The sequence below is a fragment of the Spirillospora sp. CA-108201 genome (genome assembly GCF_050936235.1).
GTDB lineage: Bacteria > Actinomycetota > Actinomycetes > Streptosporangiales > Streptosporangiaceae > Spirillospora.
Map to the genome: position 1 here is coordinate 7,798,753 of NZ_JBNJNE010000001.1, position 55,859 is coordinate 7,854,611.

The 55,859-nt window shown below is 71.6% G+C and carries 56 protein-coding genes (2 of these 56 only partly in view); 37 read left to right on the plus strand and 19 right to left on the minus strand.

Translation table 11 applies throughout. From position 1 onward, the window contains the following. The 14 genes from ACQEU6_RS37520 to ACQEU6_RS37585 form a co-directional block, all read left to right on the plus strand. Nucleotides 1–215, plus strand: the 3' portion of a protein-coding gene (locus ACQEU6_RS37520; RefSeq protein ID WP_499338437.1) for an MCE family protein. Its footprint begins 1,078 nt before the window's first position; 215 of the gene's 1,293 nt are visible here — the last part of the coding sequence; its start codon lies beyond the left edge, outside the window; its stop codon occupies nt 213–215. 1 nt (nt 216) lies between these two features. Then, nucleotides 217–1,467 (plus strand): MCE family protein, encoded by a 1,251-nt coding sequence (locus ACQEU6_RS37525; RefSeq protein ID WP_499338438.1) that lies wholly within the window; start codon nt 217–219, stop codon nt 1,465–1,467. Next, on the plus strand, nt 1,464–2,021 hold the full coding sequence (locus ACQEU6_RS37530; RefSeq protein WP_499338439.1) for a hypothetical protein: 558 nt from the start codon (nt 1,464–1,466) through the stop codon (nt 2,019–2,021). The genes ACQEU6_RS37525 and ACQEU6_RS37530 overlap by 4 nt, the downstream gene beginning before the upstream one ends. Then, a complete protein-coding gene (locus ACQEU6_RS37535) occupies nt 2,018–2,611 on the plus strand; it encodes a hypothetical protein (protein WP_499338440.1) in 594 nt (197 codons plus the stop codon). Before ACQEU6_RS37530 ends, ACQEU6_RS37535 begins: the two co-directional genes overlap by 4 nt. 20 nt (nt 2,612–2,631) lie before the next feature. Next, complete coding sequence (locus tag ACQEU6_RS37540; RefSeq protein ID WP_499338441.1) at nt 2,632–3,393, plus strand: hypothetical protein; 762 nt, start codon at nt 2,632–2,634, stop codon at nt 3,391–3,393. An 18-nt stretch (nt 3,394–3,411) separates the two neighbouring features. Beyond that, nucleotides 3,412–3,963, plus strand: a complete 552-nt coding sequence (locus tag ACQEU6_RS37545) for a hypothetical protein (RefSeq protein WP_499338442.1) — start codon at nt 3,412–3,414, stop codon at nt 3,961–3,963. Between the two features lie 187 nt (nt 3,964–4,150). Then, entirely contained in the window at nt 4,151–4,855 is a 705-nt protein-coding gene (locus ACQEU6_RS37550) for a hypothetical protein (protein ID WP_499338443.1), read from the plus strand. Nucleotides 4,856–4,890: 35 nt separating this feature from the next. After that, nucleotides 4,891–5,334, plus strand: a complete 444-nt coding sequence (locus ACQEU6_RS37555; protein ID WP_499338444.1) for a hypothetical protein — start codon at nt 4,891–4,893, stop codon at nt 5,332–5,334. Nucleotides 5,335–5,616: 282 nt separating this feature from the next. Further along, nucleotides 5,617–6,306 (plus strand): hypothetical protein, encoded by a 690-nt coding sequence (locus tag ACQEU6_RS37560; protein ID WP_499338445.1) that lies wholly within the window; start codon nt 5,617–5,619, stop codon nt 6,304–6,306. Between the two features lie 79 nt (nt 6,307–6,385). Continuing rightward, entirely contained in the window at nt 6,386–8,512 is a 2,127-nt protein-coding gene (locus ACQEU6_RS37565) for a hypothetical protein (RefSeq protein ID WP_499338446.1), read from the plus strand. A 458-nt stretch (nt 8,513–8,970) separates the two neighbouring features. Then, the gene (locus ACQEU6_RS37570) at nt 8,971–9,771 is read left to right on the plus strand and encodes a hypothetical protein (RefSeq protein WP_499338447.1); all 801 of its coding nucleotides are present in this window, start codon (nt 8,971–8,973) and stop codon (nt 9,769–9,771) included. A gap of 143 nt (nt 9,772–9,914) precedes the next feature. Beyond that, nucleotides 9,915–11,114, plus strand: coding sequence for a PucR-like N-terminal domain-containing protein (locus tag ACQEU6_RS37575; RefSeq protein WP_499338448.1), 1,200 nt, complete (start codon nt 9,915–9,917; stop codon nt 11,112–11,114). Between the two features lie 250 nt (nt 11,115–11,364). After that, nucleotides 11,365–12,654 (plus strand): PucR-like N-terminal domain-containing protein, encoded by a 1,290-nt coding sequence (locus ACQEU6_RS37580; protein ID WP_499338449.1) that lies wholly within the window; start codon nt 11,365–11,367, stop codon nt 12,652–12,654. Between the two features lie 105 nt (nt 12,655–12,759). Then, entirely contained in the window at nt 12,760–13,947 is a 1,188-nt protein-coding gene (locus ACQEU6_RS37585; protein WP_499338450.1) for a hypothetical protein, read from the plus strand. 69 nt (nt 13,948–14,016) lie between these two features. On the opposite strand, the gene ACQEU6_RS37590 is transcribed toward ACQEU6_RS37585, so the two are convergent. From ACQEU6_RS37590 to ACQEU6_RS37600, 3 genes are all read right to left on the minus strand, one after another. Next, nucleotides 14,017–14,688 carry a TetR/AcrR family transcriptional regulator gene (locus ACQEU6_RS37590; protein WP_499338451.1) on the minus strand — a complete coding sequence of 224 codons (672 nt, stop codon included), beginning with the start codon at nt 14,686–14,688 and terminating at the stop codon, nt 14,017–14,019. Between the two features lie 36 nt (nt 14,689–14,724). Next, nucleotides 14,725–15,510, minus strand: a complete 786-nt coding sequence (locus ACQEU6_RS37595; RefSeq protein WP_499338452.1) for an aggregation-promoting factor C-terminal-like domain-containing protein — start codon at nt 15,508–15,510, stop codon at nt 14,725–14,727. A 174-nt stretch (nt 15,511–15,684) separates the two neighbouring features. Continuing rightward, on the minus strand, nt 15,685–16,263 hold the full coding sequence (locus tag ACQEU6_RS37600; protein ID WP_499338453.1) for a MarR family winged helix-turn-helix transcriptional regulator: 579 nt from the start codon (nt 16,261–16,263) through the stop codon (nt 15,685–15,687). Nucleotides 16,264–16,550: 287 nt separating this feature from the next. On the opposite strand from ACQEU6_RS37600, the gene ACQEU6_RS37605 reads away from it, so the two are divergent. The 10 genes from ACQEU6_RS37605 (at nt 16,551) to ACQEU6_RS37650 (ending at nt 26,512) form a co-directional block, all read left to right on the plus strand. Continuing rightward, nucleotides 16,551–17,354 carry an MlaE family ABC transporter permease gene (locus tag ACQEU6_RS37605; protein WP_499338454.1) on the plus strand — a complete coding sequence of 268 codons (804 nt, stop codon included), beginning with the start codon at nt 16,551–16,553 and terminating at the stop codon, nt 17,352–17,354. After that, on the plus strand, nt 17,354–18,208 hold the full coding sequence (locus tag ACQEU6_RS37610) for an ABC transporter permease (RefSeq protein WP_179846536.1): 855 nt from the start codon (nt 17,354–17,356) through the stop codon (nt 18,206–18,208). The genes ACQEU6_RS37605 and ACQEU6_RS37610 overlap by 1 nt, the downstream gene beginning before the upstream one ends. After that, nucleotides 18,205–19,308: an MlaD family protein gene (locus tag ACQEU6_RS37615; RefSeq protein WP_499338455.1), complete on the plus strand. Its 1,104-nt coding sequence runs from the start codon at nt 18,205–18,207 to the stop codon at nt 19,306–19,308. The genes ACQEU6_RS37610 and ACQEU6_RS37615 overlap by 4 nt, the downstream gene beginning before the upstream one ends. Further along, the gene (locus ACQEU6_RS37620) at nt 19,305–20,384 is read left to right on the plus strand and encodes an MCE family protein (RefSeq protein ID WP_499338456.1); all 1,080 of its coding nucleotides are present in this window, start codon (nt 19,305–19,307) and stop codon (nt 20,382–20,384) included. The genes ACQEU6_RS37615 and ACQEU6_RS37620 overlap by 4 nt, the downstream gene beginning before the upstream one ends. Continuing rightward, entirely contained in the window at nt 20,384–21,406 is a 1,023-nt protein-coding gene (locus ACQEU6_RS37625; protein ID WP_499338457.1) for an MCE family protein, read from the plus strand. Before ACQEU6_RS37620 ends, ACQEU6_RS37625 begins: the two co-directional genes overlap by 1 nt. Continuing rightward, entirely contained in the window at nt 21,406–22,491 is a 1,086-nt protein-coding gene (locus tag ACQEU6_RS37630) for an MCE family protein (RefSeq protein WP_499338458.1), read from the plus strand. The genes ACQEU6_RS37625 and ACQEU6_RS37630 overlap by 1 nt, the downstream gene beginning before the upstream one ends. Continuing rightward, complete coding sequence (locus ACQEU6_RS37635) at nt 22,491–23,597, plus strand: MlaD family protein (protein ID WP_499338459.1); 1,107 nt, start codon at nt 22,491–22,493, stop codon at nt 23,595–23,597. Before ACQEU6_RS37630 ends, ACQEU6_RS37635 begins: the two co-directional genes overlap by 1 nt. Next, the gene (locus ACQEU6_RS37640; RefSeq protein ID WP_499338460.1) at nt 23,594–24,886 is read left to right on the plus strand and encodes an MCE family protein; all 1,293 of its coding nucleotides are present in this window, start codon (nt 23,594–23,596) and stop codon (nt 24,884–24,886) included. The genes ACQEU6_RS37635 and ACQEU6_RS37640 overlap by 4 nt, the downstream gene beginning before the upstream one ends. Nucleotides 24,887–24,911: 25 nt before the next feature. Beyond that, on the plus strand, nt 24,912–25,895 hold the full coding sequence (locus ACQEU6_RS37645) for a hypothetical protein (RefSeq protein ID WP_499338461.1): 984 nt from the start codon (nt 24,912–24,914) through the stop codon (nt 25,893–25,895). Between the two features lie 119 nt (nt 25,896–26,014). Next, nucleotides 26,015–26,512 carry a MarR family winged helix-turn-helix transcriptional regulator gene (locus ACQEU6_RS37650; protein ID WP_499338462.1) on the plus strand — a complete coding sequence of 166 codons (498 nt, stop codon included), beginning with the start codon at nt 26,015–26,017 and terminating at the stop codon, nt 26,510–26,512. Between the two features lie 19 nt (nt 26,513–26,531). Here ACQEU6_RS37650 and rpsD read toward each other — a convergent pair whose 3' ends face one another. Continuing rightward, nucleotides 26,532–27,137, minus strand: a complete 606-nt coding sequence (gene rpsD / locus ACQEU6_RS37655; RefSeq protein WP_499338463.1) for a 30S ribosomal protein S4 — start codon at nt 27,135–27,137, stop codon at nt 26,532–26,534. 66 nt (nt 27,138–27,203) lie between these two features. On the opposite strand from rpsD, the gene ACQEU6_RS37660 reads away from it, so the two are divergent. Together ACQEU6_RS37660 and ACQEU6_RS37665 are read left to right on the plus strand one after the other, a co-directional pair. Beyond that, the gene (locus ACQEU6_RS37660; RefSeq protein WP_499338464.1) at nt 27,204–27,986 is read left to right on the plus strand and encodes a DUF2470 domain-containing protein; all 783 of its coding nucleotides are present in this window, start codon (nt 27,204–27,206) and stop codon (nt 27,984–27,986) included. Between the two features lie 335 nt (nt 27,987–28,321). Continuing rightward, nucleotides 28,322–29,503, plus strand: coding sequence for a trans-sulfuration enzyme family protein (locus tag ACQEU6_RS37665; RefSeq protein ID WP_499338465.1), 1,182 nt, complete (start codon nt 28,322–28,324; stop codon nt 29,501–29,503). Between the two features lie 206 nt (nt 29,504–29,709). Here the strand turns inward: ACQEU6_RS37665 and ACQEU6_RS37670 are convergent, their stop codons facing one another. Further along, a complete protein-coding gene (locus ACQEU6_RS37670; protein WP_499338466.1) occupies nt 29,710–30,867 on the minus strand; it encodes a DUF5925 domain-containing protein in 1,158 nt (385 codons plus the stop codon). 126 nt (nt 30,868–30,993) lie between these two features. Beyond that, nucleotides 30,994–31,806 (minus strand): lysophospholipid acyltransferase family protein, encoded by an 813-nt coding sequence (locus tag ACQEU6_RS37675; RefSeq protein ID WP_499338467.1) that lies wholly within the window; start codon nt 31,804–31,806, stop codon nt 30,994–30,996. Between the two features lie 133 nt (nt 31,807–31,939). Here ACQEU6_RS37675 and ACQEU6_RS37680 point away from each other — a divergent pair, with 133 nt between their 5' ends. Then, nucleotides 31,940–32,797, plus strand: a complete 858-nt coding sequence (locus ACQEU6_RS37680) for a hypothetical protein (protein ID WP_499338468.1) — start codon at nt 31,940–31,942, stop codon at nt 32,795–32,797. Between the two features lie 109 nt (nt 32,798–32,906). On the opposite strand, the gene ACQEU6_RS37685 is transcribed toward ACQEU6_RS37680, so the two are convergent. Further along, on the minus strand, nt 32,907–33,584 hold the full coding sequence (locus ACQEU6_RS37685; RefSeq protein ID WP_499338469.1) for a uracil-DNA glycosylase: 678 nt from the start codon (nt 33,582–33,584) through the stop codon (nt 32,907–32,909). 256 nt (nt 33,585–33,840) lie between these two features. Here ACQEU6_RS37685 and ACQEU6_RS37690 point away from each other — a divergent pair, with 256 nt between their 5' ends. Then, the gene (locus tag ACQEU6_RS37690; RefSeq protein ID WP_499338470.1) at nt 33,841–35,289 is read left to right on the plus strand and encodes a WS/DGAT/MGAT family O-acyltransferase; all 1,449 of its coding nucleotides are present in this window, start codon (nt 33,841–33,843) and stop codon (nt 35,287–35,289) included. Between the two features lie 5 nt (nt 35,290–35,294). Here the strand turns inward: ACQEU6_RS37690 and ACQEU6_RS37695 are convergent, their stop codons facing one another. Together ACQEU6_RS37695 and ACQEU6_RS37700 are read right to left on the minus strand one after the other, a co-directional pair. Beyond that, complete coding sequence (locus ACQEU6_RS37695) at nt 35,295–36,284, minus strand: hypothetical protein (RefSeq protein WP_499338471.1); 990 nt, start codon at nt 36,282–36,284, stop codon at nt 35,295–35,297. Nucleotides 36,285–36,432: 148 nt separating this feature from the next. Further along, nucleotides 36,433–37,359: an NAD(P)/FAD-dependent oxidoreductase gene (locus tag ACQEU6_RS37700; RefSeq protein WP_499338472.1), complete on the minus strand. Its 927-nt coding sequence runs from the start codon at nt 37,357–37,359 to the stop codon at nt 36,433–36,435. 64 nt (nt 37,360–37,423) lie between these two features. Here ACQEU6_RS37700 and ACQEU6_RS37705 point away from each other — a divergent pair, with 64 nt between their 5' ends. After that, nucleotides 37,424–37,996 (plus strand): helix-turn-helix domain-containing protein, encoded by a 573-nt coding sequence (locus ACQEU6_RS37705; RefSeq protein WP_499338473.1) that lies wholly within the window; start codon nt 37,424–37,426, stop codon nt 37,994–37,996. A 16-nt stretch (nt 37,997–38,012) separates the two neighbouring features. Continuing rightward, nucleotides 38,013–39,302, plus strand: coding sequence for an MFS transporter (locus ACQEU6_RS37710; RefSeq protein ID WP_499338474.1), 1,290 nt, complete (start codon nt 38,013–38,015; stop codon nt 39,300–39,302). 157 nt (nt 39,303–39,459) lie between these two features. On the opposite strand, the gene ddaH is transcribed toward ACQEU6_RS37710, so the two are convergent. Together ddaH and ACQEU6_RS37720 are read right to left on the minus strand one after the other, a co-directional pair. Then, complete coding sequence (gene ddaH, locus ACQEU6_RS37715; protein WP_499338475.1) at nt 39,460–40,299, minus strand: dimethylargininase; 840 nt, start codon at nt 40,297–40,299, stop codon at nt 39,460–39,462. Between the two features lie 123 nt (nt 40,300–40,422). Continuing rightward, entirely contained in the window at nt 40,423–40,926 is a 504-nt protein-coding gene (locus ACQEU6_RS37720; protein ID WP_499338476.1) for an ATP-binding protein, read from the minus strand. A gap of 137 nt (nt 40,927–41,063) precedes the next feature. Between ACQEU6_RS37720 and ACQEU6_RS37725 the strand changes: the two genes are divergently transcribed. The 3 genes from ACQEU6_RS37725 to ACQEU6_RS37735 all read left to right on the plus strand — a co-directional run bounded on the left by ACQEU6_RS37725 (nt 41,064) and on the right by ACQEU6_RS37735 (nt 44,295). After that, a complete protein-coding gene (locus ACQEU6_RS37725; RefSeq protein WP_499338477.1) occupies nt 41,064–42,359 on the plus strand; it encodes an XRE family transcriptional regulator in 1,296 nt (431 codons plus the stop codon). A 283-nt stretch (nt 42,360–42,642) separates the two neighbouring features. Further along, complete coding sequence (locus tag ACQEU6_RS37730) at nt 42,643–43,272, plus strand: hypothetical protein (protein ID WP_499338478.1); 630 nt, start codon at nt 42,643–42,645, stop codon at nt 43,270–43,272. Between the two features lie 21 nt (nt 43,273–43,293). Further along, the gene (locus ACQEU6_RS37735; RefSeq protein WP_499338479.1) at nt 43,294–44,295 is read left to right on the plus strand and encodes a hypothetical protein; all 1,002 of its coding nucleotides are present in this window, start codon (nt 43,294–43,296) and stop codon (nt 44,293–44,295) included. Nucleotides 44,296–44,439: 144 nt separating this feature from the next. On the opposite strand, the gene ACQEU6_RS37740 is transcribed toward ACQEU6_RS37735, so the two are convergent. From ACQEU6_RS37740 to ACQEU6_RS37765, 6 genes are all read right to left on the minus strand, one after another. Beyond that, complete coding sequence (locus tag ACQEU6_RS37740) at nt 44,440–45,042, minus strand: hypothetical protein (protein WP_499338480.1); 603 nt, start codon at nt 45,040–45,042, stop codon at nt 44,440–44,442. Further along, nucleotides 45,039–45,392 carry a hypothetical protein gene (locus tag ACQEU6_RS37745; RefSeq protein ID WP_499338481.1) on the minus strand — a complete coding sequence of 118 codons (354 nt, stop codon included), beginning with the start codon at nt 45,390–45,392 and terminating at the stop codon, nt 45,039–45,041. The genes ACQEU6_RS37740 and ACQEU6_RS37745 overlap by 4 nt, the downstream gene beginning before the upstream one ends. Nucleotides 45,393–45,405: 13 nt before the next feature. Continuing rightward, the gene (tgmC, locus tag ACQEU6_RS37750; protein ID WP_499338482.1) at nt 45,406–46,611 is read right to left on the minus strand and encodes an ATP-grasp peptide maturase system methyltransferase; all 1,206 of its coding nucleotides are present in this window, start codon (nt 46,609–46,611) and stop codon (nt 45,406–45,408) included. Nucleotides 46,612–46,615: 4 nt separating this feature from the next. Continuing rightward, nucleotides 46,616–47,227 carry an MvdC/MvdD family ATP grasp protein gene (locus tag ACQEU6_RS37755; RefSeq protein WP_499338483.1) on the minus strand — a complete coding sequence of 204 codons (612 nt, stop codon included), beginning with the start codon at nt 47,225–47,227 and terminating at the stop codon, nt 46,616–46,618. 341 nt (nt 47,228–47,568) lie between these two features. Beyond that, nucleotides 47,569–47,844, minus strand: a complete 276-nt coding sequence (tgmA, locus tag ACQEU6_RS37760; protein WP_499338484.1) for a putative ATP-grasp-modified RiPP — start codon at nt 47,842–47,844, stop codon at nt 47,569–47,571. Between the two features lie 108 nt (nt 47,845–47,952). Next, nucleotides 47,953–49,479 carry a PucR family transcriptional regulator gene (locus tag ACQEU6_RS37765; RefSeq protein ID WP_499338485.1) on the minus strand — a complete coding sequence of 509 codons (1,527 nt, stop codon included), beginning with the start codon at nt 49,477–49,479 and terminating at the stop codon, nt 47,953–47,955. Between the two features lie 134 nt (nt 49,480–49,613). On the opposite strand from ACQEU6_RS37765, the gene ACQEU6_RS37770 reads away from it, so the two are divergent. From ACQEU6_RS37770 to ACQEU6_RS37780, 3 genes are all read left to right on the plus strand, one after another. Then, nucleotides 49,614–50,852 (plus strand): NAD(P)/FAD-dependent oxidoreductase, encoded by a 1,239-nt coding sequence (locus ACQEU6_RS37770; RefSeq protein WP_499338486.1) that lies wholly within the window; start codon nt 49,614–49,616, stop codon nt 50,850–50,852. 102 nt (nt 50,853–50,954) lie between these two features. Beyond that, the gene (locus ACQEU6_RS37775; protein WP_499338487.1) at nt 50,955–51,905 is read left to right on the plus strand and encodes a DUF2637 domain-containing protein; all 951 of its coding nucleotides are present in this window, start codon (nt 50,955–50,957) and stop codon (nt 51,903–51,905) included. A 67-nt stretch (nt 51,906–51,972) separates the two neighbouring features. Beyond that, nucleotides 51,973–52,575, plus strand: coding sequence for a hemerythrin domain-containing protein (locus tag ACQEU6_RS37780; RefSeq protein ID WP_499338488.1), 603 nt, complete (start codon nt 51,973–51,975; stop codon nt 52,573–52,575). Between the two features lie 64 nt (nt 52,576–52,639). Here the strand turns inward: ACQEU6_RS37780 and lpdA are convergent, their stop codons facing one another. Both lpdA and ACQEU6_RS37790 read right to left on the minus strand, forming a co-directional pair. Beyond that, nucleotides 52,640–54,043, minus strand: a complete 1,404-nt coding sequence (gene lpdA, locus ACQEU6_RS37785) for a dihydrolipoyl dehydrogenase (protein ID WP_499338489.1) — start codon at nt 54,041–54,043, stop codon at nt 52,640–52,642. 110 nt (nt 54,044–54,153) lie between these two features. Next, nucleotides 54,154–55,113 (minus strand): Lrp/AsnC family transcriptional regulator, encoded by a 960-nt coding sequence (locus ACQEU6_RS37790; protein WP_499338490.1) that lies wholly within the window; start codon nt 55,111–55,113, stop codon nt 54,154–54,156. A gap of 91 nt (nt 55,114–55,204) precedes the next feature. Here ACQEU6_RS37790 and ACQEU6_RS37795 point away from each other — a divergent pair, with 91 nt between their 5' ends. Continuing rightward, a protein-coding gene (locus tag ACQEU6_RS37795; protein ID WP_499338491.1) for an MFS transporter crosses the window boundary here: on the plus strand, nt 55,205–55,859 show its 5' portion. It continues 728 nt past the right edge of the window; the window shows 655 of its 1,383 coding nt (coding positions 1–655); its start codon is at nt 55,205–55,207; the stop codon falls past the right edge of the window.

Consider the following 55,859-nt stretch of genomic DNA (forward strand, 5'->3'; position numbering starts at 1 on the left):
TCGGCCCGCAGCCGCAGCCCTGCCCGGACACCGCGACCGGCCCCGGCTCCGCGGCCACGGCGCCCGCCGTGGGAACCCCCAACCCGGACACTCCCACCCCGAACACTCCCACCCCGGGGACACCGCAACCGGTGGCACCGAGCCGGGCGCCCGGGAACGAGAGTCCGAGCAGCGAGCCCGCCCTTCCGCTTCCGACGCTCGGGGAGGGGAACTGACATGCTGACCCTGGTCACCCGCATCAAGATCGCCGTGTTCGTCGTCATCGCGATCGTCGTGGTCGCCTACATCGGCATCAGCTACGCCGACGTCGGCCGCTACGTCGGGCTGCGCGGGTACTACACCGTCCGGCTCGACCTGCCCAGCACCGGCGGCCTCTTCGAAGGGTCCGCGGTGTCCTACCGGGGCGTCACCGTCGGCAAGGTCGGCAGGCTCGACCTGACGCGGGACGGCGTCATCGCCGAACTCCGGATCGACGACTCGGCGCCGGACATCCCGCGCGACCTCCAGGCGATCGTCGCGAACCGCTCCGCGGTCGGCGAGCAGTACGTCGACCTGCGGCCCCGCGCCGGCGCCGGGCCCTATCTGGAGCAGGGCACCACGATCCCGCGCAGCGTCACCACCACCCCGGCGCCGGTCGACGAGACGCTCAAGAGCGTCAACGACCTCACCGCCTCGCTGCCGCTGAACGACACCAAGATCCTCATCGACGAGCTGGGGCTGGCGTTCGCCGGGCAGGGCCCGCACCTCCAGCAGCTCCTCGACACGAGCTCCCGGTTCATCTCGGCGTCCGACGCGGCGTTCCCCGAATCGCGCGCTCTGATCCACAACGGGGAGGCGGTGCTGCGGACGCAGAACGAGATGTCGGGGGCCTTCAAGGCGTTCGCGACCGACTCCAGCCTGCTCGCGCGGCAGCTCCGCGACTCCGACACCGATCTGCGCGAGCTGATCACGGCCGGGCCCGGCGCGGCGGCCGAGCTGTCCGGCCTGCTCCACGACCTGGACCCGAGCCTCGGCGTGCTGCTGGCGAACCTCCTCACGACCGCCCGCGTGGCCGAGCCGCGCCAGGCCGCGATCGAGGAGATGCTGGCCAATCTCCCGCAGGTCGCGGCGATCGGCCCCAGCATCGTGTCCGACGGCAAGCTCCGGATGGGCCTGGTCACCACGTTCTTCAACCCGCAGCCCTGCACGCGCGGCTACGGCAAGACCAAGTACCGCGACGGCCTCACCCTGTCGCCCGCCCCGTTCAACACCGACGCGCACTGCGCGGAGAGCCCGAGCAGCGGCATCAACGTGCGCGGCACCGCCAACGCGCCGCGCAAGGGCGTCCCGGCGCCGGCCAAGCCGGGCACGCTGAGCGGCCCGGAGGCGACCGGCCTGCTCGCCTCGCTGGGCCTGGCCGGGCTGGCGCAGGAGCAGGCGCCGTCCGGCGACCTCGCCGCCCTCCTCGGGCTCGGGGGTGCGCGGTGACCTTCGTGGCGACCGTGCTGCGCAAGCCGACCTGGATGATCCGCTGGATCCGTCCGGCCGGCTACGCCCTCACGGCCGCCGCCGCGGTCCTTCTGCTGCTGTCGCTCTGGTCTCTGTTCCAGTCCGGGCGGGGCGCCGACCACGACCTCGCCACCGCGCGGGACGACGTGAGCCGGACCGCCGTCCGCGATCTGGCGCTGATCAACAGCATCGACCCCAAGGTGGCGGAGCTGGACATGACGCACTGGCTGGACGTCGCCACCGGCCCGTTCGCCGACGCGCTGAAACGCGACATTCCGGGAGCGCGCGCGAGGTTCGCCGGGCAGAAGGCCCCCTCGCACGGACGGGTCACCGCACTCGCCGTCACCGCACTCGACCGGTCGGCGGGCGAGGCGACCGTCCTCGCCTCGGTCCGGATCTTCACCGAGCCCGCCGGTGACGCCGCCCAGGGCACCGAGCAGCGCAAACGCTACGAGGTCGGGATGCAGAGGGTCGGCGGCGTGTGGAAGATCAGCTCGCTGAAGGCGCCGGCGCCCGGGGGGAGCGGCCCGTGAGCATCACCGAGGAGCGCCCCGCGCGCCGCGACCCCGCCCCGCGGAAGAAGAAGAGGACCGCCCGGCGCACACTCGTCTCCGGACTCAGGCGGGCGGCCGGGCTGGGGTGGCCGGCGGCCCTCGCGCTGGCGCTGTGCCTGTCCGCCCTCGCCGTCGACGGCTGGGCCGGCAGGCGAAGCGAGCGGTCACCGGCCGCCAACCGCGCACTCGTCGACAAGGCCCGGACCGGTGCGGCCGTCGCCGACGTCTCGGCGAAGGTCGCGCGGATCTTCACCTACACCTACACCGACCCGGCGGCGACCGAACGCGCCGCGAACGACGTCCTCACCGGCCGCGCCGTCGGCGACTACCGCGAACTGTTCGGCCTCGTGAAGCAGAACGCGCCGGTCATGAAGCTCGCCCTCACCACGAAGGTCGCGAGGGCCGGGCTGATCAGACTCTCCCGTGACGGGACGGCGGTCCTGCTGGTCCTGCTCGACCAGCAGGCCACCCGCGGCGGCAGGGCGACCGGTCCGCCGGTCGCGGCCCAGCTCATCGTCACGGCCCGCGACGACCACGGCTGGCGCATCAGCGACCTCCGGGCCGCCTGAAAAGAAAGGGTGGATTTCAGGTGACCAAGACCAGGACGAAGACCGCCGACCCGGCGGCCGGCGAGCCCGAGGTCCGGGCGGACGAGCCCGAGACCCCGACCGGCGAACCGCTCGAACCGGAACCGTCCGCGGACCACGCGGCCGAGACTCCAGAGCCCGCGGGAGAGGAGGCCGCCGAGGACCCGGAGCCGTCGCCGTCCGAGAAGGAGACCGGTGAGGCGCCGGCCGCGGGGCCGCCGGCGAAGGACACGGCCGACCGGCCGCGGCGCCGCCTCTCCAAGGATTCGCTGATCCAGGTCGCGTCGCTCGTGACGCTGGTCGCGGCCGGTGCCGCCGCGTGGTTCGGCTGGTCGTACCACGCCGCGTCCGGCGACGACTCGATGGCCTACGCCGCCGAACGCGACCGGGTGCTCGCCGTCGCGGGGCAGGAGATCGTCAATCTCAACACCCTCGACCACCGGCAGGTCGACGCGGGCCTCAAGGTGTGGCAGGACTCGGCGACCGCGCAGCTCTACGACCAGATCGTCCAGGGCCGGGCCCGGCTGAAGACCGAGGTGGAGAAGGCGAAGACGACCAGCACCGCGAAGATCCTCGAATCCGGGCTGACCGAACTCGACTCCCGCGCGGGCAAGGCGGCCGTCATCGCCGCCGTCCGCATCACCATCACCGGTGCCGACGGCAGGCCGGTCGACAACACCCGCCGGTTCGCCGGCCGGCTCACCCGGACCTCGGACGGCTGGAAACTGTCGGCGCTCGGCCAGGCCCCCACCGGTACGCCCTGATCGGGGAGGAGAAAGCGAATGGCAGCGATCACTTCGGCCGGACGGTTCGTCCCCGGAACCGCCCGCATCCGCCTGGTCATTCTCCTTGGGGCGCTGACAATAGCGCTCGGTGGAGTGGCCGCCTGGTCGAACGCTCAGGAGGGCGATCTGACGGGCGCGGCCTCCGCGCAGAACGACGCCCTCAGTGACAATGGCCGTACCGCCGAGGTCAAAGGTCAGGTGACCACGGCCGTTAACACGGTGTTCTCCTACAACTACGCCGACGTGACCAAGACCGAGAAGGCGGCGCAGGAACTGCTCACCGGAAAGGCCGTCCAGCAGTACAACCAGCTCTTCGCCCTGGTGCGCAAGCAGGCGCCGCAGCAGAAGCAGGTACTCACCACGGCGGTCACCGACTCGGCGGTGAAGTCCCTGACCGCTGACCGCGCCCGCCTCCTCGTCTTCGCCGACCAGCGCAACACCCGCACCGACACGAACAAGACGAGCTACTCCGCGGCCGTCTTCGCCGTCGACGCCCTGTACGCCGACGGCAAATGGAAGATCTCCGCCATCGACACCCTCGGCGCCTGACCGCACAGGGGCTCGCCATGGAACGGAGAAGGAACAGCGACATGCGGAGGCGCGGGACTGTCCGAGCACCCTGGTTCCCGGCGGCTCTGACCAGTATGTCACTGGCAGATATCTCTCGATAGGAGAATGGCAGGAATGGATGGTACTGGGTTAGAGAACATCCCCCATGAAGAGAAGTCGGACTGACATGCGAAAGATCACCAGAATGGCCCTGGCCGTCACCGCGGTCACGACCACCGCCACCGCTCTCACCACGACCCCCGCCTGGGCGGACGGTCACAGCGTCTTCATGCCCGGCGTGCCCTCACCCTCCATCCAGCCCATCACCGGAGGAAGCAGCGGTTCCATCGAGGCTGTCACCGCTACCGGCGGGCTCCTGTCCTGCGTCAACACGGCCCTTTCGAAGGCCTTGACGCTGACCGGGGCGGTGAGGGTCGGCACCGGCCTCCCGGAGCCCTCGCCCCTCGGCCAGGTGACGGGTCTGACGTTCGGCAACTGTACGATGGGCGGCTTGCCCGCCTGGGTGACGCCTCAGAATCTACCGTGGACCCTCTCCCTGCCGGGCTTCACCGTTTCGGGAGTCACATCCGCTCAGTTGGGCGGCGTCAATCTCAGGGTGGATATCCCCGGCATCCCGTGCTCTGCGACGTTCCAGGGCTCGACTGCTTCCAACGGACTCATCAACGGTGAGCACACCAACCCGACGAGCGCTGGAGCCGCCAGCACGCTCACGCTGCCGCGCGACAGGCTGACCACCAACCTCGTCGCGACCAGCGTCTCCGTGCAATGCCCCCTCAGCATCGTCAGGTACGGTGACGTTCTCGCGGTCGCCGGCGTGATCGAACTGAGGGGTGTCAACTCCACCGCTAATCAGGGCCCGACCGTCACGTGAGAGCACGACTCAGACCGAAACCGCACCTGGGTGCGGTGGCCGCCTGGTCGAATGCTCAGGAAGGCGACCTGACGGGCGCGGCCTCCGCGCGGAACGACGCCCTCAGCGACAATGGCCGCACCGCCGAGGTGAAGGGCCAGATCGCCGCAGTCGTGAACACGGTCTTCTCCTACAACTACGCCGATGTGGCCAAAACAGAGAAAGCGGCGCAGGAACTGCTCACCGGAAAGGCCGTCCAGCAGTACGACCAGCTTTTCGCGCTGGTGCGTCAGCGGGCGCCGCGGCAGAAGCAGGTACTCACCACGGCGGTCACCGACGCGTTCGCCGTCGACGCCTTGTACGCCGACGGCGAATGGAGGTCTCCGCCCTCGACACCCTCGGTGCCTGATCGCGGACGGGACGGGGTCGGCCGGCGGACGGCGCACCCTGGGCGGACATGCCGGGCGCGAGCACTTCGAGCATCCTGGATTCGACTGTAAGCAGGTGATACTCAAATGGTGATCGAATGCTAAGCGATTGACAATCTGCAGGGTCTTTATGGGGAGCCGAGGGACATGTCAAAGCGGCTCTTGAGAAGTACCCTACTGGCAGGTATATTCTGGTAATAGTACGGCAGGACTGGGTGGTCTTGCGGTGAGGCTGAAGAAGTTCGGCTTCCGGGGTTCTGCTCCCTTCGACCCAGAGGAGTTCGTTCTGTAGAACGCGGTCAGGGTCCCTACGAGTAGAAGAAGAAACCACTCCCTGAAGGGAACAGAACTGACATGCGAAAGATCGCGCAAAAGGCCGTGACCGCTACCGCGGTGGCGGCCAGTGCCATCGCCCTCACCGCGGCCCCAGCCCCGGCCGCCCTGCTCGCCCCCAGCGTCACCATCAACCCCACCGGTACCAACATCGCCATCAGTGCGGTCAACAGCGGGAACATCGTCGGTGCCAACGACCGTACCGGAGTGGCCCTGATCTGCACGGGCCTGAACGCCACGGGCGTCATTCCGAGTGGCGGCAGCGGGCTCCCGTGGGCCCACATCGCCAAGGTGACCAGCGTGACCTTCTCCGGTTGCACGGTTCTCGGCAACCCCGCCACCGTGACGGCCACCGCGTCCGCCGCCAACCCGTGGTGGCTCGACGTCACCGCGGCCACCACGGCAGGGTCGACCCCGGGCCAGCTGACCGGAGTCGACGTTCACATCGTGGTCCCCGCCCTCAACTGCACGGGAGACGCCAACGGCGCCGGCTCTGCCGTCGGTGTCGTCCCTGGCAGTCACATCGACCGCACCTCCCCCACCGCCCCCAGCAAGCTCAAGCTGCCGCCGCCGCCTAACACGGGCGACAACATCCAGATGGCCAACGTCTCCGCGACGTGCCCCTCGTCCATCGCAGCGAACAACGACGACGTCACCATCGCCGGCACGCTCAACATCACGCCCGGCCTGACCGTCCTGGCCACCCCCTGAGACAAGGACACGGCCGCGACCGAAGCCGCACCCGGGCGCTCGTCGCCCGGGTGCGGTTCCCATAGATCAAGGATCTGAGATGCACCAGATGTTCAGAGGCGTCGCACGGCTCGCGGCGCTCGCGGCCCTGGCCGTGAGCGGTGGCGTGGTGGTGGCCGTCCCGCCGGCGATCGCGGACATCGGTGCCGACCTGGGGCTCGTGTGCTCCGGTAAGGCCGGAACATACGACGTGGCCCTGCGGATCGACACGACCGTCCCGTCGTCCGGGACCGTCGGCCAGCCGGTCCAGCTGGGCACCATCAAGATCGACGTCGGTCTCCCCGCTGAGCTGGTCAAGGCGATCGGGGCGAGTTCCCCGGCCGGGGCGTCGACACCGCCGGTGACGGGCGTTGCCCCGTCGCCTGCTCCCGCCCCCGCGCTCGGAGGGGTCGCGGAGATCGAGGTCGCCGTCCGGCAGCCCGGCGATGATCGGCGCGGCGGGTGGCCGGCCTTCGCGCTGGCGTCCGCACCGCCACGTGGTGACGGGGCCGTGCACCTGACCGGCAGCGGGGTGGCGCCGCCGGTGGTCCCCGGATCGCCGGGCGGGCTGTCCTGGTCCGCCGGGAAAGTGGACCTGTCGCTGGTGCCTGGTGACACGACGCCGGAGAAGGACGCGGAACTGGCGCTGCATTGCGCGGCGGAGAAGGAGAGGGTGCTCGGAACCGTACGGGTGGGGCCGAGGAGCGGGACCGCGGCTCCCGGTGCGCCGAGCGCGCCGACCCGTCAGGCCGCCGCCCAGGGCGGGCTCTGTGAGAAGATCCCCGGCGCGGGGACCGATCCGCGGTACGCCATCAACGGCGATTCCAAGTTGATGGAGGTCTACGAGTCCCCGGCGACTCCGGACGGGTTGATGGAGATCCCCTCGCCCGGGACGCTGTACTGCGTCAAAGCCACCGGATTCGTCAACATAAAGAAGACCGGGAACGCCATTCCGGTCGCCCTTGAGAACTCGGTGCGGGCGCCGACTCTCCAGCAAAGCGGAAATGTTTTCTTCGGGCCGAACTACTATGAGGTCCGCGGGTATTTCGTTAATCAGACCTATCCGACCCCCGCGACCGTCCTCGGGTTCGGGTTCATGCCGACGCGCGCGGTGGCGAAGACCATCCCGACCCGTGCGCCTGGATCTGGGCAGACAGATCCGATCACAGGAAACATCCGGGCCATCCAGATGCTCGACCCGTACTCTGCCCTGGAGAACGCGCCTGAGAGACAAGAGCTCCGTGCCAGCGCCTACGTTCGAGTGAAGGCGGGTTCGGCCGAGGTGAACGGGGTCCCCATCGCCTTGGGCGATAAATGCATGACAGGTCCGACGCTCTTCTCCGCGCAGGGGTTCCTGGGGACCCGGAGAAGCGGGCCGACCCAGTACCTCGACGGGCAGACCATCATTGCCAAGGATCTCGAAGTTCCTGCCTTTTCTGGATGCGGGGTGGGAGAAGACATCAGTCCGATCCTCACCGCCACCGTGTCCGGCTCGGGCAACTACGCGAATGCCGCCTCAGGGCGGTGGTGCGATGTCGAAGCCGGAAGTGCCAGTAATTGTGTGAACGGTGCGGGCCCACTTCCCGCTTCCTTCACCGTCAAACCGGGCGGAGACGTCACGGCGGTCGCGAAGCCGTTCGTCCTCGCGCAGGGCGAAGCCCAGCTCAGATGTGATTCGGCGACCATGCGGCTCCATATGGACCGTGGGCACTGGCAGTCGCGCTCCAGGTTGGGCAAGGGCGGCATGACGCTCAAGGGATGCGAGGTCGTGGCACTGGACGGCTCGGTGTACCAGGTGATCGGCGACGTCACCCAAGAAGGCTCGTTGTGGCTCAACGTGCTCTTCGGGGAAACGGGAGACGGAAGGCGTGTGATGAGGCTGAACGGGGTCACGCTCAACGCGGAAGTGGACGTCGACGGCAATCGGTGCAATCTTCGGATCGCCAACACGATGGAGTCGCTCTTCGGTTCCCAGATGGAAGGTCCCGGGGAGATCGTCGGGGCCTATGACAATGCGACCAAGATCTTCTCCATAAAAGATCAGTTCGTGGCGGGGGATGCCTCGGTGCTGAAGGTGTCGCCGGACTCGACGTGCTACATTCCGGGGTTCACGGAGTACTCCCTCAATTTCGACTCGGGGACGGGCGATTTCGTCTTCCCGCGGACGCTGCAGATAACGTCGCCCTGACGGGCCGAGTGCGTCGCTGTGAGGTAGCTGCCCCGACCCGGCCCGAATCCGAACCGGGGGTTCTCAGGACCGGCCGTATCCGCCCGCACCACCCCGGGTGCGATTCGGCCCGGTCGGCTCGCCGCAGGCCAGTTCAGGCCTGCGGCGAGCTGCGGTGGCCCGTGCATGCTCCCCGCCATGCCCCATCAAAGGCCGAGGCTCTTGGAAGAATGCGCGGCCGGTGACAATATCGACCGCCCGCTGAACGCTCAATCTGGCATTCGATACCAAGGCCGGAAAAATCTTCATATTCGTGCGTTGAGGCGTATTGATCGGTCATTGTTTCAGTATTAATCTCCGGTTAGGAATCAAGGATTTCTCTCGGTGGGATCCGCTTCACGGTTCCGCGTCGTCTGGATCACGCTGTGGCCGTCCGGCGCTCTTTGTCCACTTCTCCCGGTACCAGAAAGGACGGACTGGTGAAGTTCACTCGTTTCCGGACACGCAGTTCCCGGCTCGCGCTTCCCGCCGTGGCCGGCGCGGCGGTGCTCGCCTTCGGCATGGCCTCCCCCGCCGCGGCGGCCAACCCGGACCCGATTCCGAGCAGCTTCGACTTCTCCGACTGCCCGCCTCTGCCCGCGGGGGCCAGCCCGTTCTACTCGCGGTGCCAGGTGGCCGTCGTCACCAGCGGAACCTTCAAGGTCGGCAACTTCGACCAGAAGATCACAGAGCCGCTCAGGCTCACCTACGCGAGCACCCTCGACCTCGAGACCTTCGAGACCAAGATCATCTTTGGCGGCCTCAAGGCCCCGAAGATGCTCGTCCAGCCCGGTCTGTTCGGCGACCCGCTCCTGAGTGCCGTGTACGCGCGGGTCGAGTACGCCGGCTCCTTCGAGATCCCGACGACCAGCCACCTCGACATCACCATGGCGGTGAAGGTCCGGCTCATCAACCCGCTCCTGGGGAGCAACTGCACGGTCGGCACGAACGCCAACCCGATCAAGCTGCACCTCACCACGGGCACCACCAGCCCGCCCGCCCCCAACACTCCCATCACCGGGGAGGACCCCACGGTCGCGCGGCCGGACCCGGCGGGCGACGTGCTGCAGGCCAAGCAGGTCGACAACGCGTTCGCGGTCCCCGGCGCCAAGGGCTGCCTTTTCGGTGGCGGCGTCGCCGACTGGCTCGTCAACCAGGTCGGTGGATTCCCGTCGGCGGCCGGCAAGAACGCCATGGTGTCGAACGAGTACATCGTCTCGAAGCAGTACAGCCAGCTCTGACGGCGAGCCCGTCCGACCGGAGCGGTCCGTGCCCGCGGCGATCCCGCGGGCACGGACCGCTCCGGTCGGCTCCCCCGGCTCCCGGACACGAGGAGGATGACATTTTGCCGAGGCTTTTCTCGAACGGTGCGAGGGAGGAGTGAATGACGAGGGCCCTCGTTGGGGGAGGGAGGCGTCCCGGAGCTCTCCCGCCGCAGGTCACCGCCATTCTGACTGCTGAGCTGCCCTCGCTGGCCGAAGAGATCCTCGCGGAGGTCCAGCGGTCGGTGCCCGAGTACGCGCGGCAGGAGGGGATGTCGGAACAGGCCGCGTACCGGATCACCGTCGAGCAGGCCATGGCGGCCTTCGTCGACCAGGTCTCCGGCGGCGGCGACGGCTACGAGCGGCGCGACGAGCTGTGCCGGGAACTCGGTCGCAGCGAGGCCTATCAGGGGCGCACGCTGGACGCGCTGCAGGCGGCCTACCGGGTCGGGGTGCAGGTCGCGTGGCGGCGGGTGGCGGCTGTGGCGCGGACGCGGCGGCTGCCCGCGGAGGTGACGACGCGGCTGGCCGAGGCGCTGTTCGCCTACATCGACGAGCTGGCCTCCCTGTCGGTCGAGGGCTACCTGGAGGTCCGGTCGTCGGCCGACGAGCTGCCCGGCGACCACCGGCGGCTGCTGCGCATGGTGCTCGGGCCCGGCGCGGCGAGCGGCGCGCTCGCCGAGGCCGCCGAGGCCGCCGGCTGGGCGGTGCCCCCCACGGTGACGATGGTCGCGATGCCGGCGCGCGCGCGGTGCGTCCGGGAGGCGATGGACCGCGACGTGCTCGTCGACCTCGCGGACACCGAGCCCCACCTGCTCATCCCCGGCGGATACGGCGCGGAGCGCGCGGCGATGCTGAGCCGCGCCCTGCCCGAGCGCCGCTCCGCGGTGGGGCTGACCGTCCCGCTGGGGGAGGCGGCCGACTCGCTGCGCTGGGCGCGGCGGGCGCTTGCGCTGGTGGAGGCGGGCTTTCTGGAGGATGGCGGCCCCACACTGTGCGAGCGGCACCTGCTGGAGCTGTGGCTGCTCTCGGACGGACCGCTGCTCGACCAGCTCGCCCGCCGGGAACTGGGCGCGTTGGTGGAAATGCCGCGCACCCGGCGTAAGCGCGTGACCGAAACCCTGTGCGCGTGGCTGGACGCGCAAGGGAACGCGGTGGAGGCGGCGCAGAGGCTCCAGCTGCACCCGCAGACCGTCCGGTACCGGATGCGGCAGATCAGCGCGGAATTCGACCGGCAGCTCGCCGACCCGGCGGCGCGTTTCGTGCTGGACGCGGTGCTGCGCGCGTACCGGTTGCGGGAGCGCGGCCCCGCACTGAAATGAGACCGCCCCTTTTGGGCGCTGAATGTGACGACAGGGCCACAGCCTGCCGAATTTACCTTCCCTTTACCTTGCTGGATTTCGTATGATCTAAGTTCAACGTGTTTCAGCTCACAGAGTGCGGAGGGTGCGCGGGGTCCCCGCTCGGCGTGCCCTCGGTGTTGACGCCATATGGCCGATCATCTGGACGACCGGGTGCCCCGCCCGGAATTCCCCTCGTTCGCGATGGCGGTGTCTGGAGGTGTGCTGACCCATGGCACAGCAGACGTTGACGCGGGAGGCGGCGAGTCGCCCGAGCCGGCTGCCGCGCCGGCTCGCCCTGCTGATGCGGCCGGAACTGCCCAGCCTCGCTGGGGAGATCATCGACGAGGTGCGCCGGTCGATCCCCGAGTACGGGCGGCCTCTCAAGGGTCCCTACGTCGAGGCACTGCGCATCGGGGTCGACCGCGCCCTGACCGACTTCGTCGACCGGGTCGCCAACCCGCTGGAACCGAGCGCGCGCCATCGGGAGACCTACCGCAGGCTCGGCCGCTTCGAGGCCCAGGAGGGCCGGACGCTCGACACCCTCCAGGCCGCGCTGCGCATCGGCGTCCAGGTCGCGTGGCGGCGCATCATGAAGGTCGGGCCGCGCCGGCGACTGTCGCCCGAGGTGATGGCCCAGCTCGCCGACGCGCTGTTCGCCTACATCGACGAACTGGCCGCGCTCGCGCTGGAGGGTTACCTGGACGCCCGCCCGGACGGCGAGGCCGAGGCGCACCGCCGCCGCCTGCTGGAGCTCCTGCTCCGCCGCGACGTGTCGTCCCGCGTCCTGGCCGAGGCCGCCGAACGGGCCGGATGGACGCTGCCGGACGAGGCGACCGCCGTCGTGGCCCCGCCCGGCGCCCGGTACGTCCGGGCCGCCCTGGACGAGGACGTGCTCGCCGACCTCACCGCCACCCAGCCGTTCCTGGTCGTACCCGGAAGGGCGACCCCGGAGCGTCGGCGATCCCTGCTCCGCGTCCTGCCCGACCGGCAGCTCGTCATCGGCCTCACCGTGCCGATCGCGGGCGTCGCCGACTCGCTGCGCTGGGCGCGGTGCGCCCTCGGCCTGGTGGAGACCGGTGTGCTCGAGGACGCGCCGGTGACCGACTGCGAGGAGCACCTCATCACCCTCTGGCTGCTCTCCGACCAGGCCCTCATCGGCCAGCTCGCGCACCGCCACCTCGGTGAGATGGACGGCTTCAGCCCCCGGCAGCGCGACCGCCTGCTGGAGACCCTGCACGCCTGGCTGGTGACCCGCGGCACCGCCAACGACATCGCCAGGGAGCTCGGCATCCACCCGCAGACCGTCCGCTACCGGATGCGGCAGGTCGTAGGAGTCCTGGGCGACCGGCTGACCGACTCCGAGGCGCGCTTCGCGATCGAGGCCGTGCTGCGTGCGACGCGGTTGCGCGAACGCGCCGCCCGCCCGCCCGGCACGAGTGCCGGGAATGGCGCCGCCGCGCGGGAACGAGCACCGATTGATAATCGCCCAATATCCGATCGGCGCGATATGAGCACCTGAAACGAACCTTGACCTGCGGGGTTGATTCCCCGAATAGCTGCATGCTTCCATCCAATCCAATGCAATTCGGCGGAGTAGTCGCAATGCGGTGGAGGTGCGTTCGGGGTGCGTTCACGATCGGCTTCGCTCCTGGCCGGATTCGGAGCGGTGACGCTCATCGGCATGGTGGGCGTCCATCCGGTTCTCGCGGACGAGCCGGCCCCCACGCCGACCACCACCGTCACTGACACGCCGACCGACCCGCCCACCGATCCGCCCACCGATCCGCCCACCGACCCGCCCACCGATCCGCCGACCGATCCGCCGACGGACCCGCCGACGGACCCGCCGACGGACCCGCCCACCGATCCGCCGACCGACCCACCGACGGATCCGCCGACCGACCCGCCCACCGACCCGCCGACCGACCCGCCGACGAATCCCCCCACGAACCCGCCCACTCATCCGCCGACGAAACCGCCGACCGGCCCGGGCAAGCCCAAGACGCCGGTACTGTCCCTGGGGCTGACGGTGTCGGCGGCGACGATGCGGCCCGGCGGCTCGGTCACCGCGACCGTGCGGGTGGCGTCGGCGAACGCCACCGCGCACGGGATCGTCCTGCGGATGTCGGCCTCGGGCGCCACGGTCGGTCCCCGGACGCAGTCCCTCGGCAGTGTCGGATCCGGCGGCGCCTCCGCGATCGCGACCGTGCGGGCCCCGGCCGGTGCGGAGCCCGGCGTGATCACTCTGCGTGCGGCCGTCTCGGCGGCCGATGCCAGGAGCGTGTCCCGCAGCTACAAGCTGATCATCACATCCGCGTCCGGGGCGCTGCCGCCGGGGATCGGCCCGACGACGCCCGGCGTCCCGCCGCTGACCCCGCCCGACTTCAACCCCCTGGCCGGCATGACCGGGCCGCAGGTGGCGCTGCCGCCGATCGCGCCCGGCGAGTCCCCGCAGATCGCGCCGGCCTCCGGGCCCCTCGTCCCCGTGTCGAACCTGCGCAGGCTGCCCCCCGAGCCGTTCACCATCGAGGAGTTGACCGCGCTCCAGGCGGGGTTCCTCGCCGCCCTGGGGGCCGGGGTGGTGCTCCTGCTGCTCCGGATGCGGCTGATCCGGCGCTCCGACGGCCGCGTCCCGCTCGCCGCGCGCCGCCGCCTGCGCGCCGCCGGCTCGCGAGTCGCGGACAAGCGCCCCACCGCGGCCCGGCTCCGGACGCTCCCGCCGCTGCCTGCCCGCGCCCGGCATCCGCGCCCGCTCCAGCCGGTCCCCCCGATCCGGCTCTCCGTCCGCCGGGTCCACACCGCCCGCCCCTGACCGCCGCGTCCGCCGGGACACGGCTTCCGGAGTCCGCCATGGCGCCGGCGGAGGCCCTGCGCCAGGAGGTCAGCGGGCCAGCCGGATGAGGATGCGGCACACCTCGTCGATGATCTCGGCGGCCTCCGCCTCGTTCTCGGCGGTGGCGATCTCCCGTCCGGCCTCGCCGATCACCGTCGTGAGCACGAGGCTCAGCACCTGCTCGGGACGTCCGGCGGGCGCGTCGCCGGAAGGGCCGCGCAGCAGCTTGGTGTTCTGCGCGATCCAGTGCTGGGCGCGGCTGCGGCGCATCAGCGACGACCCGGACGGGCCCTCGCCGGCGAGGAACAGCCGGGCCGCCTCGCGCCGCTCCCAGCACACCCGCAGGTAGGCGCGGGCGCCCGCAATGAACAGCGCGATCGGGTCGGACTCGCCGTCCCTGCGGGCGTCCGACACCGCCTGCGCGGCGCTCGCCTCCTGCTCGGCGGTGAGGTCCTCCCACAGCGCCACGTAGAGCCCGGCCTTGCCGCCGTAGTGGTGGTAGAGGCTGCCGACGCTGATGCCGGACCGCTCCACGATCTCGGCGATGCCCGCGTCGGCGTAGCCGCGGTCGGCGAAGACTCTCAGCGCCGTGGTCAGCAGCGCCTGGCGGGTCGCGTCGGCGCGGGCCCACTGGCGGCCTCCGCCGCCCTCGGCCCCGGCGCCCTCACCCGTGCCGTTCGCCCGCTCGTCGCCGGCGCGGCGCGCCCTGGTCGTCCGCATCCCCCCATGGTGCCAGGCCGGGCCGCCGCGTCGGGCTCAGTACCAGTTGTGCGCCTGCCACCAGGACCATGCGCCGCACGGGTCCTTGTAGCGCGCCTTGATGTAGCCGAGCCCCCACGCGATCTGGGTGGGGGAGCTGGTGCGCCAGTCGGCGCCCGAGCTGGCCAGCTTGGAGCCGGGCAGAGCCTGCGGGATGCCGTAGGCGCCGCTGGACGGGTTCTCGGCCCGCTCGTTCCAGCCGCTCTCGTGGTTCCACAGCGTCAGCAGGGACGGCCAGCAGCGGCCCCATCCCTTCAGCTCGTTCATCTTCTTGCCGTACGCCTTGTTCTGCCCGGCGCTCGGGTTCGACTTGGCGAGCCGCTCGCGCTCCTGCTGCGCCTTGAGCTTCGCCCGCGCCGCCGCGTCCCGCTTGGCCTTCTCCTTGAGCCGCTTCAGCTCGCGCTGGTGCTCCTTGTAGGCGCGCTCCTTGGCGACGGCGACCGCGTCGGCCGCGACCTTGTCCATGTCGGACGCCGAGGTCAGCTTCGCGAGCATGTCGTTGGTGGACAGCCCCGCGCTCGCGGCCTTGGGCGGCTTGCTGGCGTCGTCGACGAAGCTGCCGAGGTCGACCACCGTCAGCGCGCCGCCGAGCACGCCGATCGCCGCGATCGTGATGGTGACGTTGCTGGTGAGCACCCGCCGGACGCGCCGCCCGCCCTCGCGCGCCTCGCGGGGCGCCTCCGGCTCCCCGTACGGGTCGCGGGGGTCGTCCGACTCGAACGGCTCCGGTCCGTACGGTCCCCCCGCGCCGTGGCCCTCAGACGAGTCGCGGGGCCCCGGCACGCGCGCGGCGCGCCTCGTGCCGGCCCTCCTGGAGCCGCGGCGCCCCCCGGCGCTTCCGGCTTCGTCGGCGGGACGTCTGCGTGTGCCGTGACTCTGTGGCATAGGAGAAGACTGCCTTATCGCCCGGGTGTGGTGTTCTCGAAGAGCAAGTACGCAGGCCGGACGATACCCGGTTCACCCGGCCCGGCGAGCGCGGCCGCGCTCGCCGGTGGGGTTCAGCAGTTCCACGTCGCCGGCCGCGAGGCGCGCGGGCTGCAGCGCCTCGAACAGCTCGCGGTGCATCCCGTCGAACGCCGCGAGCGCGCCGCCGGGCGCCTCCAGCGCCTGGCTCACCTCGTTGGCCCGGTCCCGTCCCGCCGCGGTGATCTCGACGAGCGTGGCGCGCCGGTCGCGGGGGTGCGGGGTGCGGCCGACGAGCCCGGCCGCCTCCAGTTGGTCGACGGTGAGCTTCACCGTCGTCGGGTGCATCATCAGGATCCGCCCGAGCGCGCTCAGCCGGGCCCGCCCGTGGACGGTGAGGGCGAGCGTGGTCAGCAGGAAGTAGCCGGTCTGGGTGAGGTCCAGCCGCTTCAGCTCCACGTCCAGGGCCTTCTTGAGCAACTGGTTGAGCCGTCCGACCGAACAGATCGCCAGGAACGGCCACGGATCACCGAGCAGCCCCTGGCCCTCCCAGCGGTCGCGCACGCCCATGACCAGCGGGTCCACGCCGTCGTCCATCTCGTCTTCTACGCCTCGTCGCGCCTCGGTCTGCACCGGCTGATCGTAGCTTCGGACAAAACCAGATGTAAGTACTCGCTTCTTAGACCTTCTTCCAATAGAGTGCCTCAAATCACAGGCGGAGCCCGTGTGCTCTTGAGGGTGCATGGAGTCGCCTGTGGTACCGGTCTCGGCCGAGACCGCTGTGGCGCGCGAACGAGCATGAGGTAGGGCGCCCCCGCGGCAGCGGCAGGATCCGGTGTTTCGGATGGGCGCCGACGTCCGAGCACGAAGGAGGCTGGAGTGACCCTTCTCATCCCCGCCCCGGGGGAGGGCACCGGCTGATGGCCCTGAGCCTGAACAAGGCCCCGGACCTGGCACGCAGACGCGTCGGGAGAGCACTCGACGAGACCGGACTGCTGTGCGTGACCCTTCTCGAAGGGCTGCGCCGCACCTGGGACCTGCGCCAGTGGTGGGGCGAGTTCGTCGAGCAGTGCTGGTTCCTCGCACGCGTCACCAGCGTGCCGGTCATGCTCATCGCCGTGCCCCTCGGCGCGACCATCTCGCTCCAGGTGGGCGACATCGCCCGGCAGCTCGGCGCGCAGTCGGGCACCGGGGCGCTGCTCACCGCGGCGATGATCCAGCAGGTGGCGCCGCTGGCCGCGGCCCTGCTGGTCTCCGGCGTGGGCGGGTCGGCCATCACCTCCGACATGGGGGCCCGCAACATCCGCGACGAACTCGCGGCGATGGAGGTCATGGGCATCAACCCGATCCACCGCCTGGTCACCCCCAGGCTGTGGGCGGCGAGCACGGTGTCCGGGCTGCTCTGCTCGGTGGTGATCCTCGCGGGCGTCATCGGCGGGTACTACTTCAACGTCATCCAGCAGGGCGTCAGCCCCGGCGCGTTCTTCGACGGAGCCACCACCCTGCTGCAGTTCTCGGACCTGGCGATCACGCTGTTCAAGGCGTGGGTGTTCGGGTTCATCGCCGCTGCCGTCGCCTGCTACATGGGCATGAACTGCGACTACGGCCCGGTCGGCGTCGGCCGCGCGGTGAACCGGGCGGTGGTCGTCACCTCGATCGTGGTGTTCGCGACGAACTACATCCTCACCATGATCTACCAGGTCCTCTTCCCCCCGAGGTTCTGATGGTCGCCATATCCCCCGTCCGCAAGCTGGGCCGCGCCGTCAGGGGCCGCACCGCGGGCCTCGCCGCGTCGGCCGACCTGCCGGTGTTCCTCGGCCGGGTCCTGTACCACCTGCTGTTCGACATCATCATCCGGCGCAAGTACGGCAAGACCCTCGCCAAACAGGTCAGCGACATCACCGTCGGCGTGGGCGCGCTCGTCATCGGCGGCGGCATGATCTTCGTGATCGCGACGATGTCGCTCGCCACCGGCGCCATGGTCGGCCTCCAGGGCTACCCCGGGCTGGAGCGCATCGGCGCCGAGGCGTTCACCGGACTGGTGGCGAGCTACTCCAACGTCCGCGAGGTCACCCCGATCATCGCGGGCGTCGCGCTGGTCGCCCAGGTCGGCACCGGGTTCACCGCCGAGATCGGTGCGATGCGGATCTCCGAGGAGATCGACGCGCTGGAGGTCATGGGCATCAACTCGCTGGCCTACCTGGTGTGCACCAGGGTCGCCGCCGGCGTCATCGCGCTGGTGCCGCTCTACCTGGTCTCGCTGTTCATGGCGTTCTTCGCCACGAGGTTCATCACGATCCAGTACTTCGGCCTGTCACCCGGCATCTACGACTACTACTTCCACCTCTACCTGCCGCCGATCGACGTGTTCTACAGCGTCATCAAGGTCGCGGTGTTCGCCTTCATCATCATGTTCATCCACTGCTACCGCGGCTACTACGCGGCGGGCGGCCCGGTCGGGGTCGGCGTCGCCGCCGGCCGCGCCATCCGGGAGTCGACCATCCTGATGATCCTCATGAACCTGGTCCTGTCGTACATCTTCTGGGGCCACGGCAGCACGGTGAGGCTGACCGGATGAGCGACGAGTCACTGTCGAGCCGCCGCCGGACGATGTTCGGGCTGTTCGGCGCCGGCGTCATCGCGGCGGCCGCGGCGTTCGTCGCGGTCGGCTCCACGCCGTCCCACGCGGGCTCCACCTACTTCGAGGCGACGTTCGGCCGCGCCGGGCAGGGCCTCGACCCGGGCAAGTCCGATGTGAAGGTCCGCGGGATCGCGGTCGGCGCGGTCGAGAACATCAGGCTCGACCGCAACGGCAGGGTCACCGTCCGGCTCCGGGTCGACAAGGGCGTCAGGGTGGCCGACACGGCGGTCGCGACGGTCGAGCCCGTCTCGGTGTTCGGCCCGAAGGACCTCGCCCTCGACCTCGGCGCGCACGAGCTGACCGGCCCCTTCATCAGGGACGGCGGGCGGATCGCGAAGACCAACGACCCGCAGGAGCTGTCGGACACGGCCTGGCCCACCTACCGGCTCACCCGGGCGATCAACCCCGACGACGTGGCGACGATCCTGCACACGTTCGGCGCCGGGCTCTCCGGGCAGGGGCCGGCGCTGCGCCGGACCATCGACAACGGAGCGATCGTCGTCGACGCGACCTACCGGGACCGGGCGGCGATCCAGTCGCTGCTGAACGACATCAACGGCCTGTCCGGGACCTTCGCGTCGCGCGGCGACACCATCACGCGGTTCGCCGGGGACTTCAACCAGCTCTCCCGGGTCGTCAACGAGCGGCCCGACAAGGTCACCCAGCTGCTGGACGAGTCGACGCGGCTCGGCCAGACGGTCGGCACGAACCTGGAGCGGCACGGCCGCAACCTCGGCAGGATCATCGACTCGGGCGGCCAGGTCGTGCGCGTGTTCAACGGGCAGCGCCGCAACGTCCCGGTCCTGCTCGACAGCCTGACCGGGTTCTTCGGCCTGCTGGCGCAGATCATCCGCATCCCCGGCCCGGAGGGCACCCTGATCGCCCAGGCACGCGACGACCTGCCGCTGGACATCTGCCAGATCCTCATCGACGTCTGCCCGGCCAAACCCAAGGCGACCGCGTTCGACGTGCCGCTCCCCGGTGCGGGCGGCAGGCAGGGCGGGCAGGGCCGCACGGCGACGGGAACGCGGCCGTGAGGCCGCGGCTGCGCGGCAAGACCGCGCGCGGGCCCGAGTACTCCACGATCCTGAAGTTCGTGGTGTTCGTGGCGGTGACCGGGCTGCTCACGTTCTACATCGGCCAGCAGATCCTCGGCACGAGCTTCAAGTCCCGCTACCGGCTGTCGGCCACGTTCGACGACGTCACCGGCCTGCTGGAGGGCGACGACGTGAAGGTGGCGGGCACGCCCGTCGGCCAGGTCGAGGGCATCAGGGTGGTGCGCGGCAAGGCCGTGGTGAAGATGGCCGTCGACAAGGAGGTCCGGCTGCCGTCGGACTCCACCGCCGCGATCCGCTGGCGCAACGTGATGGGGCAGCGGGTCGTCTACCTGGAGCCCGGGTCGAGCCAGGGCAGGCTGGGCGACGGCGACCGCGTCCCGCACACCCGGTCGGTGGTGGACCTCGGCGACATCGTCAACAGCCTCGGCCCGCTCACCCGCAACCTGGACCCGAACCAGCTCAACAAGATCCTCTTCGCCTTCTCCCAGGCGCTGGACGGCAACGAGCAGAACATCTCGCTGCTGACCGAGAACCTGGACATGCTGCTGCAGACGTTCGCGGCCCGCAAGAAGACGATCAAGGGGATGATCGACGACTACGAGACGGTGAGCGACGCGATCGCCACCCGGGACCGGCAGATCGCCGCCAGCGCCGACAACCTGGAGTCGCTGACGAAGGTGTTCGCGGGCAACCGCAGGCTGCTGGAGAGCGCGGTCGTGGAGATCTCGGGCGTCACCACCAACCTCAACCAGGTGCTGGGGGGCAACGACGCGCAGCTCGCCCGCATCATCGCCAACCTCGGCAGGTTCAGCGAGACGTTCCGGCTGAACGTCGACCAGCTGGAGAAGATGGTGCAGCAGCTCCCGCTGACCCTCCGGCAGCTGTTCGCCTCCGCGAACGGCGGCCACTACCTGCGCACCAACGCGCTCTGCCTGAACGTCGTGCAGGGCCCCTGCCCGTTCCCGATGGAGCTGCCGAAGTCGCCGGGCGCGGGGCAGCCCAGCAAGGACGACCTCGCCAAGCTCCGCACGATGCTGCTGGGGGGTGGCGGCTGATGGCACTGAAGTCGCTGCGCGACGTCAACCACAAGATCGTCGCGATCGTCACCCTGGCCGCGCTCGGCGCGGGCTGCGTGTTCGCGTTCGCCCTCGGCCAGCTGCACCTGCTCGACCGCGGCTACACGATGAGCGGGGAGTTCAGCGACACCGCCGGCCTGAAGAAGGGACAGGACGTGCGGGTCGCCGGGGTGAAGTCCGGCCGCATCACCTCCGTGGAGCCCGACTTCGCCCACGGCAGGGTCATCGTGTCCTGGCACGTGAACGCCGGCATCGACCTCGGTCCGAAGACCCGCGCCGAGATCCAGACGACGACGCTGCTCGGCGGCCGGTACCTGCGGCTGTCCGGCCCCGTCTCCAAGCCCTACATGGCGGACGTGGCGCAGTCGCGGCGGCGCATCCCGCTGTCGCGCACCAGCGTCCCGTTCACCGTGCCGGAGGCCCTGGAGGGCGCGCAGAACATCGTCGGCAAGCTCGACCAGCGCAGCGTCGACAAGCTCCTCACCGAGATCAACAAGATCAAGTCGCCGGGGGCGGTGAAGCTGCGCCGCATCCTGGTCAACGTCCAGGAGCTGTCCCGGACGCTGAACGACTCCTATCCGCAGATCCAGCGGCTGATCGAGAACAGCAAGACGATCACCGGGACGCTGGCGGGCAAGGACCGGGAGCTGCGCCAGATCATCGACGCCAGCCAGGTGCTGCTGCAGTCGCTCGTGCGGCGCCGCGACGAGCTGGCCGCGGCGATCGGGCAGGGCAGCAGCACCGTCCGGACGCTGTCCAACGTGATCTCCAGGAACCAGAAGGAGCTCGACACCCTGCTGGAGAACCTGCACCTGCTGACGACCAGGCTCGCGCCCAACATGGACGCGCTGAACACCGACTTCTCGCTGCTCGGCCCGACGTTCCAGCAGGTCGCCAACCTCAAGGGCAACGGCCGGTACATCGAGGGCCTCCTCACCGGGCTCGGCCCGCTGCAGCCGGCCGGTCCGATCTCCACGCGGCGACCGCAGGGAGGCAACTGATGAGCGGCGACGGCACGGGGGGACGGCCCCCCGAAGGCCCCGGCTCCGTCCCCGGGCGTGGCCGGCTGCGCGGCACGGCCGTCGCGCTCGGCCTCGCCATGACCGCCTCGCTCGGCGGCTGCTCGCTCGCCCCGTCCGCGGGCGGCGAGCGCACGATGGTCGTCTTCGTCCCGAAGGCCCGCTCCTTCTACAAGGAGTCGAAGGTCAAGGTGATGGGCGCCGACGTGGGGCTGGTCGACAAGGTCGAGAACCAGGGCGACCGGGTGAAGGTCACGTTCCATCTGCGCCGGGACGTCCCGCTGCCGAAGGGCGTGCAGGCCTCGATCGTCCCGCTGAACCTGATCGGCGAGCGCAACCTCGTCCTGCACCCGGCGTGGAAGCCGGGGGAGGCCAAGGAGACCGCGGACGTCATCCCCATCGAGCGCACCCACGTGCCCGTCGAGGTGGACGACGCGCTCAGCTCGTTCACCAACCTGGCCAACGCGCTCGACCCGACCAAGATGCAGTCCGCGCTCGGCACGGCCGCCGACACGGTGAACGGCAACGGCAAGGAGTTCAACGCCACCCTGGAGCAGAGCGCCCGCCTCGTCGAGAACGTCGCCGGGCAGGACCAGGAGCTCATCGAGGTCGCGCGCAACCTCAGCCGGCTGGCCGGGGTGGTGCGCGGGCGCGAGCAGATCCTCGGCACGATGATCCGCGACTTCGGCACCGCGAGCCAGGTGCTGAGCTCCGAGCGCGGCGAGCTGCAGGAGCTGGTCAGGGGCATCCTGGAGCTGGCGAAGAACGGCGACAAGCTGCTGCAGAAGTACAAGGGCAACCTGCCCTACGACCTGGCGGTCCTCACCCGGACGGCCCTGATCCTCAAGGGCAACGCCAGGGAGCTGGCGCAGCTCATCCGCGTCCTTCCCGGCATCAGCGACGCGCTCATCGGCGGCTACAACCCGAAGAACAAGTCGCTGCAGATCCGGTTCGCCACGGACGCGTTCCTGCGGACCTGGCTCAAGGGCCTGATGAACTCCGACGACGTCGAATGCCCGCTGCCCGCACCCAACTCCAACTGTCCCTGGCAGAACGGAGGCAACTGATGGGCAGGCTCGCCATCGCGGGACGGCGCCGCGCGGCCGCCGGCGGCAGGCTGCTGGTCGTGCTCGCCGCCGCCGCGGCCCTCGCCGTCTCCGGCTGCTCCTACAAGACGGCGGGCGCGCCGAAGGGCGGCCTGAAGCTGACCGCCACGTTCGACGACGCGCAGGGCCTCGTCGCGGGGCACAGCGTGAAGATGTCCGACATCACGATCGGCACCGTCACGAAGGTCGAGCTCTCGGGCTACCGGTCGAAGGCGACGCTGGCCATCGAGGACGACGTCAAGATCCCGCGGGGCACCCGGGCCGAGATCAAGGTGACCTCGCTGCTCGGCGAGAACTACGTGGACCTGCAGATGCCGCCCGGCGCGAGCATGGACCGCGGCCCGTACCTGACCACCGGCGCGGCGATCACCGACACCGGCGTCCAGCCGGCGTTCGAGCAGGTCGTCGGGCAGGCCGGGCCGCTGATCCAGGCCCTCGCCGGGGACGACGTCGCGACGGTCGTGAACGCGGGCGCCACCGCACTGGACGGCAACGGGCAGAAGCTCAACAAGACGATCGCGCAGGCGGGCGTGCTGCTGAAGGTGTTCGCCGAGCAGCGCCGCGAGCTCGGCGAGTCGGTCGACCGGTTCGCCCGGCTCGGCCGGTCCCTGGCCAGGGGGAGCGACGCCCTGAACGAGACGCCCGAGCAGCTCGAACGCACGACCCGGCTGCTGAACAAGGACAAGTACAAGATCCTCCAGATGGTGGACAAGCTCACCATGACGGCGCGCGAGCTGAACGACAAGGTGCTGGAGGGGCGCATCCAGCGGTTCCGCGGGCTGCTGCGCGACCTCGACCCCGTCCTGCAGCAGCTCGGCGGCAACCGCAAGCGGCTCACGGCGCTGGTGAACGGCCTGGTCGAGTTCTCCGACAAGCTGCCGCGGGCCACCTATGACGGCCAGCTCCTGCTCTACCCGCTCCTGCGGATCGTCTGGCCGGACGGGACGCCGATCTTCCCGGGCCTCGGCCGGAGCCCGAAGAAGAAGACGGCCGAGTCGCCGGAGATCCCCAAGCAGCTCCAGGGCGCGCTGCCGGACCTCGACAAGATCCTGGAGCCGCGCGGATGAACAGACGGCTGACGATCAACCTGGCGGCGTTCGGCGTGCTCGCCGCGGTGATGGTCGTGTGGGCGTTCAACAACGTCGTCCGCTTCGACTTCATCGACCGGCCGTACCACATCACCGTGGAGTTCGAGTCCTCGCCGGGCCTGCACCCGAACTTCGAGGTCGACTACCTCGGCCTGCGGGTCGGCAAGATCGACTCGGTGCGGCTGGAGAAGGACAAGGTCGTCGTCCGGCTGGACATGGAGCGCGGCGTCAAGATCCCGCAGGGGGTCACCGCCGCCGCGGCCCGCAAGTCCGCGGTGGGCGAGCCGGTGGTGGAGCTGACGCCGGGGCCCGGCAGGTCCGGCGCCGCGCCGATGAAGCCCGGCACGGTCATCCCGGTGTCGCAGACGAAGGTCCCGCCGAAGTACGGCGACCTGTTCGGCGCCGTCATCGACACCCTGAAGGCGATCGACCCCGACGACGCCAAGGTGCTCACCCGGGAGCTGGCCGCCGGATGGGCAGGGCGCGAGGACTCCCTGCGCCAGATCGTCAACGGCGGCGACGACCTCACCCAGACGTTCGCGCAGAACACCGAGCTGCTGGACGGGCTGACCAACGACCTCGGCCGCATCACCCACGTGCTGAACCAGAACCGCGGCTCGCTCGGCGCGGGGATCGACGACCTCGCCGCCCTCACCGCCGCGCTCAGCCAGGTGCGCGGGGAGATCGCCGAGCTGCGCGACCGCGGCCCCGGCCTGCTCGCCACCGTCAACGACCTGCTCGACAGGACGGGCCCCGACTTCGGCTGCACCGTGGACATGCTCGGCAACCTGGGCATCGGGACCTACGACCCGAACTACCTGAACGACCTGCGCACCACGCTCGCGGTGGCGCCGCAGCTCAAGGTCGTCCTGGACAACGTGATCGGAAGGGACCAGGGCCAGCCCGTCCTGAACGTCGTCTTCCAGGTCACGCTGAAGAAGCTCGCCACGCTGGAGTACAAGTACCCCCGCGCGCAGCCGGCGGTGAACAAGGTCCCGACCTGCCCCGGCGGCCGCACCCCGGGGGTGACCAAGCAGAAGCCCTACAAGGCGAAGAACCCGGGCGGGACGATCCCCACCCACGATCCCGCCTTGCAGCGGAACGTGCAGGCCAAGAAGGCCGCGAACAACGGCGACTCTTCCGGCGGCCCGCCGATCTGGCTGGTGTACGTTCCCCCGATCATCGCCCTCCTGGTACTGATCAGGGTCATGATGGGCTCGGTGCCCGTGGTGTCCCGCCTTTCCCGACTGCGTCGGGGCAAGGACTGACCCCAACCCCCGAGGAGTATCCGACGTGACAGCCAAGACCACCAAGGGCGAGTCCGACGAGGTCGAGGCGGTCCCGGCCGAGGAGGCGCCCGAGGAGACCGAGGCCGCCGAGCCGCAGGCAGCGGAGCGGCCCGCCAAGCCCGCCGCCAGGCGCAAGCGCCGGGTGCGGGTCATCGAGGTCATCGACGACGAGGACCTCGACGAGGTCCTGGAGGCGCTCGACGCCGAAGACGAGGAGGCCCCGGACGAGGCCCCGGCCCGCCCGGCCGAGCCCGCCGCCGAGGCCCCCGCCAAGCCGGCCGCCAAGCCCAAGCCGCGCCCGACCCGCCTCGAACCCCCGGAGGACGAGGCCGAGGAGGAGGCGCCGGAGAAGGCCCCCCGTCCGAGCGCCGCGGCGTCCTCTCAGGACCGGCCGGGCGTCTTCGGTCTCAGCATGGTGCAGGCGGTGGTGGTGGTCGTCCTGGTCGCGCTGCTGGCGAGCCTGGCGATCTGGCAGTGGACGAGCGCGAGCTCCCTGTCGTCCAAGCAGGACGACCGCGACGCCGTGAGCAGGGTCGCGTCGGCCTACGGCGACGTCGCGCTCAACTACAACGCGCAGAACTACCAGACGCAGATGGACAAGGCCCAGAAGCTCATGGGCGGCGACCTGCTGGAGAGCTTCAAGAGCACCACGCTCCCCAGCCTGGGGGAGACGTTCAAGAGCAACCCCGAGCTGTCGCTGACGTCCAAGACGAACCAGGTCTACGTGGGCAGCGTGGACGGCAGGTTCGCCACGGCCGTCGTCATGGTCGACATCGACGTCCGGACCAAGGACGGCGCGACCTCGGCCCCCGCGACGCTGCTCCGGCTCGCCCTCGCCAAGATCGACGGGACGTGGAAGGTCACCAAGCAGTACGCGTCGGGCACCAACGACCAGAACCAGAACCAGCAGAACCAGCTGCCCGCGGTTCCGAGCGGCGGCGCGTCGAAGTCGCCCGCGGCGGAGAAGAGCGACAAGCCCGAGAACTGAGGGGTCGCGGCACGGCGCAGCGCGGGCGCCCCGCACGGAAGCCGTGCGGGGCGCCCGCGCGTTATGCCGATGACGGCGCCGCGCCGATGACGGGGCCGCGGGGACGGAGGCGGGGCATCATGGCGACCGTGACGGAACAGGGCGGGCAGGGCACGGCCGTCCCGGACGCGCTGGTGCACGAGTTCGGTGCGCTGCTGGGCGCGGCGTCGGCGCTGGAGCGGATCGCGGGGCGCGAGCTGGAGCGCCGCTGCGGCATCCGGCACGCCGTCTTCGAGGTGCTGCTGAAGCTGTCCGGCGCGGGCGGCGGGTGCGGGGTGTCGATGGGCGGGCTGGCCGGGGAGCTGATCCTGACCAGCGGCGGCATGACCCGCATCATCGACCGGATGGAGGAGGCCGGGCTCGTCCTCCGCGAGCCCGCCCCGGGGGACCGGCGCCGCCAGAACGTGGCGCTGACCCCGGCCGGGCGGGCGAAGCTGGACGAGGCCCTGCGCGTGCACGCCGAGACGCTCCGCGCGCACTTCGCGGGCCCCCTCGCCGAGGAGCAGCGCCGCGTCCTCGTGGACGCCCTGCGCGTCCTGCGCACCACCGCCCGCGAGGAGCTCGGCGACCTGCGCTAGCCGCACGCGGCCGGGACGGCTAGCGGGAGTAGTGCTCGACGACCAGCTGCTCGTCGCAGATGACGGGGATCTCGGCGCGCTCGGGCAGCCGGACCAGCCGGGCGGCGAGCGCGTCGTGCCGGACCTCCAGGTAGGGCGGGACCTCGGCGGCGTGCCCGCCGGCGGCCGCGACCTGGAAGGGGACCATCGCGCGGCTCCGCTCGGCGACCGTGATGACGTCGCCGGACCGCAGCCGGCAGGACGGGCGGTCCACGCGCCGGCCGTTCACCAGCACGTGGCGGTGCACGACGAACTGGCGGGCCTGGTAGATCGTCCGCGCGAACCCGGCGCGCAGGACGAGCGCGTCCAGCCGGCGTTCGAGGTCGACGAGCAGGGCCTCGCCGGTCTTGCCGCCGGTCCGGGCGGCCTTGTCGAAGGCGTTGCGGAGCTGCGCCTCGCGGATGTTGTACTGCGCGCGGAGCCGCTGCTTCTCGCGGAGCCGGACCTTGTAGCCGCTCTCCTGCTTGCGGGCGCGGCCGTGCACGCCGGGCGGGTAGGGGCGGGCCTCGAAGTACTTCACGCTCTTCGGCGTCAGCGGGATGCCGAGGGCCCGCGAGAGCCGCACCTTGGGACGGGGGTTGTTCATCGCGCTCCTTGATGGTTAGGTAAGCCTAAGTTAGGTAAGCCTAACCTGAAACGTCAAGGAGGCACGGTGCCGCGAGCGGAGACCACGCAGTCCAGGCAGACCATCCAGGGCCCCACCGCGGCCGAACGCGCGCGGACCCTCGCCTACGGCGTCGCGGACGGCGTGCTCGTCGCTCCGGGCGTCCCCTACGCCCCCGTCCCGGCGCACACGACCGACCGCGACGGCAGGCCGCTGCTGCTCGTCCGGACGGACGCGCCCATCGTGGCGGCCCTCGCCGGCGAGGACGACGTGCCCGCCACGCTGCGGATCTCCGACGTCGCGCCGGTGCCGCTGCCGGACCGCGTCCGCGGCCGGGCCTGGGTGCACGGCTGGCTGAGCGAGATACCCGAGCTCGAACTGCGCGGCGCCGCGCTGCGCCTCTCGCACGCGCACCCGCGTCCCGAACTGCTCGACCTCGGCGCCGAGCGCGACGGCCGCCGCGAATGGACGATCCTCGCCCTCGAAGTCGCCCAGGTCGAGGTCGACGACGCCTGGGGGAGCGCCACCCTGGAGCCCGAGGAGTACGCGGACGCCGCGCCCGACCCGTTCGTCGCCGTCGAGGGAGGCATACTGACGCACCTGGACTCCGCCCACCGCGACGAGCTGCCGCGGCTGCTGCCGGAGTCGGTCCCGCCCGGACCGGTCCGCCCGCTCGGGCTCGACCGCCACGGCTTGTGGCTGCGCTGCTCCGCACCGGCGCCGGACGCGCCCGCGTCGTTCGACGTGCGGCTCCCGTTCGCCGCGCCTGTCAGTGATCTCCACGGTCTGCGGTGCGTGTACCGGAGGCTCTTCGCCCGTGCGACCCCGTAGTGCCGCGCGGCGGTGAGGGCGGCCGCCACGTACAAACTCCCGCCGGATGCCAGTGATCTCCCGGATGGCGGACGGCCCCCCGCGCGGGCGATGATCGTGTCTCCGGTCGAGGACGCCGCTCTCTGGTCCCCGTCCGGACGGCTTCGACCGCCGGTTCGCCCCTGCGGGGTGGGCGAGCCGGCGGGCGATACCGTACCGGCCGGCCTGGGACGCGGTCCTCCGGCCGGATCGGTGGTCCGGCGCGGTGCGAGCGCGAGCATGAGCCGGGGGGCGCACCGGGCCACTGGTCGCGATTGGCCGTTTCCGCCGCGCGGCTCCCGCCGCACGCTGGGAGCATGAGCGCACATCACCCGCAGACCCGAGCCGTGCACCCGCCCGTGATCGTCCCCGAGGGCAGCCGCCCGCTCGGCGTCCCGATCTACCAGGGCCACCTGTTCTCCTTCGACGCCTCCGACGCGCTGGCCGCCGCTTTCCAGGGCCCCGACGAGGCGTTCTTCTACGCCCGGATGGCCAACCCGACCGTCCGCGCCCTGGAGCAGTCGCTCACCGAACTCGAAGGCGGCTCCGGCACGCTCGCCACCGGCTCCGGCATGGGCGCGATCAACGCGGTGCTGATGGGGCTGCTCCGCGCGGGCGACCACGTCATCGCGCAGGCCGCCCTCTACGGCGGGACCCACGCGCTGCTCCAGGACCTCGCCGCGCGGTGGGGCGTCGAGGTCACGTTCGTCTCCGGCGACGACCCGGCCGAGGTGCGGGACGCGCTGCGCGACGCCACCAGGCTCCTCTACCTGGAGACGGTCGCCAACCCCACCACCCACGTGACGGACCTTCCCGCGTTCACCGAGGCGGTCCGCGGGACGGGCGTGCTGACCGTCGTCGACAACACCTTCGTCCCGCTCCTGTGCAGGCCGATCGAGCACGGGGCCGACATCGTCGTCCACTCCACGACGAAGTACCTCGGCGGGCACGGCGACACCATCGGCGGCGCGGCCGTCTTCGCCGACCCGTCCGTCCACCGGCGGGTCTGGGAGCACGCCGTCGAGCTGGGCTCCACCCCCGACCCGTTCGCCTCCTGGCTCACCGTCCGGGGCCTCGCCACGATGCCGCTGCGCGTGGCCAGGCAGAGCGAGTCCGCCCTCGACCTCGCCCGCCGCCTGGCCGGGCACCCGTCGGTCACCCGCGTCCACTACCCGGGGCTGAGGGAGCACCCGCAGCACGAGATCGCGCGGCGGCTGCTGCCGGACGGCGCGGGCGGCGTCCTCGCGTTCGAGCTGGACGGCGGCCGGGACGCGGGCCGGACCTTCTCCGAGGCCGTCGAACTGGTCTCGCTCGGCCCCTCGCTCGGCGACATCGCGACGCTGGTCATGCACCCGGCCAGCACGTCCCACCGGCAGCTGGACGCCGAGGCCCTCGCCGCCGCCGGCATCGGCGAGGGAACGGTGCGCCTGTCGGTCGGCCTCGAACACCCGGGCGACCTCTGGGCCGACATCGAGCAGGCCCTGCGGAAGGCGTCCTAGAGGGCCCGTCTCGAAGTGGCTTCGGCCATGCGCGCGAACGCGTGGGCTGCCCGGTGGAGCGAAGCCGGAGGCGAGCGGAGCCGGGCGGATCGCGAAGCGATGCCGCGTTCGCCCCAGGCCCGGTCACGTAGCGAGCCGCCAGGCGAGCGAAGTGGGCCGGGACTTTTGAGACACAGCCGCCAGGCGAGCGAAGTGGGCCGGGACTGCTAAAGGTAGAAGCCGGTGGCGGTGGAGGGGGCGTCCTGTCCCTCGGGACGCTTCTCGCCCTTGCGCAGCGCGGCGAGCTCGGCGAGCGTCGCGCCGTCGGCGCCGACCTCCGCGGCGGGCACGTCCGTGCCGTCCAGCCACGAGAGCGACTCCGCGCGGGTGAGCCGGCCCACCTCGATCTGGGCGAGGCAGCGGCCGGGACGGACCACCGCCGGGTGCAGCATGGCGAGGTCCTCGTTGGTGGTGATGGCCACCAGCACGTCCCGGCCCTGGCCGAGCATCCCGTCGGTGAGGTTGAGCAGCCGCGACAGGCCCTGGCCCGTCGACTGCTTGGCCTCGCCGCGGATCAGCTCGTCGCAGTCCTCCAGGATGAGCAGCCGCCAGCGGCGGTTCTCGTCCTCGTCGTCGCCGACCGCGACCTCCATCAGGTAGCTCGGCGTGCCGAACAGCCCCTCGGGGTCCAGGACGCAGTCGGACTGGCACCAGTCGTTCCAGGAGCGGGCGAGGGCGCGCAGCGCGGTGGTCTTGCCGGTGCCGGGCGGGCCGTGCAGGAGCAGCAGCCGCCCGGAGACCTCCTCGCGGGTGAGCTTCATCACCGAGTCGAGCGCCTCGGCGACCGGCGCGGTGTAGTTGCGCCGGATGTCCTCCCACGCGTCGGCCGTGATGGCGCGCTCGCTGCGGACGGGGCCGTGCGACCCCATGTGCCAGAAGCCCATCTCGACGCTGGTCTCGTCCACCTTCGGCGGCTCGGTCGCGTCCTTCACCGACGCCGCGAGGACGGTCTCGGCCAGCTCGTCGGTCACGGCGGACACCGCGACGTAGGCGATGCCGCTCTTCCACCGGTTGCTCAGCAGAGTCCAGCCGTCGCCTTCGGCCAGCACCGACTCCTTGCCCTTCTCGTGCGCGACCCGCACGAGCCTGGAGTCGTCCGGGCGCAGCGGCGCCTCCGCGCGGACGTTCTCCAGCCGCGTCGACCGCGACCAGGGCTGCTCCCCGGACGCGAACGGGCGCAGCGACAGCACGTCCATCACGTCGGCGGGGGAGTTGTTGTCGGACAGGTTGAAGACCACGGGCAGCGCGGGCTCCGGCGCGTCGGCGCCTTCCCGGGGCTCGATCAGATGCAGGACCTCCTGCGGCCTCTCCTGCGACATGGTCATGACATTGATGATCACGCCCGGCGGTACGCCGCGTCCACCCAATTAGCCGGACGCGGGCGCGGACCGGTGCTCGCCGCGGGGCGGGGCCCGCCTGTCAGGCCCCGCGTGCGTCGGCGAGAAGGCGCGTCAGGAGCCGCCGGCCTCCTTGGCCTCGGTCTCCTTGGCCTCGCGCGCCGCCTCGCGCTCCGCGTGGGCGGCCTTGCGCGCCTCGGCCTCCTCCAGGTCGAGCTTCTCGGCCTCCTCCGGCGTCGGCGCCGAGCCGCCGAGATAGGCGGGCTGCCACCACGTCTCGTCCGAGCGCGGGACGTCGGGGTACTCGCGCTGCGCCTTCTCCAGCAGCTCCGCCATCCGGGCGTGCAGGTCCCGGGTGACCTGCTCGTAGTCGTCGCCGCGCTTGGGGTACATGGGCTCGCCGACGATGATCGTCACCGGCACGTTGCGCTGGAGGAGCCGGCGCTTGCGGCCCTTGGTCCACATCCGCTGCGGGCCCCAGAGCGCGACCGGGATGAGCGGCGTCTTGGACGCCACCGCCATCCGCACCGCGCCGCTCTTGATGTCCTTCACCGTGAACGATCGGCTGATCGTGGCCTCGGCGAACACCCCGACGATCTCCCCGCCGCGCAGCGCCTTGAGCGCCGCCGCGTACGAGGAGGCGCCCGCGTCGCGGTCCACCGGAATGTGGTGCATGCCGCGCATCAGCGGCCCGCCGATCCGGTTGTCGAAGATCTCCTTCTTCGCCATGAACCGCACCAGCCGGCCCGCCGGGTGCGCGGCGAGGCCGGCGAAGATGAAGTCCAGGTAGCTGACGTGGTTGCTGACGAGCACCGCGCCGCCGGTGGCGGGGATCTGGTCGGTCCCCTCCAGACGGATTCTGATGTTCAGGGCCTTGAACACGCCGAGAGCCGTCTTGATCACCGGTGGGTACACGAGTTCGCGCATGTAGGCACCGTACTTGAGCAACTCCTGATCAGCGAGTGCGAGGCGGGGATCGCGATGCATCGCACAACCGGGCCCAACTCTGAGAAGGTGGGTGTGCAACTGATCCGCCGATGGCTGAGGGAGGATGAGCCCCATGGAACCGTTGGACGCGGCGGCGGACGTGCACGCGCTCATCCGCGACGTGCTGCCCGCCCTGGCGCCCAGCGCCTGGTTCGATCACGGCACCTCCGAGGTGGTGCTGCCCGTGGGCCGGTCGGAGGCCCGCGCCTCCAGCTGGACGGTGCTGGAGCGCTGCGCCCGCGAGCCGCGCTCGGCCTGGCCGCAGGTCGTGGACGAGTGGGTCCGCGAGGTCGGCGACCGCGCGTTCCTCGCCGTCGGCGAGATGGAGCTGTTCGGCGACGTCCGCGAGCTGCTGCGCCTGCGCATCGTGCCGAAGCTCGACCCCGAGGACCGCGAGGGCCTCGTCGTCGTCCCCGCCGGCGACCACTTCGACGCCATGGTGATGATCGAGCACCCCCGCTACGGCGGCCCCCTCACCAAGGCCCGCGCGGGCCTGCTCGGCCTGCACAAGCTCGGCTACGTGATGACCAACACCCACGACCGCGAGCTGGCCGACGTGTCCGTGCACGACCAGCCGCTCCTGCCGGGCCGCAACGTCCGCGTCGTCGGCAAGCCGGGCAGCCGCTACGTGTCGGCGCTGCTCAGCGAGGTCCACCAGTTCGTGCCGTGGCCGAACGGGCACGGCGCCCTGGTCGGCGTCCCCTGCCACAGCACGCTGCTGCTGTACCCGATCACCTCCACGGCCGTCCGCGAGGTCCTGCCGATATTCGCCGACGTCGTCCGCGAGATGCACGCCAACGCCGACGACCCCTGCGCCCCCGGCGTCTACTGGAGCCACGGCGAGCGCCGCCTCACGCCCCTCTCCCCGGACGCGGCGGCCGAAGGCGCCGGCGAATTCGCCCTCTTCCTCCGCAAGCTCCCCCAGGAGTAGGAAGCTCAGCCACGACCGCGGGTCGGGCGGCCGGAAGGCGCTCTGGCGCCTGGAGGCCGCACGGCTCGCAACGGGGGTTCCAGGGGGTCGCCCCCCTGGGCAGGCGCGGTCAGGGCAGCTTCCAGTCGACGGGCTGGGTGCCCTGCTGTTCCAGGAGCTGGTTGGCGCGGGAGAAGGGGCGGGAGCCGAAGAAGCCCCGGTCGGCCGACATGGGGCTCGGGTGGGCGGACTCGATGCAGGGCACGCCGCCGAGCAGCGGCTTGAGGTTGCGGGCGTCGCGGCCCCACAGGATGGCGACGAGGGGGCGGTCCCGGGCGGCGAGGGCGCGGATGGCCTGCTCGGTGACCTCCTCCCAGCCCTTGTTGCGGTGCGAGCCCGGCTTGCCCGGCATGACCGTGAGCGACCTGTTGAGCAGGCAGACGCCCTGCCGCGTCCAGGGGGACAGGTCGCCGTTGGACGGCTGTGGATGGCCGAGGTCGTCGCAGTACTCGCGGAAGATGTTGACGAGGCTGCCGGGGAGCGGCCGGACGTCGGGAGCGACCGAGAAGCTGAGGCCGACCGGGTGCCCGGGGGTCGGGTAGGGGTCCTGCCCCATGATGAGGACGCGCACGTCGTCGAACGGCTGGGTGAAGGCGCGCAGGACGTGGTTCCCGGCGGGCAGGTAGCGGCGCCCGGCGGCGACCTCGGCGCGCAGCCAGTCGCCCGCGGCGGCGATGGTCCCGGCGACGGGGTCCAGCGCGGACGCCCATCCCGCTTCGACTATCTCCGAGAGTGGTCGTGCCGTCATGGGGTACGAGCCTAGTGTGATGATCTTGGCGCCGGTGGACGTTCGCCTGCTTGATCGGTGATGTGAAGTTCTCTGACCGCATCAGGTCGGGACACGGGCAAATGTTCTCCAGCGCCGACAAAAGTGGTCGATGAACTGGGTGAAACGTCCCGTTAAGTCGCTGTTACTTCCTGGCGGCCTTCATTGACCTGCGGACTTCCAGCGCATAACTCCTAGAGAGTAAGCCGGCGCAGGACGAGCGGACGGACGAGAGAGCATGACCCAGCTGACCACCGTGGACGCCACCTTCCTCCATGCCGAGAACGCGACGACGCATGCCCACATCGCCGGGCTCGGCATCGTCGACCCCGGGACGTGCCCCGGCGGCCGGCTCACCGTCCCGCACGTCGCCGAGCTGATCCGCGCCCGCGCGCACCTCGCGGCGCGGCCGCTGCGGCAGCGGCTCGTCCAGGTGCCGCTCGGCCTGGACAACCCGTACTGGGAGGACGACCCCGACTTCGAGCCCGAGCGGCACATCTCCGAGTTCGGGCTGCCGGAGCCCGGCGGCGACCGGCAGCTCGCCAACCTGGTCGCGCTGCTGCACGAGCGGCCGCTCGACCGGTCCCGACCGCTCTGGGAGATGATCCTCATCCAGGGCCTCGCCGGCGGCCGGACGGCCGTCTACGTGAAGGTGCACCACGCGGCCATCGACGGCGTGATGGCCGCCGAGACGCTCGCCGCCCTGCTCGACCTGACGCCCGAGCCCCGCGACCTGCCCGCCGACGAGTCCGTCCCGACCCGCGCCCCCGGCATGGCGAGCATGCTCGGCACCGGGCTGCTGCGGACGGCGCTGCACCCGGTGCGGTCGGCGGTGTCGGCGGTGCGCACCGCCCCCTACCTGGACGAGGTCCCGGGCCTGTCGTCCCTCCCGGGCATGGGGCTGATGTCGTCGTGGATGCAGGGCGCGCTGCGCCGCCCGCAGCTGCCGAGGGCGCCGCGGGTCAGCGCGCCGCCGACGCCGTTCAACCGTCCGATCGGGCGGCGCCGCGCCGTCGCGTGCGGGGAGCTGCCGCTGGCCGACATCAAGGAGATCCGGCGGGCCCTCGGCGGCAGCGTCAACGACGTGGTCATGGCGCTGTGCGCGACGGCGCTGCGGCAGTGGCTCGACAAGCGCGGCGAGCTGCCCGAGCGCCCGCTCGTCGCGGCCGTCCCCGTGTCGCTGCGGCGCGGCGCGAGCGGGTCGACCGAGCCGGGCAACCAGGTCTCGATCATGACCACCCCGCTCGCCACGCACCTGCCCGACCCCGCCGACCGCTACACCGCCGTCCAGCGCGACATGGACCTGGCGAAGCGGCGGTTCACCGGGTCGTCGGGCGGCTGGGTGCGGGACATGAGCGGGCTGCTCCCGGCGCCCTTCGCCGCGGCCGTCACGCGGATCGCGCTCCAGGCCGCGCCCGCGGTGTCGCTGCGCCCGATCAACCTGGTCATCTCCAACGTGCCGGGCCCGCAGTTCCCGCTGTACCTGTGCGGCGCGAAGGTGCTCGGCTACTACCCGATCTCGGTCATCACCGACGTCAGCGGCGGCCTGAACATCACCGTGTTCTCCTACGACGGGAAGGTGGACGTCGGCATCGTCGCCTGCCGCGAGCTCATCCCCGACCCGTCGGAGATCATCGACCACCTCGTGGACGCGCTGGACGAGCTGCGATCGCTCAGCCGCTCGTGAGGCCGCTACAGCCCGAGGGCCGCCCGGTGCCGCCGCGCCAGGCCCAGCGCGGCGGCCCCCGCCGGCTGCATCGGCCGGGGGACGGGCCCGCCGAACGGCGCCATCGACACCTCGCCCTCGTCGTTGACCGCGACGAGGCCCCCGAAGAGTTCGCCGAACAGCGCCTCGTCGAGCGTGACGACGGTCAGCAGGTCGACCGCGAGCGTCAGCGGGTCCACGCCGAGCCCCAGGAAGTGCGCCCGGATGCGCCCCTCGTCGCGGGCGGCGGTCATCGCCTGGTGAAAAGGCCACTCGTCCTGGACGAAGTCGTCACCGTAGTCCTCGCCGGCGCCGAGAAACTCCTCGGCGTACTCGCGGACCATGCACTGCCACAGATCAGGCGGCTCATCGCCGAGCGGCTGGAACACCCCGACCGGCATCACCTGGTAGAGCCCGCCGGCGTGCGCGACCTTCGCCGCGTCGCGCCGGTGCAGGACGTACCGTCCCGACGTCGTCACGGTGACCGTGGTGACGGCGGGCAGCGCGGGCCTGCGTGACAGGTCGCACGGGTCGCCGATCCGGTCGCGCAGCGGCAGCCCGTCCACCCCTGCGGCCAGCTCGTGCGCCACGGCCTCGCCCACGTTGACGGCGTCGAAGTAGCGGGCGGGGCCGAGCCGCAGCGCCGGCGGGCCGGCCGCGAGAAGCCGGTGGCTCGGACGGTCCTCGAACACCTTCGGCGGGGCGAGGGCGGCGACGGCCTCGGCGTACGTCCGGTAGCCGTCCGGGAGCCCGTCGGCCGGGTCGGCGACCGCGGGCGGGACGGGACGGGCCTCCCATTCCAGCCGGATCCCCTCCAGGGGGATCGGCGCCCCGGGGATCCAGGCGTCCCGGCAGAGCAGCGGCGTCCCCGCGACGCGCGGCACGCCCGGATACAACCCGTCGGCGATCTCGCCCCACCGGCCGCGGGCGGCGTTCAGCGCCGCCCGCCCGCGCCGCCACGCTTCCTCGTCCGTCACACGCCGAGCCTAGAACGTGCTTCGGAGTGGCCTCGGCCATGCGCGCGAACGCGTGACCTGCCCGGTGGAGCGAAGCCGGAGGCGAGCGGAACCGGGCGGATCGCGAAGCGATGCCGCGTTCGCCCAGTTCCGGTCGCGTAGCGAGCCGTCAGGCGAGCGAAGTGGGCCGGGACTTTGAGACACCGAGCCCCCGCGCGACCTCCTCCTCGACCAGGTCGGCGTTGATCATCGCGGCCGCCATGGCGCCGGCCGCGGCCGCCATGACGACCTGGCCGGACGGGACGGTGACGTTGCCCGCCGCCCACACACCGGGCACGCTGGTCCGCCCGGTCGGGTCGGTCTTCACGAAGCCGTCCTCGCCGGTCTCGCAGCCGAGGTCGGTCAGCGGCCCGGCCTTGGGGACCCACCTCGGCGCGAGGAACACCGCGTCGCAGCCGAGCACCGAGCCGTCCGCGAGTTCCAGCCCGGTGAGCCGGTCGTCCTCCACGACGACGCGCCGGACCCCGCTCGGCGCGACGGTGATGCCCCGCGCGGCCAGGCGCGCCGCGTCCTCGCCCGCCGGGGGCGCGTCCGCGACGAACGTCACGTCCGGCGACCACTGGCGCAGCAGCAGCGCCTGGTGGACGGAGTTCGGGGACGTCCCCAGCACTGCGATCCTCTGGTCGCGGACCTCCCAGCCGTGGCAGTAGGGGCACATCTGCGCCTCGCGCCCCCACCGCTCCCGCAGGCCGGGGACGTCGGGCAGGACGTCGGTCACGCCCGTGGTGACCAGCAGGCGGCGGCCCCGCAACCGGGCGCCGTCGCCGAGCGTGAGGACGAAGCCCTCCTCGGCCCGGGTGACCGTCCCGGCGACGATCTCGCCGCCGTAGCCGCGCACCTCGGCGCGGCCGGTCTCCAGCAGGCGGGCGGGCGGCGTCCCGTCCCGGGTGAGGAAGCCGTGCATGTGGTCGACCCCCGCGTTGCGCGGCTCGCCCGCGTCCACGACGGTGACGGAGCGGCGGGCGCGGGCGAGGACGAGGGCGCCGCTCAGCCCGGCCGACCCGCCACCGATGATCAGTACGTCTCGTTCGTTCATGCCCCGAGCGTGCGCGACGCCTTCCGGATTTGACAAACTTCGTTGCCGATCCTGCAATGAGGGCATGGAGACGACCGAGGAGGTCCTGGCCGAGGTCGGGCCGAGGCTGCGGAGGCTGCGGCAGGAGCGCTCCGTCACGCTGGCCGCGCTCGCGGAGGCCACCGGCATCTCGGTGAGCACGCTGTCGCGGCTGGAGTCGGGCAAGCGGCGGCCGAGCCTGGAGCTGCTGCTCCCGCTCGCCCAGGCCCACCAGGTCCCGCTGGACGAGCTGGTCGGCGCCCCGGCCGTCGGTGACCCGCGCATCAGGCCCCGGCCGCTGCGCATGCACGACATGGTCGTGCTGCCGCTGACCAGGCGTCCCGGCGGCGTCCAGGCGTTCAAGATGGTCGTGCCCGAGCGGATCCCGCCGCCCGAGCCGCGGACGCACGAGGGCTACGACTGGCTGTACGTGCTGAACGGGCGCCTGCGCCTGCACCTCGCCGGCCGCGAGATGGTGCTGGAGCCGGGGGAGGCCGCGGAGTTCGACACCCGGCTCCCGCACTGGTTCGGCGGCGACGGCGGGCCGGTCGAGGTGCTCAGCCTGTTCGGCCCGCAGGGGGAGCGGATGCACCTGCGCGCGAGGCCCCGGCAGGCGTGACCTACCCTGGGGAAACGTGCAGACCGCCTCAATTCCCCAGAAAGCCCCTGCCCGTAAGAAGCCCGCCCGGACGGCGTGGGTGCTGTGGAGCGTCGGCGTCCTCGCCTACGCCGTGGCGGTACTGCACCGGACGTCCTTCGGCGTCGCCGGCCTGGACGCCGTGCACCGGTTCGACGCGTCCGCCGGGATCCTCGCGTCCTTCACCGTCCTGCAACTGCTCGTGTACGCGGGCCTCCAGATCCCCGTCGGGCTCCTGCTCGACCGCGTCGGCCCGCGCTGGATGGTCGCCGGCGGCGCGCTGCTCATGGCCGGCGGCCAGGCGCTCATGGCCGTCTCCACCGGCGTCGGGACGGCCGTCGCCGCCCGCGTGCTGGTCGGCGCCGGCGACGCCATGACGTTCATCAGCGTCCTCGGCATCGTCGCGACCTGGTTCCCCGGCCGCTACGTCCCGGTCGTGACGCAGCTCACCGGGCAGCTCGGGCAGCTCGGCCAGGTGCTCAGCGCGATCCCCCTGGTCGTCCTCCTGCACGGCCCCGGCTGGGGCACCGCGTTCGGCTCCGCCGCCGCGCTCGGCGTCCTCATGGCCGTGCTCGCCGTCGCCTTCCTGAGGAACGGGCCCGGCCGCGCGGACGTCCCGTCCCTGCGCGAGACGGGCGTCAACCTGGCCGAGGCGTTCCGCCACCCCGGCACGCGCCTCGGCCTCTGGTCGCACTTCGTCACGCAGTTCTCGTCCAACACCTTCGCGCTGATGTGGGGCTACCCGTACCTGGTGTCCGGGCAGGGCCTGCGGCCCGCGACCGCCTCGACGCTGCTGACCCTGTTCGTCCTGGTCAACGTCGTGTCGGGGCCGTTCATCGGACGGCTCGTCGCCCGCTACCCGCTGCGCCGCTCCTGGCTCGTCCTCGGCATCGTCGCGCTCAACGCGTCCGCGTGGGCGGCCGTGCTCGCCGTGCCGCCGCCCGCGCCGCCCTGGCTGCTGGTCCTGCTCGTGCTGTGCGTCGCGCCCGGCAGCCCCGGCTCGATGATCGGCTTCGACTACGCCCGGACGTTCAACCCGCCCGGACGGCAGGGCACCGCCACCGGCATCGTCAACATCGGCGGCTTCGTCGCCTCCCTCATCACGATCCTGCTGATCGGGTTCGTCCTGGACGCCCTGTCACCCGGGGACGAGTTCACGCCTGGAGCGTTCCGGGCGGCCTGGACCGTCCAGATCGGCATCTGGGCGATCGGCGTGGCGGGCGTCCTGCGCACCCGCACCCTGGCCCGCCGCTGTGTTTCAAAGTCCCGGCCCGCTTCGCTCGCCTAGCGGCTCGCTACGCGACCGGGCCTGGGCGAACGCGGCATCGCTTCGCGATCTGCCCGGCTCCGCTCGCCTCCGGCCTCGCTCCACCGGGCAGCTCCCGCGTTCGCGCGCGTGGCGAGGCCATCTCGAACATTCCGTCAGGAGCGGAGCGCGCTGGCCGTCAGGAGCGGAGTTCCAGGGTGCAGCACTTCGGGCCGCCGCCCGCCTTGCGCAGCTCGGACAGGTCGACCGGCAGCGGCTCGTACCCGTGCGCCCGCAGCGTGTCGATCAGCCCGACGGCCTCGGCGTTGATGACGACGTTGCGCCCGTCGCAGACGGCGTTGAGCCCGAGCACCGCCGCGTCCGCCTCGCTCGCGAGGATCGCGTCCGGGAACAGCCGCTCCAGCACCGCCCGGCTGCCGGGAGAGAACGCGCCGGGGAAGTACGCGACGTTGCCGCCGCCGAGGGGGAACAGCGCCGTGTCCAGGTGGTAGAAGCGCGGGTCGACGAGTCGCAGCGTCACGACCGGGCGGCCGAGGAACTCCTGCGCCTCCTGGTGCGCCGCGATCTCCGTCCGGAACCCCGTCCCGGCCAGGATGACGTGGTCGAGCGTGAGGAAGTCGCCCTCGCCCTCGTTCGTGTGCTGCGGCTCCAGCACCTCGGAGAACCCGTTCTCCAGCATCCACTTCGAGTACGCGGGCCCCTCCGCGTACCGCTCCGGGTGCGTGAACTTCGCCCCGTACACCCGTCCGCCGACCACCAGCGCCCCGTTGGCCGCGAACACCATGTCGGGCAGCCCCTCGACGGGGTCGATGAGGCTCACCTCGTGCCCGAGCGCGAGGTACGCCTCCCGCAACGCCTCCCACTGCGCCACGGCCACCGCCGCCTCGGCGCCCGCCGCCGGGTCCATCCACGGGTTGATCGCGTAGGTGACGGCGAAGTGGTCCGGACGGCACATCAGGTAGTGCCGCCGCAGCGCGGTCCGGACGGCGGTCGGCTCCATCGCCGGCATGACGGTCATGGATGTCTCCAGGGACAGAAGAGGAACAGGCTCAGCGAAAGCCTAAGAACCCCGGGGCTGCAATCCAATGCGTCAATCTTGCTCTGACCTGGCATTTCGTTGCGTGTTTTCGCCCTGTGGAGGCTATTCGTTGCGCGTCTTCGCGGCTTCGCCCCGGGCCGGAGCCGCGGATCCCCGGCCCTCCAGCACCTGCACCCACCACACCGTCTTGCCGCCCCCCGGCCCCGGATGCCAGCCCCACCGATCGGCGGACGCGGCGACGATGGCCATTCCCCGATGCCCCTCGTCGGTGTCGGACGCCGCCACGAGCCGGGGCAGGCCCGGTCCCGGGTCGGTCACATCCACGCGCAGCAGCCCGTCCATCACCCGCACCCGGACCTTGACCACCCCGCCGGCCCGCAGATCGTCTCGCGCATGCCGCACGGCGTTCGTCACGACCTCGGACGTCAGCAGCACCGCCACATCGATGTCGGTCTCGGAGACGCCCCACCCGCCCAACGCGTCCCGCACCGCCCGCCGGGCCGCCCCCGGCGCCCGCTCCTCCAACTTCCACACGTACGTCCGCGCCACCCGGCTCGCCCGCGTGACGCCGCCCCGCCGCAGCAGTGCGCTTCTCAGCCCGTCCATCTCCTCCACCTCCGGTCTCTCGCGGGACGCGTATGGCCCCGCATAACTCAGTGAAACCGTGCGCGCACGGAACGAGAAAGGCGACAATGGGGCTGTAGGAGGGACACAAGTCCCCTGGTCGAAGGGTGCCCGCCCGAATGACTGATCAGCCGCGCCCGCTATGGGCGGTACGCCTGGAAACCGAGCGCCGCGCCCGCGGCTGGGGCCCCTTCAAGGCCGCCCGCCGCCTGTACGCCGCCGCCGGCATCGACCACCCCGACACGAGCCAGGTCAAGAACCTCTCCCGGCAGATCAACCGCCACGAGAAGGGCGAGGTCTTCCCGTCCGACTGGGGCTCCGCCTACGCCACCGCGTTCGGTCTGGAGGAGAAGGACCTCTTCGGCCGGGAATCCCCTGACACCCCGGCGGGTACCAAAGAGCCGAGCGCCACTCCCGACGATGGGACCGACGACGTGAAACGCCGCGCAGCACTCCGGTTACTCGCCGCCCTGGGGGCCGGAACAGCCATCCCGCCGGGAGCACTCGAAGAAATTCTCTCCAGCATCGACCGGGCGCTCGATCGCCCCGTCGACCTGGATGAATGGGAGCGCGCGATACGCGAGTACGGTTTCCTCATCAATCGGCAGCCGGTCGGCTCACTGATCAACGACCTGACGGCCGACATCCTCGGCATCGGGGAACTCCTCAAGCGCGACAATGCGCAGCGTGCGGACCTGCTCCGCATCAGCGCCGGGCTCTCCTCGCTGCTGGCCATCGAATTCGGCGACATCGGCAACCGGAGAGGCGCTCGTCTGACGTGGGGGACCGCGCGCCGCGCCGCCGACGCCTCCGGCGACCGAGACCTTCAGGTCTGGATTCGGGCGCGTGAGGCGGAGGAGGCGTTCTGGTTCGGGCTCTCGGCGCAGGAGATAGAGGCTCGCACCGCCGAGGCCATTGCGATCGCGGGTGGAGCGCTCAGCGGTGGTCTGCCAAGGGCCTACGCCGTGCGTGCCAGCGTCGCCGCAGAGCACGGAGACCAGGCGACCGCCCGCAAGACCATGAACGACCTTTCGAAGGTGTTCGAAAGCCTGCCGGAGTCAGTGACAGGTGACCCGGCCACCTTCGGATGGAGCGAGGCGCGTTTTCGTTGGAACGAGGCGTATGTCTTCACGTTGATGGGGGACGCGAGGGCCCGCCAAGCCGTGGACGACGCCCGCGGCCTCTACCCGGCTGGAACCCTCGGCCCGATCGCCAACCTCAAGGTCATCGATGCGATGGGGGCCGTCCACGGCGGAGAGGTCGGCGCAGGGCTCGACCAGACGCTCACGACCCTCCAAGACCTACCGGTGAGCCCCGCCCGTCGCCGCATGACCGGCCAGATACTCCGTGCCCTCCCCGAGCGGGCGCGGGCTCTGCCGGCGGCGCGAGAACTGCGTGCGCTGACCGCCACCTGAGCGACCCCATTTCCAGGACGTCGCTCGTCGGTGGGGCGATACGCCGTTGCCGTCCCAGCCCATTCGGGGTGCTGGTTTCTCCAGGTCAGCGGCCTGTCCATTTCGTGGGCGCCGTGTCCCGCGTGAAGATTTCGCGGGCGGTCCACGGTATAAAGATGCGGCTGATCGACGGTAGGACAAAGGCGACCCGGGGGGCAGCCCTATGCGGCGTAACCGCAGTGCGCGGGTCGCTCGGCAACGCGACGGCGGCGACGAGTCATACGGCGGTTATCCGCTCGCCGGGGTGCGGGAGCGGTTGGGGCACGTCTTCTGGATCGGTGGCGGCAGCGGGAGTGGCAAGTCCACCATCGCCGGGCGGCTCGCCGACCGGCATGGGATGCGCCTGTTCGACACGGACGCGGCCATGCCCGGCCATGCCCGCCGCATGGCGCCGGAGCAGTCGCCCTACCTGCGCGAGTTCGCGGCCATGACCATGGACCAGCGATGGGTGGACCGGAGTCCCCGCGCGATGCTCGACACCTTCCACTGGTACCGGGGGGAGGGGTTCGAGTTGATCGTCGAGGATCTTCTGGAGCTTCCCGCCGACCGGCCCGTGGTGGTCGAGGGCTTCCGGCTGCTGCCCGGCCTCGTCCTGCCGCTTCTGGCAAGGGAGAGCCAGGCGGTGTGGCTGCTGCCCACGCCCGAGTTCCGCAAGGCGGTGTTCGACACCCGCGGAGGGCGCGACTGGGGATTCATCGCCAAGACCGGCGACCCGGAGCGAGCCCTTCAGAACGTCCTGGAGCGCGACGCGATGTTCACCGACAGGCTCACCGAACAGACCCGCCACCTGGGCCTGCACGGGCTGGAGGTGGATTCCACGGTCACCGAGGAAAACCTGGCGCGGCGGGTCTCCGCGCTGTTCGGCCTCGATTGACGGCGCACTAGGGTTTGCCGGATGGCAGAGCCGACATCGCCCCCGCCGCGGATCGGGACTCCCCAGTGGGACCGGGAACTCGCGGGCATCGGGCTGGACCGGCTCTCTGTCGACACCGATGCGGACCTTGCGTTGGACTCCGCGGATGTCCGCGCCGAGTTCGACCCGCACGCGCTGGATTTCGGAACAGATGCCGAGGCCGCCGCCGTCTGGGTCCTGCTGCACCAGAGATTCCCGTCCTACGGGATCCTGATGTACCTGCGAATGTGCTGGTCGGACGGTGACCACGTCCTCCAGGACTGGATCGTGCGCCAGTTCGCCGCGATGCTGGTCCACGGTCCGGGCCCCGTGGCGGAGTCGGCCGAGTACGGGCTCTGGGTCGACTACTTCGAATCGTCCGAGGCGGCGCAGGTCTTCACGGCGCTGACTCTCCAGATGCCGCGATCCCACTGGGGCCGTCTGATCAGCGGTGCGGGCCCGGTGCCCTGGGAGGCCAAGCACCATGCCTTCCAGGAGGCGGCCGAGGACCCGGCGCTGCATCCCGCGCTCGCCAGGGGTCTCGCGGGTTCCTTCTACGACGTGTACGGCCAGGTGGACGCCGCGGAAGCGGCAGCGCTCGTCGAGCGGATCACGGTGGCGGACGAGGACCTGCTGGAGGCCCTGACCGAGGCCGCCACGCAGCCGCTGCGGCTGCGGACGGGGTCGGCCGTGATCGTGGACGAGTCCGATCCGGGCTGGCCGCACGAGGGGAGCTTTCTGCTCCGTGCGGTGGTGCGCAGCCCGCGGAGCCGGTGGGTGGGGCGATCCGAGCTGGTGGCCGACGGCCGGGTGTACGGCCGGCTGGTGCACTGGGACTTCCCGTTCGACGCAGCGAAGATCGCGCACCGGACCGTGGGCGGTCCGGAGCCGGAGGGACGGATCGTGCTGTTCCGGGTCGAAGGGCCCGCCGAGCACGCCGAGACGCTGGTGAACCGGGACGTCGAGGCGTGGCCGCCCGGCCTGAGAGAACACCTCGCCCGCTGACCTCCGCGAAACCCGTGCGGCGCTCCGTCGCGGTACCGACGCCGGTCCGAGGTGATCTTCGGCACAGGCGAAGGCCGCTGACCTGGCGTTCAGTGGTGCTCCATCAGGCTCTCTTTGTCCGAAGCGGCGTATCCGCAGTCGCGGTCATCGCGTGATGCGATGTTCCTCGGTGTCCAGCCAGATGTGCTGGCCTTCCGGGCGGACGGTCAAGCCCCACCGGTCCGCTGCGGGGCGGTCAAGGCCGTCCCACCAGTGGAAGGCCTCTTCCACCTCCTGCCACAGGCTGCGGTCGCCCGATTGCCGGACGGCGAACCTCTCCGCGCCGGGCTCGTGGTCCACGGCGGCCCATGACCCTGACCACGGGTCGATCAGCCACACCGTGTACGCCCCGCCGTCGTGGTGGGTGACCACCGGTTTGCAGCGCGGCACCCTGAGGCCGATCGCCAGCGAGGCGTCGTACTCGCCGAGCACCTGGTAGGGGTGCAGGCGCGTGAACGCCTGCCGCGCGCCTGCGGTGCCGCGCACGTCGTCGTCCAGCGAAGCCCGCTTGCCGCGCTGGGCTCGCAGGCGCATGAACGACACGTTCCCCACGATCCGGCCGCGCATGGAGCCGTCCCGCGACACCGCGAACGACACGAGCGCGCCGTTGTGGAAGTCGCTCGCCCATGGCGTAAGGACCCGGCCGCCGGGCCGGGTCTGCTCTGCCCATGCGCAGGGCACCCGAGCGGCCGCGGCTGTTGCGATCATCGGCCACCGCTGGATCCACCTCGACCGAGGTCACCCGCTCGGCGTTCCACAAGCATCTGGGCGACCACGTCCGGGCGGCTGGCCGAGCTGGTGATCTCGTGGCCGACCTGATCGGGCAGGGCCGGGACGCCGTCGTCCACCTGCGTGACCACGAAGTCCTTGCGGTAGCACAACTCCAGCCACGCGGCCTCGTCAGCGCCCCGGTCCACCGGCACCAGCAGCCCGCCGTCCTGGACCCAGACCCTGTCGGGGATGAACCGGTGCCGCGCGACCTTCTCGAAGGCCGCGCGCCACTCCGGTGTCAGATCGCCCGCTCCCGTCAGCTCGGAAACAAGGCGCTCCGACAGCATCGACCGTCCTTGCTCAGGCACTCCGACCCTGAGCGCCGGGCAGTGAGAAGGCCAGGCCAGGGGCGGTGCGGTGGTGAATCTGCTGGTGGCCGTCGTCGATGGCCATGCGGGAGGAGGCGGGGCCGGGACGGCCCGCCTGCTCCCAGACATCCCAGACTTCCTCGATGGAGTCCCACAACCGCAGGGGCCCCGCTTGCTGAACCTGCCAGCCGTCTGGACGCGAGGTGAGGGCGGCGACGGAACCCGTGGTGACGTCGATGAGGTGGAGGCCCTCGTCGGATGTCGCGAGCTGGGCGTCGGGCGCGGCGAGTTGGGCGAGGAAACGTCCGAAGAACCCGTCCTCCGTCGGCTCATCGAGACGCTCCGGGCTGTGCCGGACGGGACGGGCGGCGGCCTTGCGGGCGAGCGCCCTCCAGTGCGTCGGGTTCCCCGGCTCGGGACGTTCCTGAACGCGCGCGGCCATGAACGAGATCGTGCCGCACAGCAACGGCCCCCCGGCGATGCCATCGTCTTGCACGGTCAGGAGCACGCGCGCGTACCCGTACAGCCAGCCGGACAAGGTAGTGAGAATCTTCCCGCCAGGTCTCGTCTGAGCGAGCCAGGCTTGGGGGACGGTTCGCACCGAGCACGCCGCAACGATCCGGTCGTACGGCGCGCATGGCCAATATCCGTAGAGCCCATCGGCCAACGCGAGGTCCGGAGTGTGGCCGCACCCGTAGAGAGCAGTGGCCGCCTGGCTCAGGCGGCGGCCGTCGACCTCCACCGACGTGACGTTCCCGCTGCCGCCGAGCCTCGCGCAGGCCAGGGCGGTCGAGTAGCCGGTCCCGGTGCCGATTTCCAAGATGTCGTGGCCGTCGTCGACGTCCGCGTCCGCCCACATGCGCACGACCAGGGACGGCAGCGTGGAGGACGACGTGGGGACGCCGCCGGCACGGGAGGCCGGACGGCCCCAGTCCGGCTCGTCGCCGTCGAACTGGGTGATCAGCGTGGTGTCGCTGTAGACCGCCTTCAGCCAGCGTTCGCGGTCGATCGTCTCGGTGACGGGGTCCCAGACGGTCAGGCCGTCCTCGGACCGCCGGCCGGAGTCGGCGTAGAAGCCCGGAACGAACCGGTGCCGAGGCACGGCCGCCACCGCACGCCGCCAGCGCGGGGCGTCCACCGCGAGCTCCATGGCCAGGTCGGCCCGGAGCCGCTCGGGCGTCGGAGGCGGGATCGTCATGGGCTCATCCTGTCTGGAGGAGGACGGCGAAGGCGTCCGCGATCGCGTCGGACGCGGGCAGGAAGCCCCACTGCCCGTTGGGGTTGCACTCGATGAAGATCGGTTGACCCGTGGTCGATTCGACGGCGAAGTCGAAGCACCCGAACGCCAGACCGAAGTGGTCGAGATAGGCACGGAGGCAACCCGCGAATGTTTCGGGCAGGTCGAACGGGGTGTATTCCAGGAGTTCCCAGTCGCCCGATCGCCAGTCCAGGACGGGAGCCGGTGACCGGATGCCGAAGGCGAACACCTCGGCCCCGACCACCGTGATCCGCACGTCCAAGGACTTCTGGATCTCGGCCTGGAAGAGATGCGCGGTGACGGACACGGTCTCGTCCAGCTCGGCGGCCCTGACCCGCTGCGTCCAGATCACCCCTGTCTCTCCGTCCGAGGGACGGACACCACGAAACGACTTGTAGACGATGCTGCCGTGCTCGTCGGCGAACCTTCGCGCCGCATCCGGATCGTTCGTGATGAGGGTGGCCGGGATGGAGAGGCCCAGTTCGGCGGCGGCTCGCGGTTGGGAGGGCTTGTACTCCGCGCGGGCGTTCGCCAGAGGGGCGTTCACATAGGGCACGGGCAGATCGTTGAGGAGCCCCGGTCAGTCCGTGGCGGGCTTCGGCCGCTGCGAACTCGCGGACGCGCTGCTCAAGGCCGTCGAACTGCCATGGCCCCGGCCGCCGGTGGTAGACCGAACGCACCTCACCGAGGTCGAGGAGGCGGGAGGCGGTGCGCAGTCGGCCGTTCCATCCGTGGGAGTCGCCTCCGATGCGTCCGGAGAACGTGAGCCCTCCGCCGATGTCGGCGGGATCGAGGCGCACGACAGGGACACCGCGCCGGTTCAACGCGGTGATGACGAGGTCCGCGGTCACGTCCTCCAGACTGGTGACGACCAGCACCGGGGCGTCCTGCATTCCGTCAGTCCGACTCGTAATCGGTGGTGGAGTCGTCGACGGTCTGGACCTGTGGCGTGTTCCCGTCCCCGCCGCCGGACCTCGTGGCCGTGCTCGTCTGGCGGTTGGTGCCGTGCTTGCCCATCTCGATGACTTCGCCGCGCTGATCCAGATAGCGGCCGGTCTGCGTGACCGCGTCCAACGTCACAGAGCCGTGGACAGTGGAAGCTTCGGGCAGTCGAGCGGTGATGCGCGTCCATCCCCATGGACGCTGTCGCGCAGAACGAGCGTCGTCGCTCACGGGCCCTCCTTGGTGCCGGTCCGTTCGTCATCACTCATTGAATTCGCACGGCCACAGGTCGGCCAGGTGTCAAGGGGGACACGGCACGGGCGGCGTGGTCACTCGGCTCTACCTCAAGATGGCGGCGAGTTGGAGGCGGAGGGCCAGGCGTTTCTCTGGGGTGGTGAGGTCGAGTGGAGTGGTCTCGGTCATGCGGCGGAGGCGGTGGCGGAGGGTGTTGGGGTGGACGGCCAGGGCCTGGGCCGTTCCCTTGGGGTCGCCGTAGTGGTCCAGCCAGGCGGCGAGGGTCGGGAGGTAGGACGTTCCGTGCTTCTCGTCGTGCGCCCGGAGGGCCGGGAGGGGGCCGCCCGGGAGGTCGGTGCCGACCGCCTTTGTGGCGCGGTCGATGGTGACGGCGTCCCATGCGTCCTCCAGCAGGACGGTCCCCGAGGGCGGCTTGAGGTCGGTCAGGAGGGCGTGGAGTTCGGCGGCTTCGGCGCGGGAGCGGGGGAGCTCGGCGGGGGAGCGGGCCAGGCCGCCGGCGGCCGCGTACAGGGTGCGGTCGTGGGCGCGGACGCGGGTGAGGACGTGCCGCAGCCAGGGCATCGTCCCGGATTCGGCGGTGTCGCGTCCGGGGTCGGTCAGGACCGCGAAGACCGTGCCGGCGAGGTCGGCGAGGAGGGGGCGGCGCCAGCCGTAGCGGCGGGTGATCGCGTCCCAGAGGTCGAGGCGGCGGCGGACGTCCCCGGCCTCGGCCGGGTCGCCGAGCGCGACCACGCGCCAGGGCGGCGGCGCCGGGACGGGCTGGGAGCCGTCCTGGAGCGCGGCGCGCACCTGGTCCGCCGTGACGCGGCGGGCGACTCCGGCCTCGGCCCGGAGGCGCAGCAGGTGCAGGGCGAGGACGGAGGCCAGGTCGGCCAGGCGCCGGACGCGGTCGGGCGGGATCGCCGTGCGCGCCACGACCCAGATCGAGCCGAGCCACTCGCCGCCGGCGCGGACCGGGACGACGAGGCGGGGCAGCATGCCGTCCGGGCCGGCGGGGACGAGGACCGGGTCGCTCGACCGGGCCAGCTTGCGGAACACTCCCGAGGCGCGCAGATGGGCGATGACCTGCGGCGGGACGCGGCGGCCGACGATCGTGGAGACGCGGGCCGGGTCGGTGCTGTCCTGGCGGCCGGAATAGGCGAGGACGCGGGAGCGCGCGTCCTCCAGCGTCACCGGGGCGTCGGCGATCTCCGCCGCCGTGTCGGCCAGGGCGAACAGGTCGTCCTGCGGGCCGGACGGTCCGGGCAGCGGCGCGTGGGCGCGGTCGACGGCGCCGCGCAACAGCCAGATGACGTGCGTCCAGGACGCGTCCCGCTGGAGTTCGACGAGCGCCGGCCGCAGGCGGCGCGCGGCGGCGGCGACCTCGGCGGCCCCGGCGAGGGGCGACTTGAACACGACGCCGCTCGCCCCCGCCGCGTCGGCGCGTTCCAGGAGCGCGACGGCCTCGGCCGGGTCCGTCACGCCGGCGCCGAGGACGACCTCTCCCGGCTGCCCGGCGGCCTCGCCGGGTTCGGCCAGGACGACGTCGTGCACCTGGGCGTCCCGGCCGGGCGCGACCAGCCGCAGCAGCCCCGGGCCCAGCGCGTCGACCAGGCCGGTCACGCTGATCATGAGATCCCCCTCCTTCCCCTTCATTGTGCGCTTCGCAACATGGCGGCCGTTCGGATTGGCCGAAGGCGACAGGGGTTTCGGTTCGCGGACGCATCACCATCGAAGTGATCGGTTTCACGAGGAGAGGAGAGGACATGGCGCGCCGAGTCGCCGTCGTGGGGGCCGGAATGGTCGGTCTGTCCACCGCATGGTTCCTGCAGGAGCACGGCGACGACGTCACCGTGTTCGACCGCCGGGACGTCGCCGCCGGGGCGTCCTGGGGCAACGCCGGGTGGCTGACGCCCGGCCTGGCGACCCCGCTGCCCGAACCGGCCGTCCTCTCCTACGGCGTGCGGGCGGTGCTCAGCCCGTCGTCGCCGGTCTACGTCCCGCCGAGCGCGAACCCGCGGCTGCTGCGGTTCCTCGCGGGCTTCGCCCGCAACAGCACCGCGGCCCGGTGGCGGCGCGCGATGGAGGCGCTGGTGCCGATCAACGGCCGGGCGCTGCCGAGCTTCGACGCGCTGCTGGACGGCGGCGTCCGCGCGAAGACGAACGAGGCCGGGTCGTTCCTCGCCGCGTACCGGACGGAGGAGGAGCGGCGCGTCCTGCTGGAGGAGATCGAGCACATCCGGGCGGCCGGCCAGGAGCTGGAGTACGAGGTCCTGACCGGCGACGAGGCGCGCGAGGTGGAGCCCGCACTCTCCGGGGAGATCGGCGCGGCGATCCTGCTGCGCGGCCAGCGCTTCATCAATCCCGGCGTGTTCGTGCACGCTCTCGCCGACTCCGTCCGCGACCGCGGCGGCAAGATCCGCACGGGGGCGGACGTGACGGACGTCCGGGACGAGCCGGGCGGTGTGGCCGTCCGCACGGGCGGCAGCGACTTCGAGGCGTTCGACGCGGTGGTCCTCGCGAGCGGCGTGTGGCTCGGCGACCTCGCCCGGCGGTTCGGGGTCGGCGCGCTCGTCCAGGCGGGCCGCGGGTACAGCTTCAGCGTGCCGATGGAGCGCGTCCCGGACGGGCCGGTGTACTTCCCCGCGCAGCGGGTCGCCTGCACGCCGCTCGGGGACCGCCTCCGCGTCGCCGGGATGATGGAGTTCCGCCGCCCCGAGGCGCCGCTCGACCCGCGCCGGATCAGGGCGATCGTCGAGGCCGCGCGGCCGCTGCTGCGCGGCGCCGACCTCGGCGCCCGGCGGGACGAGTGGGTGGGGTCGCGCCCCTGCACCCGCGACGGCCTCCCGCTGATCGGCGCCACCCGGTCGCCGCGGGTGTTCGCCGCGGGCGGCCACGGCATGTGGGGCATCACGCTCGGCCCGGCCACCGGGAGCCTCCTCGCGGAGATGATCGCCACCGGGCGCCGTCCCGCCGCGCTGGACCCGTTCGACCAGCTCCGCTGACGACCTGCGGCTTTTGGGTGGTTATGGCGCTTTCGTCCGGACGGGCGGCGCCGGCGCGCTACCGTCTCGGGGTGATCCGGACCCCGTGACGGAGGGACGCCGATGGACGAGCAGCGCGCGGCCGTCGTGCCGCTGACCCGGGCCCAGCGGGTCCTGGCCGGGGTCGGCGGGCTGTTCTTCGCCGGCCTCGCCGGGCTCGGCGGCTACGGGTCGTTCGCCTCCGTCCGGGACGTGGCCGAGCCCTGGTTCGGCGGCCAGGCGTGGATCGTCCCGGCGGGCGTCGACCTCGGCATCCTCGCGCTGGTGTCGGTCGCGCTCCTGCTGGAGTGGCTGGCCATGCCGATGTCCGCGCTGCGCTGGATGGCGTTCGCGTTCACCGCCGCCACCGTCTGGCTGAACGTCTCGGCCGCGCACGGCGACCCGGCCGGCATGGTGATGCACGCCGCCATGCCGGTGCTGTTCATCACGTTCATCGAGGCCGTCCGGCACGCCATCCGCCGCCGCGCCGGGATCGCCGCCGGGACCGTCCGCGAAGGGATCCCTCTGGCCCGGTGGCTGCTGGCCCCGTTCTCGACGTTCCGGCTGTGGCGCCGCATGGTGCTCTGGCAGATCACCTCCTACCCCCGCGCCCTGACCGCCGAGCAGCGCCGCCGCCACGCCCTGGCCCTCCTGGGCGCCCGCTACGGCCGCAGGTGGAGGAAGAGGGCCCCCGCCGACGTCGTCTGGATGCTCACCGACGGCGTCATGCTCGACCAGGCCCTCGCCCGCGTCACCGAGCTGACCGCGCCCGCCCCGGAACCTGTGGACGAGGCCCCGCCCGCGCAGGCCCCGCCCGCGCAGGCCCCGCCCGCGCAGGCCCCGCCCGAGGCGGCCCCGCGCCGTCCGGCCCCGCGCGGCGTCGCCACCGACAACGAGGCCCGCGCCCTCGCGATCCTCCACGCCGAACCCGGCATCACCGGCGCCGAGCTGGCCCGCCGCCTGGGCGTCAGCTCCCGCCAGGGCCAGCGCCTCCTCAGCCGCCTCAACCGCCCCGCGCCGACGCACACCTCCTGAGCCGTCGCCTTCCGCGCCGTCACCTTTCCTCTGGCCGCTCCGTCAATGCGGTGAAGAAGGAGGAACGTTGACCGGATACGACTGGACTCTGATGTACGCCATGCACGACGCGCTGAGGAGGGAGCTGGAGCATCTCGCCAAGGTGACCGCGCGCGAGGACGACGACCCCCGCCGCCTCCTCGCCGCGGCCGCGGGCTGGGAGCTGTTCAAGACGTCCCTGCACGCCCACCACGGCGCCGAGGACGAGGCCCTCTGGCCGGCCCTGCGGGAGAGGCTCGACGGCCGCGCCGACGACCTGGCCCTGCTGGACGCGATGGAGGCCGAGCACGCCGCCGTCGACCCCCTCATCGAGGCCATCGACACCGGCGCCGAACCCGTGGGCGAACTCGTCGACGCGCTCGCCACCGCCCTGACCGCGCACCTCGCCCACGAGGAGAAGGAGGCGCTGCCCCTGATCGACGCCACCCTGGAACCGGCGCAGTTCCAGAACTTCGGCCAGGTCCACGGCCGCCACGTCGGGCCCGCCGCGCCGCGCGTGCTCCCCTGGCTCCTCGACGGAGTGGACGACGCGACGGTCGCTGCCACGCTGTCCGCCCTGCCCGAGCCCGCCCGCACCGCGTTCGAGACGCAGTGGCGGCCCGCCTACGAGGCTCTGAGGCGCTGGCCCTGACCGGGAAACGGCGAGGCCGCCGCCGCGGGCGAACCGCGGCGGCGGCCTCGCGCCGCTCCGGAGATCAGAGGTTGATCATGTGGCCGGCCAGGCCGTGCACGGCCTCCTTCATGGCCTCGCCCAGGGACGGGTGGGCGTGCACGTTGCGGGCGACCTCGTTGACGGTGAGGTCCCACTGCTGGGCCAGGGTCAGCTCGGGCAGCAGCTCGGTCACCTCGGGGCCGATCATGTGCGCGCCGAGGATCTCCCCGTACTTCGCGTCGCTGATCACCTTGACGAAGCCGTCGCCCTCGCCGAGACCGAGCGCCTTGCCGTTGGCGCTGAACGGGAACTTGGCGGTCTTGACGTCGAAGCCCCGCTCCTTCGCCTGCGCCTCCGTCCAGCCGAACGAGGCGATCTGCGGCTGGCAGTAGGTGGCGCGCGGGATCATCACGTAGTCGAGCTCCATCGTCTCGGCGTCGCCGATGGTCTCGGCCGCGACGATGCCCATGGCCTCGGCGGCGTGCGCGAGCATCAGCTTCGCGGTGACGTCGCCGATGGCGTAGATGTGCGGGACGGACGTGCGGCAGCGGCCGTCGACGTCGATCGCGCCGCGCTCGGTCAGCGCGACGCCGGCCTTCTCCAGCCCGTAGCCCTCGACGTTCGGCTGGAACCCGATCGCCTGGAGCACCTTGTCGGCCTCCAGCACCTGCTGGGCGCCGTCCTTGCCGGTGACGGTGACCTTGACCTTCTCGCCCGAGTCGTCGATCGCGTCCACCCGGGTGGAGGTGAGGACGTCGACGCCGAGCTTGCGGTACCGCTTGGCCAGCTCCTTGGAGACGTCGGCGTCCTCGTTCGGGACCATCCGGTCGAGGAACTCGACGATCGTGACCTTCACCCCGTAGTTGTGCAGCACGTAGGCGAACTCGACGCCGATCGCGCCCGCGCCCGCGATGACGATGCTGCCCGGCAGCTCGGAGCTGAGGATCTGCTCCTCGTAGGTGACGACGCGCTCCGACAGCGACGTGCCCGGCAGCAGCTTGGTGTGCGCGCCGGCCGCGATGATGCAGTTGTCGAACGTGACCGTCTCGCTCGACCCGTCCCGCCCGGCCACCTGGAGGGTGTTCGGGTCGGTGAACGTGCCGCGCCCGTCGTAGGACGTGATCTTGTTCTTCTTCATCAGGAACTGGACGCCCTTGACGAGCTTGTCCGACACCTGGCGGCTGCGCTCGAAGGCGGCGCCGTAGTCGAAGGACACGGTGCCCTCGACGTTGATCCCGAACGTCTTCCGCTCGTGCGTGAAGATGTGCGCCAGCTCGGCGTTGCGCAGCAGCGCCTTCGAGGGGATGCAGCCGACGTTGAGGCACACCCCGCCCCAGTACCTCTCCTCGATGATCGCCGTCTTCAGCCCGAGCTGCGCCGACCGGATGGCGGCGACATAACCGCCCGGGCCCGCGCCCAGGACCACGACGTCAAAGTGTTCGCTCATATCCAAGGACGATATTCGCCGCGACCATGTGCTCGCATCCCGGCGGCCGCCCGCGCCTCCGAAGTCGCCGGCGCGGGCCTTCGTGGTTCTGGACACGCCGTCCCGGGCGCTCACGGTCTGAGGGTCGCCGCGGTCTTGAGGGTGCGCAGTACGGGGGCGGTCTCGATACCGGTGATCGCGTCGATCGCCAGGCGCCGGGTCAGGTAGTGGTGCAGGTCCTCGGTGTCGCGGCACAGCGCATGGGCCATGAGGTTGGTGCGTCCGGTGGTGGCGGCCACGACCGCGAGCTCGCGGTGGGTGGCCAGCTCGGTGGCGACGCGCTCCAGGTGCGCGGGGGCGACGGCCATCCACAGGACGGCCGAGGTCGTGATGTCGACCACACCGGGGTCCAGGTCGACGTCGAAGAAGATCGCGCCTCGTGCGCGCAGGTCGTGTAGCCGCCTGGTGACCGTCGCCGCCGTCTGGCCGGTGGCCCTGGCGAGGTCGGCGTAGTTCGCCCTGCCGTCCTCGCGCAACGCGGCGACCATCCTCTCGTCATCCGGGGTCAGCCTGGGAGGGGCGCTGGCATCGACTTCCCTCTGCAGCCGGCGCTTCTGGTCGCCGGTGAGGGCGTCCACTCTGCCGGGCCAGGCCGCCGGGCCGCCGACGTAGGTGTGCAGCATGTAGTGCGCGGAGACGGCGGTGATGCTGGCGGTCCGGGGGATGTCGCGGAGCAGCAGGGCGTGCGAGTCGGGGTCGCCGACGCCGGTGTGGATGATCGCGACGATCTCGGTGCCGCCGGAGGTGAGACGCACCCACGAGGTGTCGGGGCGTCGCGCCAGGGTCTGGGCGATGTCCTGCGCGGCGCGGGCGGTCGCGGTCAGCCGGACGATCCACTGCCTGCGGCCCGCGGCACGCGGGTCGGCCAGACCGACCACGCGCAGTCCCGCCTCGGCGTGCAGCCGCCGGTACCGGCGGACGACGGTCTGCGTCGAGCTGCCGACGACCGCGGCGATCTTGGTGAACGGGGCCCGGCCGTCGAGCTGGAGCGCATGGACGACAGCCCGGTCGAGGCTGTCCAGCGTGGGCATGATCGCCAATCTAGTCCTCGTGTGTGGCAGATATCGGCGATCTCCACGGCAATCATGGAATCCGCTCTCCAGGCCCTTCCATGCTCATGCCATGTCACAGAACACCTTGCGGGCCCCCGCCGCCGTCCACCGGTGGCGGTGGGCCGGGCTGGCCGCGCTGCTCACCGCCGAGGCGATGAACCTGCTGGACACCACGATCGTTCAGGTCGCGGGTCCGGCGATCCGCACCGACCTGGGCGGGCGGCCGGCCGTCATCCAGTGGTTCACCGCCGCGTACACGCTGCCGTTCGCCCTTCTGCTGATCAGTGGGGGGCGGCTGGGGGACCGCTACGGACGCCGACGGATCTTCCGCCTCGGGGCGGCCGGATTCGGGCTGGCCTCGCTGGCCTGCGCGCTGGCGCCGTCCGCGGGCGTTCTGATCGGCCTGCGCGGGGTGCAGGGGGCGTTCGCCGCCGCCGTCATCCCGCAGACGTTCGGCCTGATCCGCGCGATGTTCTCCGGCGCCGAGCTGCCGAGGGCGCTGGGTTGCATCGGCCCGGTGATGGGCCTGGCCGCGGTGTGCGGGCCGGTGCTCGGCGGGGTGCTCACCCATGCGGCCTCGTGGCGATGGGTGTTCCTGGTGAACGTCCCGCTCGCGCTGGCCGTGCTGGCCATCGCACCGTTCCTCGCAGAGGACCGCGCGCCGTCCCGCCCCGGGCTCGACCCCGTGGGAACCGCGCTGGCGCTGACGGGGAGCGGACTCGTCG

Coding starts and splice junctions, on each gene's coding strand:
- ACQEU6_RS37525 (WP_499338438.1), top strand. CDS start 217: ATGCTGACCCTGGTCACCCGCATCAAGATCGCCGTGTTCGTCGTCATC.
- ACQEU6_RS37545 (WP_499338442.1), top strand. CDS start 3,412: ATGGCAGCGATCACTTCGGCCGGACGGTTCGTCCCCGGAACCGCCCGC.
- ACQEU6_RS37550 (WP_499338443.1), top strand. CDS start 4,151: ATGCGAAAGATCACCAGAATGGCCCTGGCCGTCACCGCGGTCACGACC.
- ACQEU6_RS37560 (WP_499338445.1), top strand. CDS start 5,617: ATGCGAAAGATCGCGCAAAAGGCCGTGACCGCTACCGCGGTGGCGGCC.
- ACQEU6_RS37565 (WP_499338446.1), top strand. CDS start 6,386: ATGCACCAGATGTTCAGAGGCGTCGCACGGCTCGCGGCGCTCGCGGCC.
- ACQEU6_RS37575 (WP_499338448.1), top strand. CDS start 9,915: ATGACGAGGGCCCTCGTTGGGGGAGGGAGGCGTCCCGGAGCTCTCCCG.
- ACQEU6_RS37580 (WP_499338449.1), top strand. CDS start 11,365: ATGGCACAGCAGACGTTGACGCGGGAGGCGGCGAGTCGCCCGAGCCGG.
- ACQEU6_RS37590 (WP_499338451.1), bottom strand. CDS start 14,688: ATGCGGACGACCAGGGCGCGCCGCGCCGGCGACGAGCGGGCGAACGGC.
- ACQEU6_RS37605 (WP_499338454.1), top strand. CDS start 16,551: ATGGCCCTGAGCCTGAACAAGGCCCCGGACCTGGCACGCAGACGCGTC.
- ACQEU6_RS37610 (WP_179846536.1), top strand. CDS start 17,354: ATGGTCGCCATATCCCCCGTCCGCAAGCTGGGCCGCGCCGTCAGGGGC.
- ACQEU6_RS37615 (WP_499338455.1), top strand. CDS start 18,205: ATGAGCGACGAGTCACTGTCGAGCCGCCGCCGGACGATGTTCGGGCTG.
- ACQEU6_RS37625 (WP_499338457.1), top strand. CDS start 20,384: ATGGCACTGAAGTCGCTGCGCGACGTCAACCACAAGATCGTCGCGATC.
- ACQEU6_RS37630 (WP_499338458.1), top strand. CDS start 21,406: ATGAGCGGCGACGGCACGGGGGGACGGCCCCCCGAAGGCCCCGGCTCC.
- ACQEU6_RS37635 (WP_499338459.1), top strand. CDS start 22,491: ATGGGCAGGCTCGCCATCGCGGGACGGCGCCGCGCGGCCGCCGGCGGC.
- ACQEU6_RS37640 (WP_499338460.1), top strand. CDS start 23,594: ATGAACAGACGGCTGACGATCAACCTGGCGGCGTTCGGCGTGCTCGCC.
- ACQEU6_RS37650 (WP_499338462.1), top strand. CDS start 26,015: ATGGCGACCGTGACGGAACAGGGCGGGCAGGGCACGGCCGTCCCGGAC.
- rpsD (WP_499338463.1), bottom strand. CDS start 27,137: ATGAACAACCCCCGTCCCAAGGTGCGGCTCTCGCGGGCCCTCGGCATC.
- ACQEU6_RS37665 (WP_499338465.1), top strand. CDS start 28,322: ATGAGCGCACATCACCCGCAGACCCGAGCCGTGCACCCGCCCGTGATC.
- ACQEU6_RS37670 (WP_499338466.1), bottom strand. CDS start 30,867: ATGACCATGTCGCAGGAGAGGCCGCAGGAGGTCCTGCATCTGATCGAG.
- ACQEU6_RS37675 (WP_499338467.1), bottom strand. CDS start 31,806: ATGCGCGAACTCGTGTACCCACCGGTGATCAAGACGGCTCTCGGCGTG.
- ACQEU6_RS37680 (WP_499338468.1), top strand. CDS start 31,940: ATGGAACCGTTGGACGCGGCGGCGGACGTGCACGCGCTCATCCGCGAC.
- ACQEU6_RS37685 (WP_499338469.1), bottom strand. CDS start 33,584: ATGACGGCACGACCACTCTCGGAGATAGTCGAAGCGGGATGGGCGTCC.
- ACQEU6_RS37690 (WP_499338470.1), top strand. CDS start 33,841: ATGACCCAGCTGACCACCGTGGACGCCACCTTCCTCCATGCCGAGAAC.
- ACQEU6_RS37700 (WP_499338472.1), bottom strand. CDS start 37,359: ATGAACGAACGAGACGTACTGATCATCGGTGGCGGGTCGGCCGGGCTG.
- ACQEU6_RS37705 (WP_499338473.1), top strand. CDS start 37,424: ATGGAGACGACCGAGGAGGTCCTGGCCGAGGTCGGGCCGAGGCTGCGG.
- ddaH (WP_499338475.1), bottom strand. CDS start 40,299: ATGACCGTCATGCCGGCGATGGAGCCGACCGCCGTCCGGACCGCGCTG.
- ACQEU6_RS37720 (WP_499338476.1), bottom strand. CDS start 40,926: ATGGACGGGCTGAGAAGCGCACTGCTGCGGCGGGGCGGCGTCACGCGG.
- ACQEU6_RS37725 (WP_499338477.1), top strand. CDS start 41,064: ATGACTGATCAGCCGCGCCCGCTATGGGCGGTACGCCTGGAAACCGAG.
- ACQEU6_RS37735 (WP_499338479.1), top strand. CDS start 43,294: ATGGCAGAGCCGACATCGCCCCCGCCGCGGATCGGGACTCCCCAGTGG.
- ACQEU6_RS37740 (WP_499338480.1), bottom strand. CDS start 45,042: ATGATCGCAACAGCCGCGGCCGCTCGGGTGCCCTGCGCATGGGCAGAG.
- ACQEU6_RS37745 (WP_499338481.1), bottom strand. CDS start 45,392: ATGCTGTCGGAGCGCCTTGTTTCCGAGCTGACGGGAGCGGGCGATCTG.
- tgmC (WP_499338482.1), bottom strand. CDS start 46,611: ATGACGATCCCGCCTCCGACGCCCGAGCGGCTCCGGGCCGACCTGGCC.
- ACQEU6_RS37765 (WP_499338485.1), bottom strand. CDS start 49,479: ATGATCAGCGTGACCGGCCTGGTCGACGCGCTGGGCCCGGGGCTGCTG.
- ACQEU6_RS37770 (WP_499338486.1), top strand. CDS start 49,614: ATGGCGCGCCGAGTCGCCGTCGTGGGGGCCGGAATGGTCGGTCTGTCC.
- ACQEU6_RS37775 (WP_499338487.1), top strand. CDS start 50,955: ATGGACGAGCAGCGCGCGGCCGTCGTGCCGCTGACCCGGGCCCAGCGG.
- lpdA (WP_499338489.1), bottom strand. CDS start 54,043: ATGAGCGAACACTTTGACGTCGTGGTCCTGGGCGCGGGCCCGGGCGGT.
- ACQEU6_RS37790 (WP_499338490.1), bottom strand. CDS start 55,113: ATGCCCACGCTGGACAGCCTCGACCGGGCTGTCGTCCATGCGCTCCAG.